The organism is Litorimonas taeanensis (genome assembly GCF_003634015.1).
In the GTDB taxonomy this organism is placed as follows: Bacteria; Pseudomonadota; Alphaproteobacteria; order Caulobacterales; family Maricaulaceae; genus Litorimonas; species Litorimonas taeanensis.
Genome location: NZ_RBII01000001.1, coordinates 1,153,431 through 1,211,101, shown reverse-complemented (window position 1 = coordinate 1,211,101; position 57,671 = coordinate 1,153,431). Strand labels below are relative to the sequence as shown.

Genomic DNA, 57,671 nt, shown 5'->3' with positions numbered 1-57,671 from the left:
GCGAAGGCTATTGAGCCTTATTCGCCGTTCTTAATGTAGTTCAACATTGTATCGGCATCAGACACTTCGAATGGGTCTGTTGGGCAATCATCGCCAAAATCTTTCTCTACGAACATTTTTTCAATTGTGCCGTCATTCACAAGCATTGAATAGCGCCAGCTACGCATACCAAAGCCAAGATTGTCTTTTTTGACAAGCATGCCCATCTTGCGTGTGAAATCGCCAGATCCGTCAGGCAGTAAGAAGATGTTCTTATTACCTTGGTCTTGACCCCATTTATACATGACGAAGGCATCGTTTACGGACAAGCAAACGACTTCATCAACGCCTTGGGCTTTGAAGTCTTCGTAAAGCGCATCATAGCGCGGAAGGTGTGAAGTGGAACAGGTTGGCGTGAAAGCGCCGGGTAGAGCGAAAACAACAACTTTTTTACCCGCAAAAAACTCGCCAGTATTGACGTCTTTCCACTCAAAAGGGTTGTCGCCTTCAAGCGCGTCATTACGAACGCGGGTTTTCAATGTAACATTTGGGACAGTTGTACGCATGATGAATCCTTATCACAATAAGTTGATTTTCGCGACATATAGGGGGATTAGACAGACGTTCAACCCCCGTGACAGAGAAAGTCTAAACTTAATTGTCACAGGCTGGGGCTGCACAGATTCTAGCGGGGCTAATGGCGGCTTGGCGTGATTTTAGCCAAGCATCGCTTTCACAGCCGAGACGAAATTACCACGCGCGACAGTCTCTTGGGCGGGGCGGCTGGATTTCCATTCTTCGTTAGATTCGATGGCTTTGGCGGCTTTCGCGCCTTCATATAAATCTTTCAAAGTGACTTCGCCTTTTTCCAACTCGTCACTGCCGACAAGAACAGCAATCTGGGCATTGCGGCGATCCGCATATTTCATCTGTTTCGTCACATTGCCGGCGCCGACAAAGACTTCTGCACGAATCCCTTCGGCGCGAAGTTCAGCGGCCATTTTGAAATACTCGCCCATAAGCGATTTATCAAAAGCGCAAATAATCACGGGCGGTTTTACGCTGTCTTCGACGGCGTTCATACGGTCAAGCGCCGAGAGGAAACGCGAGACGCCAAAGCTAAACCCTGTGGCGGGGACTTGTTGTCCGCGGAAACGCGAAACCAAATCATCATAACGTCCGCCGCCGCCAATAGAGCCAATACGAACAGGGCGGCCTTTGCGGTCACGAATATCGGCCAGAAGCTCTGCCTCGAAAACAGGGCCAGTGTAATAGCCAAGGCCGCGCACGATAGAGGTATCAAAGCTTACGCGGTCAGGGCCAAAGCCCGTAGCGGTCAGGATTTTGTCAATCGCGGCGAGTTCGGCGCAGCCTTCACGGCCTCGCGCGGAATCGCCGACCAAGCCTTCGAGGGTCGAAATGGTATTGCCGCGGTCGGGGTCAGAGGCGGTTGTAAAGCCTAGAACGGCTTTAATTCCAGCGGGGTTGAGTTTTGCGCCGTCTGTGTAATCACCGCTTTCATCTTCGCGGCCTGCGCCAAGCAAAGCCTCGACGCCATCTTCGCCAAGGCGGTCAAGCTTATCAATAGCGCGAAGAACTTGGAGACGCTGCACCGCGCCTTCATCTGTATTGGGGACGCCTGAGCTTTCCAAAATCCCATCGAGCAATTTGCGGTTATTCACGCGGACAGCATATTGTCCGTCTTTTAATCCTGCGGCGCGCATGACCTCGGCGGCCAGCATAATCATTTCAGCATCAGCGGCAGGGCCTGCCGCGCCGACGCTATCGGCATCACACTGGACAAATTCACGGAAACGTCCGGGGCCTGGTTTTTCATTTCGGTAAACGCTGCCCGCTTGGTAACGGCGATAAGGTTTCGCGAGCGCGTCATAATTTTCCGCGACAAATCGGGCCAGCGGCGCGGTGAGGTCATAGCGAAGCGATAGCCATTGCTCGTCATCATCTTGGAGGGCGAATACACCTGTATTCGGCCGGTCGTCATCAGGCAAAAATTTACCCAACACATCTGCAAATTCAAAAGCAGGCGTCTGAAGGGGTTCAAACCCGTTCATATCATAAACAGAAAAAGCCGCATCAATCAGCTTTCGCTCAGCGCGAAGCAGCTCGGCAGGTTTATCTTCAAAACCACGCGGACGACGCGCTTTGGGACGAAAAGGTTTTTGCTTTTTACTCATGCGAGGGGCTTTAGCGGGGGCAGGGGAAAAGGTGAAGTGTTTTATGTGGGCATTGAGAGATAGCAGTGAAACAATGCGCATGAAACGAATAATTCGGAGTGATGCGTTTATGTGATCCGTATCATCGTTCGACTTATCGCTCCTGCATAATGATAATCAACAAGTCATGTAAGTGAAGCGTTACTGCGTTGTGGAAGGCGATATTGATTAAAAGCTAGAGGCAATCAATAGAAAGAAAGGGGCCAAATGACCCCCTTCCAGAGTTTAAAACAGCCTACTTAACAGTGTAGGCACCTTATATGCGCTCTTACATATTCGGTTCTACCGTAGCGTTCCCGAGTATAAGCGCGGACGTGAAAGCAAAAGCAAACACCAGTCATAATATGACTCCGTATCAAGTTGCACCTTGAACTATTCGCTTCTATGTGTCAGAATCCTATTGTTGATCAGGGGTAACTTGCACACTGGCTTAATAGTTGGTAGCGCGGGCTTACTACCGAACCAAGAGCCGCATCGTCCTGTTGTAGCAGGGTTAAGATGCGGTTCTTTTGGTTTTGGGGTAACGTAACGGTTCCGGTGGTTACGCTCCCTATTCTTATCACATTAGTCTCTCCATAGTTGCGGCCTAAAAAGGGATTTGTTCGTCTAAATCGAGGTCGTCGCTGTTACGTTGGGTTGCTGTATCACCTGAATTATTAGGCTCTTTGGTTGTGTAGTAACCCTTACCGCTTTCACCATTCCATAACATCTCACTCTTGTTGACCATTCTCCACAACTTATTCGTTATGTAATTGCGTTTGTGGACAGTTCCGAAGCGACGATAAAGTTCGACTAAAATCGTATCTATATTGGCTTCGCGGTCGTCAGAGGCATTGATGATTGTAAAAATTTGATCCTCAACATCGTCGGTCTTGATGGCTGAAAGTTCGGCTCTAAGCTCTTCAGGAAGGTCTGATATGTCGCCAAGTGTCTTGGGAACGGGCTTCGTAATGGAACGAAGATGTTTAACCTCCTCAAACATATCCGATATAGCCGCCTTATCAACAGTCCAAACATCCCAATTTCCCACACCTGGCATATGTTTGCTTAAGGACTTTTCATATTTGGAGATGATTTTTTTGATAACATTGTCGTACTTGGCCATAATTAGCTCCTAATGAATCATTAAGGTCATCGTCCAAAGTAGACCTTGGCATTGAATAAATTGGCGCACGTTCCGAATCGGGATGGGAGCTCTTGCAATGCCTGTTTAACTGTAAATCATAATCAAACAAGAGAGTCCAGTGTTTATCTCTATTTTTTCTGTGCAGTTTTCTCTGCACTATAACTCTTGTGTTTTCTTTGCTCTAAAAATTGCATTGCAAGTATGTGATACTTTTCCATGGATACGAACAAATCGTGAAAACCTAAGAAAATCAATAACTATTGTGCGGAGGGTTTGGTTGTGCGGATATGTCTAATCTCTCCTTTTCGTTACCATATCTCTAAGGCTCTGTGTCTCTAAGCCTCTGGTGAAACCATTGACATAGATATTGATATAGACTTTGACCTTAATCGGAATGGTGCTGCGCGGCGCACTATTTCTGCGCTCCTACACAAAGATTCTCATCTTAACCTTGCGTACTCCCCTGTGTGGCCGCGTTTTTTACCTATTGTTTCCCCGCCTCATTTCTATGGGGTATTGTCGGGATGTTCCGCTCTTATGGGCCTAAGCGTACGTTGGTTTAGAAGAGGGGATGACATGCGCCGTTAAACGATTTTGGCTGTAACGGGCCGAAAGCTATTAGGCGGTCTGATGCGTGCTATTAACGCCTTGTAATAAGGGGTCTTTTGGCCGTCAGCGGAGAAACATGTCACTGCGGGGGCGCAAAGCGCCTTGAATTCTATGGGCAAGGTTTCGGCCTTGGCCATGTGTCGGGCATCTTTGCTGTGTAAGGGTGTGAAAATCAATTTTTAGCTATCCACGGTTTCCAGACCGACACTCTTTGACCTCCCGCAGACGCCCATTTTTCGCAATACTTATCAGGTAGTACCTATCAAAGAGAGCCAATCAAGAGAGACAGAAATAAGAAGGAATAAAGAGAATGCCCCGCGCGAAACGGTTTAATCACGCCCGTCACAGGGCGAGAAAACATTATTATCAAAGTTTACGACTGGAGGAGAATATCCAAAAGTTAAAAGCACAAAGGCGCGCGCGCCTGCCAGAAGATCTAAGCGACACAGAAGCGCAGTTAATCCATGACCTGACTGTCTTACGACATTCGGCCAGATTTGAGGCGATGGAGCTTGAGCTCTATAATCATCAACGCGCTATGGCGGGTCTGCCTCCGCTGAAATCCGTTCCGCCCGATACACCCCAGTCGCGGAGCCTTTTGCGGTTAGAGCGTGAAATGGCTGGGATGTTGGGACGGTTATGATGCCTGTCTAGTGGCGGCGTGCCCCCTTGGCCAACGCCGCTTAGGCGCTATTGATTCAAATTTCGACAGGCGGGGATAAAGCTATTCCACGCGCTGATACTGCCAAACAAATTAATGCGGAGTTTGCTCGCTTTGTCGCCTTCGCCAAGTTGGAAATAGCCCCATTCGCCTTGGGTTAAATCAGTGAACATGGGATCGTCTAGGGATTGCACCAGAATAGGCGAAATCGCGCCATCCGCCCCACCGTCGCCAAAGGGTAAAGGCCCAACCTCTATCGGATAGACACGCGTTGCGGTTTTATCGGTCTCGACTTGGAACGTCGTTTGGTCGCCATTGCGAAGCCCCGCAGCTATCAATTGAACATAGCTCGTGACATTTGTGCCATCACATTGAGATATCCAAACGAAGTTATCGGTCTCGGGAACAGATAACATTAAGATAGGAGAATCGCCGCCATAGCCCTGCCATTTGAAATCAGCGGGGAGGGTCTCAAAGCCATTCGCGCTCCATTCAAATGCCAAACTGCCGCCGACAGTTTCTGACGCTTCGTTCTGGTCTTTAACAGGCTGTAAGCTGCATTCTAAGGTCGAGCCGTCCGAGAGGGTCAAAAAGCCGTTTACGCCTTTGGCGCGGAATTCCATCTGGTCGTTTACATAACGCATGCCAGAGCCCGAAACTGCGCTTTGCATGTGGCTCGAAGGGGCCACTTCATCAGGATAGGCCGTTTGATAGGCCTTAGAAAATTCAAATCCGACAATGCCCTTATTGGTGTTTTCGGGATCGAGGTAAAAATAATGCTGCCCATTCAATTGCGCGTCACAGTAAAATTTTTCGGAAATTTCCAGAGAGGCGACAGAAGAGACGTCCGTGGAGGCATCTGGGTTCTCAGAGGGAGCAGGTTCCGCCGTACCGTTCGAACAAGCCGCCAATACTAAGGCTGACCCTGCAAGTGTTAAGGTTAGAAATTTAATCATATGCCCCCGCTTTCTTTATATAGATTACTCAGAAGTCTTCATTTTAAACGCATCCATCATTTTGCCCATGCCGGAAGATTACATCCGATAGGCTTGGATAATTTTGACGGGTTTGGTCAAGATTTGACCCGTCGTCACATTGTCTCCGGAAAGTCCTTGGGCTTCCAAGGCTTGGATTTTGCGTATGACGTCCATACCTTTTACGACTTTGCCGAAAGTGGCGTAGCCTTGTCCATCTGGATTGCGCTTTCCGCCATAATCAAGAAAATCATTATTGCCTATATTGATGAAAAAATAGGCGGCGCTGCCCGATCCCGGTTCAAGGCGCGCAATAGACACGACGCCTTCTTTATTAGACAGGCCCGTCTCTGTCGTCAGCTCATGCGCAATCGGATCCGTCAGCGGTTCGCTATCCAGACGCCCACCTTGGATAAGGCTCATGCCCATTTCAAGCGGATCATTATCGGGGCGCACAACGCGGTAAAATCCTTGGTCATTGTAAAATTTATTATCAACATAGGTCAGGAAATCCCCGCCCGAAATTGGTGCCTTGTCAATATAGACTTCGATTTCAATATTGCCTTGCGTCGTTTCCATCATAACAACGGGGCGGTGCGGTGGTTTCGAGCAAGCCATCAAAACCAAGGCCAAGAGAGTGAGTGAGACGAATGCGAAATATTTTGACATGAAAGCTTGATAGTCAGGATAGCCTATCTTTCAAAGGCTTTTCCGCCTAAACTTTAAATTTTAAACCCGTGAGCAGAGATAGAATGATGAAACTTAAATATATTTTCCCGATAATGGCGGCGTCGCTTTTCTGTTTTCCTGCGGCCGCAAAGCCGTCTCTTAATGATATTCAGGGCTGCCAAGCGGTTCTCGACTTTGTGGACGCCAGAGTGGGGACGGTTTCTAAATATGACGAAAAGGATGTCAAAATTATCCAAAGCGCGTTGAGAGACTATAATAAATTTTTGCAAGACGAACATATCGCACCGGGGCTACTCGCTTTTACAGGCGGGGATGAAAACAAAGCCAAAGCCTTTCAAACGCAAATTGACGCTTATAAATTGACGATTGTTCAGGGGCTTAAACAGCGTCATCCGCAACCCCGTATTTTTACAGATCAAGCCGTGTCGATTAATGGCTGTTATAGCAAGGCCCCCATGAGCGCCGACAAAACGCCCGTGATGAAAGAGGCGCTAGAGACGATGGTGAAGCTGGCAAAACAGGGTTAGGTTACTAACCCCATGAGCGCGGTCGTGCTGGCATCATGATGGCCCGTTTCGCCTGCTTTCATTTCGTCCAATATTGTGGTGGCTAGAACTTTACCTAATTCAACGCCCCATTGGTCGAAACTATTCACATTCCATATAACGCCTTGGACAAAGACTTTATGCTCATACAGCGCAATCAAATGGCCCAGTGCAAAGGGGCTCAGTTCATCCAGCGTAATCGTTGTCGAAGGCCGATTGCCGGGGAAGGTTTTTTGAGGGGCAAGAGCATCAATATCAGCGCGGTCACCCAATTCTTTACGCACAATGGCTTCGGGTTTTCCAATCATCAAGGCCTCAGATTGGGCAAAGCAATTCGCAAGGAGGGCGGCATGATGTTCGGGTCTGTTTTCATGGTCTTTTAGAACGGCAACGAAATCGACGGGTGCGCCGCCATTGCCGCCAAGTCCTGTGCCTTGGTGTAACCATTGAAAGAAAGCGTGCTGTCCATTTGTGCCTTCATCCCCCCATATAACGGGACAGGTCATGCCGGCGGGCTCTCCATCTCGTGTGGCGCCTTTGCCGTTACTTTCCATTTCAAGCTGCTGAAGAAAAGCGGCGAGTTTACGAATGCGGCGAGAGTAGGGGATAACAGCCAGGCTGGAATAGCCCATCGCATTACGGTTCCAAATCCCCGTAAGCGCCATCATCACCGGTAGGTTTTCTTGTAAAGGTTGGTCTCTGAAATGCATGTCCATCGCTTCGGCACCCTCCAAGAACTCAGAGAACACATCAGGGCCATAGGCAATTTGCAGAGACAATCCAACGGCACTCCAAACAGAATATCGACCGCCGACCCAGTCCCAGAAATCAAAGATGTTTTCGGTTTTAATCCCAAAGTCTATGGCGCGCTCTCTATTGGCGGTGACCGCAAGCATATGCTCTCCGGCTTTATCGCCAAGGCTTTCAGACAGCCAAGCCCGTGCAGACAGTCCGTTCATTTTGGTTTCTTGCGTGCCGAAACTTTTGGAGACGATAATGACTAAGGTTTCTTTGGGGTCGAGGCCAGACAGTGCATCATTTATCGAAGCGCCGTCAACATTCTCAGCGAAACGAAGTGTCAGGGCTTGTTCTGCCATCGCTTCAAATCCATCAGAAACAAGACGAGGGCCAAGGTCAGAACCGCCAATGCCGATATGGACTATGCTTTTAAATTTACCTTCAGCGCGGATTTCATCCGCAAATTCGGCCATATGGCGGCGCATTTGGTTGACATCATCTTGGATGTCTTTGGTGCCGCCGACACCGCGAAGGGCCATATGCAGAACAGCGCGATCTTCGGATGTGTTGACGGTTTCGCCGGCAAAGAGTTTGGCTCGCCATTCCTCAAGATGGCATTTGGCGGCCAAATCAAGCAAGGCATCAAGGGCGTTTCCGCTTATGGCTTGCTTAGAGAAGTCAGCCCGAAGCGGGCCTTCACGCATAACAAAGCGGTCAAGTCGGTTAGGCTCTGTGTTGAACAAATCAACAATGGCGGGAGCCTGTGATGCGAGCGCTTCAAGATTTTTGAACAAAGATTTTCTATCAGTCATTATCGGGGTCACTCTTTAAATTATTTCAAGGCTTAATATGATTTCAAGGCTTAGGTGGTTTCAAGGTTTAGATGATTTCAAAGTCATCAGGACGATACCCCGGATCAGGATAACGCGGATCCATTTTTTCGAGGGTTTCACGAAGAATAGATCCGATAATCGCCCCGCGCGTCGAACGGCTATCGGATGGAATGACATGCCAAGGCGCGTGATCTGTTGATGTCCGGTTTAACATTGTTTCATAAGCCTCCATGAAGTCAGGCCATAGCTTCCGATCCTCTAGATCATTTGGATTGAACTTCCAGCGTTTGTCAGGATTGACCAAGCGGTCTTTGAGGCGTTCAGCTTGTGTTTCAGGGCTTATGTTGAGCATGAATTTCAGAACGGTCGTTCCGTTTTCTGTCAAGAGACGCTCAAAGTCGTTTATTTGCGCATAGCGTTTTTCAACGGCTTCGGCAGGGGCAAATTTGCGGACTTTGACCACTAATACATCTTCGTAATGCGAACGATTGAAGACTGTAATTTGGCCTTTCTGTGGACAGACCTTATGAACCCGCCACAGATAGTCATGCGCGAGCTCTTCTTTGGAAGGGGATTTAAAGCTCGCGACATTGACGTTTAAGGGCGGCGTGCGGCCAAACAAGGCTGCGGTTGTCCCATCTTTACCAGATGTATCCATGCCTTGTAGCAAGACGATCAGGGAACGGTTGGCTTCGCCGTAAAGACGGTGCGACAGATCAGAGATAGCTTTGGCATTATCTTTTATATGGTTTTTAGCGGATTTTTTATCTGAGAATAAGTTTACGCGTGTGGGGAGGCTCGCCAATTTTACGGGGCCGTTACCGAGAATGTAATCCTGCGTATTTATTACCGTCATCGTTTGCTTCGCTTCCTTTATTATTCTTTTGGTGTGGTACAGAGACCTGCCGAGAAATGAAAGATGTAAGATGAAGACACGGCCTCTTTATTCAATAGCTTTGTATAAATTTACCCTTTGGAAACCCTGTTTTAAAAATTTAACTTTACCAATTCGGCGTAAAGTTCAGGCCTGTAGTGGGTTTGATGATGGCATTTAAACAAAAAATTCGAGGCTATAAAGCCAATGAGGACGGCCAATTTGCTGTCATCACGGCTATTATTGCTGTGCCGCTATTAATGGCGACCAGTGCCGCAATCGATTATACGAATGCTATGCGCGAGCATAAATCCATCAAGGATGCCTTGGATAATGCCGTGTTATCAGCGGCAACAAATAACCGTATTTCAGATTCCGAACGTGTGACGCTGGCGAAATTTCATTTTGATCAAAATTATACGGGACGCGCCAATATTGTGACAGAGGGCACCTCTGAAAATGGCCGTGTTGACCTGTGGGCTAACGGGTTACTGCCGTATTCTGTCTCTGATGCCCTTGGGTTAAGTGGGGTAAAGCTTTATGCTAAAAGCGCGGCTCAGCGCTCAGAAAAAGAAGTCATATGTGTTTTGGCTCTCTCTAAATCTCTAAAAGATTCTATTAAAATAAAGGGTAATGTTGAGTTTTTCGCGCCGACTTGTTCCGTGCATTCCAATTCCGAATCATCAACGGCGATTAATTCAGACTCTAGCAAGACTCCCCTCGCTAAATCTTTTTGCGCGACAGGGGGCGTGAAGGGGCCATTCAGCCCTTATGCCAAAGGCGATTGTTTGCCTGTGGAAGACCCATATTTAAATGTGGAGCTACCCGAAATTGGGCCCTGTGTTCCGGAATATAAATTCAAAAAGGGTAAAAATGACGACGATGATGACGACGACGACGATGATGGCGGGCTAATCGGCGGCGCATTGGGGCTTGTCGGAGATATTATCGAGGAATCTTTAAACCTGACAGGCAGTAATTCTACATTCTATCCAGGCACTTATTGCGGGGGCCTGACTGTAGACGGGATTAATGTTAATTTTAAGCCGGGTGACTATATTATGTTAGACGGGGCTTTGACCTTTAAAAATGGGGCAGAAGCCGATGCCGAAGACGTAACTTTTGCTTTTTCAGGTGACAAAGCGTTGTTAAATATTCAGAGCGGATCCAATGTCCGCGTGAAAGCCCCCTCGGATGGTCCGCGAAAAGGTTTGGCCTTTATGGGAATGGCTTCGCCAAGTGAGAAGCTCAAAATCCTTGAGAAAAACAAGGAAGGCGATCAAAATAAAATTGAAGGTGGCGCGTCTCTTGAAGTGCTTGGGACTGTCTATTTCCCGACAAAGACATTGAAAGTAAAAGGCGAAGATACCCAGATGGGCGCAAAAGCCCCCGCCACGAGCTTTATTGCGCAAAAAATAGAACTGGATGGGAAATCTGGCGCAAGGGTTCAAGTCAATGTGGATCACCGTGCCGCTGACCTGCCGCCTATTGAGCCCCGCGCCGAAGACGGAGCGGTTCTCGTTGAATAGCTCAGCCCTCGGCTTCCTCGCGTAGCATCTCAAGCTCAAGCCATTCTTCTTCGGCGGCCTCTAGGTCTGACTGTGCTTTTTGCAGCGCTGTAGAGGCTTTAGTGAAGCCATCAGGGTCCTTTGTGTAGAAGTTTGGGTCTGCCATTTTTGTTTCTAGGGTTTCGATTTGCGCCGAGAGCGTTTCCATTTCTTTCGGTAACTGCTCAAGACGAAATTTATGCTTATAGGACAGTTTGGAGGATGATTTTTTAGGGGCCGCAGTTTGAGACGCGCCGCTTTTTTTGCTCTCTGTTTTAGACTTTCTGGCTTGGACGCCGACGCCGCGCTGCGCCATCATATCTGAATAACCGCCGGGATAGATTTGCCATTCTCCAGGCCCTTCATAGGCCAGAGTGCGTGTCACGGTTCTGTCTAGGAAATCCCTGTCATGGCTGACAATGATGACAGTGCCGTTATAATTGGCGACCATCTCTTGTAATAAGTCGAGTGTCTCTAGGTCTAAATCATTGGTCGGTTCATCTAGGACCAAGAAATTACTGGGCAGGCGTAGCCCTCTTGCCAGTTGAAGGCGGCCCCGTTCTCCGCCTGAAAGTGCATGTAAGGGGGTTCGAGCTTGTTCAGGCAAGAAGAGGAAGTCTTTCATATAGCGCATAACATGGACAGAATTACCGCCCACTATCACTGTATCATTACCGCCATCCGTCAGCGCATCTTTCAGAGTCCATTCTGGATCAAGGCTCTCACGTTTCTGGTCAATGACAAGCGATTCAAGATTGAGCCCAAGCTCGACTTGGCCTTCATCGGGGACAAGGTCGCCCATGATGATTTTCAGCAGGGTCGTTTTCCCCGCGCCATTTGGCCCAACCAGCCCCAGACGTTCTCCGCGGTTAATGCGCAAAGAGAGATCTGTGACAATTGGGCGTTCCCCAAAGCGATGGGAGACGTCACGCATACGCACAATTTGCTTAGAAGAGTTATTGGCTTCGGTTACCGTAATTTGGGCGTTGCCTTTGACTTTTCTCTGGTTTTTGATTGTTTCTCTCAGCGTGCCGAGTTCTTTTAAGCGCCGGACATTGCGTTTGCGGCGTCCTGATACACCGTGAACAACCCAGTGTTGCTCGCGGTGAACTTTGCGTTCCATTTTATGACGCTCTAACTCTTCTTGTTCTAGGAAATCATCTCGCCAGTCTTCGAAATGTGCGAAGCCTTTATCAAGGTCGCGCGTTTCGCCTCTATCCATCCATACCGTTCGCCGGGAGAGGCTTTCCAGAAAGCGTCTATCATGAGAAATAAGAATGATGGCACTTTGGCTACGCGCGAGTTCTTCTTCGAGCCATTCAATTGCGGGTAAGTCCAGATGGTTTGTAGGCTCGTCGAGCATGAGAATATCAGGGTCGGGGGCCAATGTTCGGGCAAGAGCCGCACGGCGCATTTCACCGCCGCTCATAACTTTGGGGTCTTCGTCTCCTGTCAAGCCAAGGGCGTCCAATAGATAGGGTATTCGCCCGCCATCATCCGCACCGACCAGCCCGTCTGCGATATAGTCGCGGGATGTCGCGAAGGCAGAGAGGTCGGGTTCTTGGGGGAGATAGCGCCAGCTTGTGCCGGGCTTTACGAACCGCTCACCGCTATCATGCTCTACCAATCCCGCTGCGATTTTCATCAAGGTCGATTTGCCAGAGCCATTACGGCCCACAAGGCAGAGGCGCTCTCGTGGATAGACCATAAGGCTGGCATTTTCGATAAGCGGCGTACTCCCAAAGGTAAGCGCTATCTCGGATAAGGTGAGGAGTGGTGGAGCCATGGCGGCGGTTTACGCAAGGCGAAGCCGAAAGGGAAGCCATTACCCTTGTCTTTTGCTTTATAATTGCAGGGCTTTCATAGTCACCACCGCATGTTGCGGCATAATTTCAGGGGCTACGCATACCTTAGACGGTAAAGAATACGGAATTGTAACGGAAATGACTGCCGAAATATGACAATAGGCTTGAACTTTAATCGACAAAGTTACGAATTAATTATATGGCTTTATGAAAGGCCTCATGCTCTAATTTTACGGACTTAATATTTGAAATCCGTAAGGTTTTTCGGCGGAGCAAAACCATCAGTGTCAGACGTTGCATGATACGATAAGGAATTTTGATGACAGTTTTGACCCGTAAGCTTTATATCTTACTCTCCACAATCATTTTGATTGCGTGTAGTTTTAATTTGGCCTCGGCACAGCAAACGCCGCAAGCGCCTCTCTTATCTGTGAGTGAAATTGATACACGTATCACCAATTTGAAAGACAATTCAGAGCTAACAGAAGAGCAAATTAAAGCGGCCACAGAATTATACCAAGAAGCCAAACGTCGTTTGGAAGCTTCAGTAGCGGCTAAAGAACAGAAAGTGCAATTCGAGTCTGAGCTCGCGAACGCTCCGAAAACACTACAGACATTAGAAGCAGAAATTCAAATCGCCAATCAGGCTTTGGCAGAAACCTCTAAGGAAGACGAAGCCCTAAGCACGGAATCAATGCGCCAAGAAGACTTGCTCGCTTTGGAACAAGAACTTGTGCAGAAAGAATCCGAGCTTCGCACAATCAGAGCCGAGCTAGAGGGATATCGAGATAGTCTTCAGGCCATCACAAATCGTCAAACAAATGCGCCAAGAGAACTAGTCGATGCGCGGGCGGAGCTTGCCAAAATCACGGCTGCTTTATCTGAGTTTTCTGCAGATAGCGAAGATGTTGTCGGTGCCGCGCGGCAAGCCAATTTACGCATCAGAAACAATTATAGGCGTTTGCAAATTGCGGCTCTAGAGCTTGAGATCGCAGGGCAGTCTAATCGTTTAGAAATTATGACTGCGCGTCAAAATTTAGCTGATTTGAAGGCGCGTGCCTTGTCACTCGAAGTACAAGCCATGCAAGAGCTTACAGGGCAGCGGAGATTGAATGAGGCTTTACAGCTCCAAGAAAGCGTCAAAGTTCAATCAGAACTCTATGCTGGTCAGCATCCCATTCTCACGAATATATCTGAGCAAAATGTGCAGCTTGCGGAGCAGGCACGGTTATTAGCGTCGACTAAGGCGAATATCTCTCGAAACACAGCGACGACGCGGTCTCGCCATGACCAAGTATTAGAGGACTTAAATGTCGCCAAGCAACTCTCTCGGCTTGAGAGTTTGGACAGAAATGCTGGGGCGACTTTGCGGCGATTGGGTAATCAGCTTGAATCCGTTCCGAGTATTCGCTCCTCTGTTAAGCAGACCCAGAGCGAGTTGATTGATGCTACGCGGCAAAGACTAATCGCGCTTGAGGCCCTACGCGATTTGCCGATTGGGCGTGTGGACCCACAGCAAATTTTGAAACGTGCCCGTCAGGCTGATGCGACCATTGCCGATTTCACGCCCGAAGATATTACTGCATTGGAATCCCTTTATAATTCTAAGCGCATTTTATTACGCCGTATTCAAACCGAGGGTCTGGCGCGCGTCAGCGATTTGGAAACTTTGCAAAAAGCACAGAAAGATTATTTGGGCGCGACCGAAGAACTGCAAAGCCTGCTAGATGAGAAATTGCTTTGGATACCAAGCGTCCCTGCCATTGGCTTGGACTGGGCGCCTAAAATCGTGAAGGGGAGCTTGGAGCTATTTTCAGCAGAGCATCTGACTCTGATGACGAATACGCTTATTACTCAACTCAGCCGTTTTTGGCCTTTAGTCTTGGTCTTTGGTGTTATCATCCTGGTTTTATATCGTTCGCGGACAGGATTGGTTGAAGAGATAAGAGAGCGCGCAAAGAAAGTCGGGCGTGTTCAACAAGACAGTGCTTGGCATACGCCGACCGTTATCGGAATTGGCTTTTTAATCGCCGCGCCTTTACCTCTGTTTTTATTGCTATTAGGCGGGTTGATGGCTTTGGTCGAAGTTCCAGATCCATTTATCGAGGGTCTGGAAGACGCCTTTTTCTTTGTTGCGCTCTTAAGCTTTATATTTCTGACTTGGCGCGCATGGGATAGAGAGAAATCGCTCTTTAGCGCTCACTTCAAAATGCCAAATGATTTGCGTAAGGCGGTAAACAAAGAGCTACGTTGGTTCATCCCCGTGATGGGGGTTTCCTCTGGGCTATTGGCGCTTACAACGGATATGGACACCACAGATATATATGAAGGGTTCTCGCTCTTTGTCTTTATTTTTACGGCTCTGACACTCGCCTTCTTTGGTTTCAAGGTGATTTGGTGGGATAGAAAGCTCGTTAAAGCGCAAACTGACGAAGGGTTCTTATCACGGCATCGGTTATTGGTTTCAGCGATTATGATTGCTGGCCCCATCGCTGCGGCGGGTGTGGCTGCGGCAGGGTATTATGAAACTGCAGATGAACTGCTTTGGCGTTTCTTTACCTCCAGCGTGTTGCTCTTAATGACTTATATTGTTTGGGGCACCATTCGCCGCATGATTGTTGTCGCGCAGCGCCAATTGAAATATCGGCAAGCCTTAGAACGCCGTGATGCGGCGATTAAGGCCCGACGGGAAAAAGAAGCCGCCGAAGAACGCGGCGAAGAAGTTGCGCCGCCCCCTCTGGATACCAAAGAAATCGATGTATCGACGCTTACACGTCAGTCTTCGCAGCTCCTCAATACAATTATCATCATCGCTTTCACGGTCTTTATGTGGATGAATTGGTCGTCATTGGTGCCGGCTTTGTCAATCTTTGACAGTATCGAGGTATGGACAATCAATACGGGCGATATTGATGCGGCCACACAGCAACCCATCGAATTACCGATTACGATGTGGAATATACTTCAGTCGCTCTTTATCTTGGGATTGACGTTTATTTCGGCTCGGAACTTACCCGGTTTCCTTGAGATATTTGTTTTGAATAAACTCGGCGTAAACCCGGGCACTCGTTACGCGGTTGTGACCATTTTGGGTTATACCATTGTAGCTGTCGGTGTGATTATGGGGTTCAATCGCATGGGGTTTGAATGGTCACAGTTAAAGTTCGTCGCGGCAGGTCTTTCTGTGGGTATCGGTTTTGGTTTGCAGAAAATCATTGCGAACTTTGTTTCAGGTCTGATTATTTTGTTCGAACGCCCCATCCGTATCGGAGATTACGTCACTATTGGAGAGCAGAGCGGGACTGTTTCTCGCATTAAAATTCGAGCGACAACGCTTTCTGATTTGGATAATCGTGAAATTCTTATCCCGAATGAAGCCTTAATTAGCGAACGCGTGACGAATTGGACGCTTTCTAATTCTGTGACGCGTTTAGTGGTAAGTGTCGGTATTGCTTATGGCTCTGATACGGAAAAAGCCCGAACGCTTATTTTGGATACAGTTAAGGCCTTGCCTAAAGTGCTTGAGACACCTGCGCCGCAAGTCTTGTTTATGGGCTTTGGTGACAGTTCCTTGAATTTCCAAATTCGAGTTTTCCTCCGTGCGTTTGATGATCGTGTGCCGATGACCCATACAATTCATACAGAGGTGAATAAGACACTAGCCAAGGCTGGGATTTCAATTCCGTTCCCACAAGTTGACCTTAATATCGTGTCGCAAAATATACCTTTGCAAATTGCTAGTCAGCAAATGGCAAAATCCAAGCCTAGAGCCACCGCCAAAGCGAAACCAAAGTCAAAGCCCGAAACTAAGCCAAGCAAATAAGCGTTAGTTTTGAGTGGCAGGTTGGTTTTGAGGCGCTTCTGTTAACCAGCTTTGCGCAAATTCATGGGTAAGAACTTTGTTCATGTCGCCGTCTACATTTCTTAGGACGAGCGGATCCATGACTTTGCGGAAAAGCGGAGGAACAAAGCCGATTAGAAACATTATCATATAGCCATAGGGCAGGGTGGGGACGTCTCTGAATTGGCGCAAATATTGATAATGACGCGATGGATTAGCATGGTGATCTGAATGCCGCGCTAAGTTAAAGCTCGTAAGGTTTGTGATTAAGAGATTGCAATTCCAGCTATGATGGGGCTGACAAGGTAAAAATTTTCCGTCTGGCCGTCTGTCCCTAAGTAGTCCGTAATGCGCAATGTAGTTTTGGGACGTTAGTGCCGTTGCGGAAATGAACCATGCCATCAGCATATAGGCCAAGACAGTCACACCAAATATGGCCGTCATTATACTCCACAGGCAAATACCCAATAGGGTTGAGGCGACGACCTCGTTCTTTAATGAAAAACGGGAGTAACCTTTTCTGGCGGCGCGCTTGCTCTCAATTTTCCACGACCGTTTCCACGCGCCGGGATATTCTCTTGTCGCGAATTTATAATAACTCTCTCCAAAACGCGCCGTCGCATGATCACGCGGCGTCGCAACATCTGCATGATGGCCCATATTGTGTTCAATTCTGAAATGACCATAAAGGCTGGGTAGGAGCATAAGAATGGCGACCCATTTTGAAAACTTATCCGTTTTATGACCTGTTTCATGGCCGGCATTAATGGCAAAGGCGAGCCCCCAGCCATGACTGATGCCAAGGGCCAGATAGATATCCCAAGGCCAAGCTTGCTTGGTGAAAAACCAAGCGCCGCCAATCCAAGTTAGGTAAATCATAGGGAGCATGGCATGTACCATGAACTTATAAAAACGCGACTGATGCATCTCGTCTTGGACTAATCCCAAGAGATCGTGTTTGTCATTACCAATCAAAAAATCAAGGACAGGGACAAGAATATAAAACTGAAACACAGGGAGCCAAACCCAATGCGGATTGCCTGTATAAAGGGCTAGGCCAATGCCTATTAGTGGTGTGGTTGGAAAGGTAAGCGATATGAGCCAGAGGTGTTTTTTTAACTCAGGTTGAGAACTTAAACTTTCCAGAGTGGCCATCTATTCCCCCTATTGATAAAATTATCAATAGTAATTATTCGTGAATTGTCAACTTGCGATAGGTTTGAAGTCAGGCCATTGAAGACATTAATTTATAAATTGAGTCTTTTAATATGCCGAGCCGTCGCCGTTACTCCCCAGAAAAAAGAAGAGAGCAGCTCGTCCTTGTTTCCATCGAAACATTTGCAGATATGGGCATAGAGAGAACAGGACATGGCGATATTGCCAAACGTGCCGGTGTATCCACAGCAACTGTTTTCAATTATTTTCCGACCAAAGAAGCTTTAACTGTCGATGTCCTAAGAGAGATTGAAACACAAATTATCGCTATGTTCGAGTCTGTCAAAGAAACGGATGATAACCCTAGAAATCAATTTATGGCTTTGTCTAAAGCCTATGAGGATATGATATCGGCGCACCCAGCCACGATTAAAGCCTATTTATCTTGGTCTGTTTCGTTCAATCCAGATTTAAGGCCGCAATATTTAGAGATGCAAACCAGAATAATAAACATGGTCCAGGCCAAGTTGCCTAAGGCGTTACAAACACAATCGGATGCTTTGATTATTTATAATGCGGCAAATATGATTGCGATAATGACCTTTGATAATCGGCCCCAAGACGTCATCCAAGATTTCACAGAGCGGCTCTTAACGGCTCTCTTGACCAGTAAAAAGAGCCATAGTCTATGCAAGTAAATTGTAAGCTAGGAACGCGCCTGACATTAATGTCTAGTGCTTTATTCGCGCTTGGCCTGATGGGCACACAAACGGTCTATGCGCAAACTGCCGCGGGTGACGAGCTCGTTGTCTATGGCATTTTTGATCGTGAAGAAACAATTGTTAGAGTGCCTGCTAGTGTGGATGTTTTGGAGGCTGAGCTGCTAGATAGTTTGGCAGTCGTTCACCCTGCAGAAGCGCTAAACGGGCTCTCTGGGGTCAATATTCATCGGGGTAGCGGGCAAGAGCACTTAACAGCTCTAAGGTCTCCGGTGTTGACAGGCGGCGCAGGAGCCGGGAGCTTTTTATATCTTGAGGGCGGGGTTCCCCTACGCGCCGCAGGATTTGCTAATGTAAATGGGTTGTTCGAGGGCGGTACCGAGTTCGCCAAGGCCATTGAAGTCTTTAAGGGGCCAGGTCCGGCGCAATATGGTTCAAATGCGGTTCACGGTTTAATTAATATAGAAGCCAAAGATGTGCTCGGGGCCAATGTTTTGCGCTTGATGGCCGGTGAGGATGGGTATTTGTCGGCTATGTCGAGTGTGAGACTTGGTAAGTTTCGGCTTTCGACGTCTGTTGTGTCAGATGATGGATTTCGAGAAGAAAGTGGTTACGATCAACAAAAGTTTCAATTGCGGTACCAAAATGAACTGGGCGATTGGGCTGTCGATTGGCTTTCTTCTTTCAATAATCTTAATCAAGAAACGGCGGGGTTTATACAAGGTGAGGAAGCGTATAGGGACGATGTTGTTCGTTTTACTAACCCCAATCCAGAAGCTTTTCGGGATGGTAAGAGCTACCGAACTCAAGCGCGGTTTTCTCGGGCGATTGGCGACAATACGCTGTCTCTAACGCCCTATGCTCGACGCGCAGAATTGCGTTTCCTTTGTCATTTTGTTCCGGGGCAGGCATTAGAAGAAAATGCCCATAGTTCCATCGGTTTGCAATCTGCTTATTTTGGGAAAAATTTTAATATTGGGGCAGACGTAGAATATACTGAGGGCACTTTATATGAATTTCAATCCAATCCGTCTCAATTCTCATTTGTGCAAGGATTGCATTATGATTATGACGTCAGTGCGTTTGTCGGCGCTGCCTATGCCCAGAAGAATTTTCAAATAACAGAACACACTATTCTGGATTTGGGGGTTCGCGCTGAATTTACCGAATATAACTATGACAATAATGCGACGGATGGACAATCGGGCCGCTTTATTCGTGTCGCTGATAGAACAGATCAATTTACGACAATTACGCCAAAATTAAGCCTGCTGCATAGTTTATCAGATGGCAACACCCTCTATTTCAGAGCGGCGCGGGGGTCTCGCGCCCCTCAGACCACTGATCTCTATTCTGTACAACTTAATCAACTGGCTGGGGAAGCTGATGTTGAAACATTGGACAGTCTTGAAATTGGTTTTAAAGGCCAGTTTGGACGAGTGAAAACAGACATAGCAATTTTTTCTCAGTGGAAGGACAATTTTTTCTTCAGAAACGCCAATGGTTTCAATGTAGTGGATGGCAAAACCCGGCATGAAGGGATTGAAGCGTCTTTCGACATACCGCTTTCTACATGGTTTACTGTGTCAGGCAGTGGGACACTAGCGAAACATAGTTATGACTTTTCGTTGGATGAAGGTTCTGCTGCAAATACAATTGTAAAAGGCAATCGAGTGGACACTGCGCCAGATACACTCGCCACCCTTCGGGCAATGGCGACGCCAAACACTAACAGCGCTATAGGGCTCGAATGGCGCCATGTTGGCGCCTATTTCACAAATCCTGGTAATACGGCCGAGTATAGGGGGCATGACATCTTTGTGCTGCGCGGACGGTATGATTTGAATTCACATTTTGGTCTGTTTGGACGTATTGATAACCTCTTTGACACAGACTACGCTGACAGAGCAGACTTTGCCTTTGGTAATGAACGCTATTTCCCCGGACGGCCCAGAACTTTATTCTTGGGTTTGACCTCTTCCTTTTAACGGACTAACTCGCCCTCATGCATATTCCTGATATAAAATTGGCTCAAGTTCTCGACCGGTTCGATCAAATCGCCGCCCGAATGAATGCCACGACAGATAGTGATGAAATCGTACAGCTCGGTAAAGATTATGCCGAATTGAAACCCATCGCCGATGGAGTCCGAAAATTACGTGATGTTCGGTCTGAAATGGAAGACCTCGAAGGCATGATGAAAGACCCTGAAATGGCCGCAATGGCCAAGGAAGAAATGCAAAGCCTGAAAGACAGTCTTCCTGCATTGGAAAAGGAAGTGTCTTTATTGCTGCTTCCCAAAGATAAAGATGACAATGCCTCTATCGTTTTAGAAATTCGCGCCGGAACGGGCGGAGACGAAGCTGCGATTTTTGCAGGCGATTTATTTTCCATGTATGCGCGCTATGCCTCGCTACAAGGCTGGAAAGTCGAAATTGAGAGCCAAGCCGATGCTGATATGGGCGGATATAAAGAAATTATCGCCTCAGTTTCTGGCGCAGGGGCTTATGGTAAAATGAAATTTGAATCTGGTGTTCACCGCGTGCAGCGCGTGCCTGTGACAGAAACACAAGGCCGCGTGCATACCTCTGCGGCGACTGTGGCGGTTCTGCCAGAACCTGAAGACGTAGATATTGGATTTTCAATGGGAGATGTGCGGGTTGATACAATGCGGGCCTCTGGTGCAGGGGGACAGCACGTCAATAAAACCGACTCGGCTGTGCGCATGACACATATTCCAACTGGGGTCGTCGTTGTTTGTGACGCTAAATCACAACATATGAACCGCGCCAATGCGGAACGCCTCTTAAAGATGAAGCTTTACGACATGGAAAAGCAACGCATAGATGCTGAACGAGCCGAAGAACGGGCTGGTCAAGTCGGCTCTGGGGACCGGTCAGAACGTATTCGTACCTATAATTATCCGCAAGGACGCGTGACCGACCACCGTATAGGTTTGACGCTCTATAACCTCGATAAAATTGTCGCTGGTGATGCGCTGAGTGACGTTGTCGATATGTTGATGGCCGAAGACCAAGCCGCGCGGTTGGCTCAAATGGAAGCGGGATGACAACGGAAAGAAAGCAAAAACTCCTGCTTTATGCCGTTTTGCTGATGATCATGTTTGCAGCGGCGTTGTTTATGAATCGACGTTTTGTGCAAATTGATACTTGTTTGGATAATGGTGCTGCTTGGGATTATGATAGAAATATCTGCTCTTTGGATTGCGTTGGTGACGGCAAAATATGGGTTGAAGAAAAGGCGGCCTGCTTGAATGTGAAAGAACGATAATAATGTATTGCCTCTCTTACCGCTTCACACTTTATACCCCCACGCCAGCCAATGAGGCGCAGTTTATTGCGTGCTGGTCTGGTATAACTGAGTTTTTCAAAGAGAGCGGCGGGGCTTTGGGGTCTCGTCTTCACAAAGGGGAGGACGGGGCCTTTTATGCCTATGCGCAGTGGCCCGACAAAAAGACTTTTGAAGCTGCAGATGAAATAATACCCAATGAAAAATTCATGAGATTGCGCATGGCTTGGGCAGAACTCTGCCGGCCCAGTGAAGTTTTATGGGCCGGAGATGTGTCTGCTGATTTACTCAAAAACGCGGCTAAACAAGGCGCGGCTGAATAAACCAATTATCCTGCGTCACCACCCATATTATCATCGGATAGAATTTCGCCGACGCCAGGCCCTGTATCGCCAATTTCTACGTCAGGCTCACATATGTCGATGACTTCTTGGTTGTTAGAGTCAACGTAAATAATTTGAGCGGGTTTAACCACACGGACTTGTTTTACCGTGGTTTCAATGGGCTCATAGGGTGGGTTATCAATCAAAGTCGTGGCATAGCGAGTTTGAGTCTCTGCAGGGATGATGACTTTGGTTAGTGCAGACACGGGCAGACATGTATTGACCGTTTCTGGCGGCAAAACGATTTGCGGTGCGTCTACAATTGGCGTTGTCGTACAGGCACTGATGAATAAAGCAGTTGAAAGCGTTAGGAAAGTCAAGCGGCGCATTGTGTCTCCGATCAATTGTTTGAGGTCTTATAGACCTTTAATCAGGTCAAAACTATGACGGAATTTATGTAAATGCAGAGCCTGTGCTGAATTTTCAGCGTGAGTGCCTTTATAAAGACATTATTTACCGCTTTAGCGTTTATGGTTAACTCTTTCTTTCCTTGCCAAAATTAAGGGTTGCGAACATGTATAGAAAGCAGATGTTACAACCTGTTAATTGGTGACTTGCTCTGACCATGACTAGTCTGCACATGATTAGGAATGGTACGGGTTCTTTTCAAAGTCGATTTTGACGGCGAAAACACCGGAATGTAATTTTAGAGGTCAAAAACTATGTCGGCAGACCCCATGTTAATGCAACTCGCACTACAAGTGACAACACTAGACCCTGTTTCTAGTGGTGACTTCTCATTTTGGTCACTTTTTATGCGGGCAGGATGGGTCGTTAAAGGGGTAATGATTGTCTTGGCGCTGGCGTCTATCTGGTCTTGGACTGTGGCCATAAACAAGCTGTTTATGTTTTATGTCCTGCGCCGCAAAGCGACCGACTTTGAAGATACATTCTGGTCAGGCCGTACTTTGGATGATCTGTCGGCCTCACTGGGCAGTGATACGCGGGACCCTATGGCACGTATTTTTTCTGCGGCTATGCGCGAATATAATGAGAGCCTAACGACCCCGCGGTCTGAGGGCGCATTACAAAGTACGCGTCAGAGAATTGATTCCGTGATGAATCTCGTCATCAATCGCGAAATGGCAAAGGCGGAAAAAGGCATGTCGGTCTTAGCCACCGTGGCTTCAGCTTCGGTCTTTGTCGGGCTGTTTGGTACAGTTTGGGGGATTATGAACTCTTTTCGCGCCATTGCCGTAAGCCAAAACACAAATCTTTCTGTTGTGGCCCCCGGGATTGCCGAAGCTCTGTTCGCTACGGCTTTGGGCTTGGTGGCTGCGATCCCCGCTCTTGTTTTTTATAATAAGTTTAGCTCAGATCTAGATAGCTATGGTGGACGTATCGAAGGCTATGCAGACGAGCTATCCGCTATCCTTTCTCGTAAAATCAGTAAGGGTAAATAAAGATGGGCGCTTCTGTATCAGGCGGAGGGCGCGGGAGCCGAGGCGGAGGCCGTCGGCGCAATCGCCGTGGTGGGCTGAATGCCGATATTAATGTGACGCCATTGGTGGACGTTATGCTCGTCTTATTGATTGTTTTTATGGTGGCGGCTCCGCTTCTTAGTGTCGGCGTACCATTGGAATTACCGAAAACGGACGCAAAAAGTTTACCGAGCGACAATGAATCCATAACTATTTCTGTCGATAAAGAGGGCGGCGTGTTCATTCAGGACACTGAGGTGACACTCGAAGAGTTGGCCCCACGCCTCTCTGCCATTGCGGCAAATGGATATGAAGAACGCATTTATTTACGCGCCGATGAAAATTCAGATTACGGCGCCGTGATGAAAGTTATGGCCCGCGTTAATGCCTCGGGGTTTTCAAATATTGGCCTCGTGACGGATCCGGTGTCGCAATAATCCATGAAGTTCGGCTTGCCGATATCTCTTATTTTGCATAGCGCGGTCTTGGGGGCTGGGCTGATTGCCTTTTCTGGTAAAGTCAAACCCTATGAGGATAGTCGAATAATTCCTATTGAACTGATTTCAATCGCGAAAGACACGAATATCAGCGCCGCAATCCGTAAACCAAAAGAGGTTTTGCCCGAAGCAGAGCCTGATGAAGCGATGACATTACAATCACCTATGCAAAACGCTCCTGAAGAAGCGGATGATTTCTCCGAACGCATAGATGAACCCACCAAAAAAGTTGCGGAAACGATAGTTCCTGACCCCACTGACACGCCGCGTGAGGACACTGAAATAACGGAGCCTCAAAAAGAAACCGTAGATGAACCTGTGTTTGATTTAGACAAGCTCTCTGGTCTGGTCACGAAATCACGGTCAACCGCACCGGAAAAAAACCAGCAAGAAACCCTACAGTCGGAAGAGAACCTTTATAGATTTGCTGAAAGTGCTCGGTCAGGTTCGGGTGAGGGGACGAAGATGACATTAACAGAATTAGACGCCCTGAAATCAGCCATGTATGCTTGTTGGAGAATGCCAGCAGACGCGAAAAATCCTGAAAAACTGATTGTGACGGTAGAAGTGAAGCTCTTACCGGGCGGCTTTGTCGAGAGCGCCCGCGTCGTCAATAGCGCGGCGGCGCGCCGTAATGATCCCGGTAATCCGTTCTGGGATGTGGCCGAGCAACGCGCTGTAAGCGCCGTATCTCACCCGTCCTGCGCGCCTTATGATTTCTTGCCAGAAGATAAATATTCAGATTGGCGGAAACTGACTTTGAACTTCGCCCCGCAATTGTAACTCTTGTTTGAAACTGATAGCCTGTTTTTATGAAATCAAATCACCTCTTGTCGAAATTACAAATGTTTTGCGTATGGCTTTTTGTGGCCTGTATCTTACCCGTTACAGCCCAAGCGCAAATTGAAATTGATATTACAAAAGGTAATATTGAGCCGACCCCAATCGCTGTGCCTAACTTTCTATCCTCGTCACAAACTGGACAAGAATTAGGCGCGAATGTCGCGGAAATCATTCGGGCCGATTTGGAGCGGTCTGGACTTTTTAAGTCTCTGGATCCGCAAAGCTTTATCGAAACGCAGACAAATATTGACTATGAGCCAACCTATGCGGATTGGCGTGTTATCAAGGCGCAAGCGCTTGTTTCTGGGCGTATCATCGAGGAAAGCCCTAGCCGTATTCGGGTTGAGTTTCGCTTGTGGGACGTGTTTGCGGCCAAGCAATTGGCAGGCATTAGATTGGCCTCGACACCTGAAAACTGGCGCCGTACAGCGCATAAGGCCTCGGACGCGATTTACAAAGCTCTGACCGGCGAAGAAGGGTATTTTGATAGCCGTATTGTATTCATTGATGAAAAAGGGACGAAACTGAATCGGCAAAAACGTCTGGGTATTATGGACCAAGATGGTGCAAATCCACAATTCTTGCTCGGCGGATCTGATATAGTTTTGACACCGCGCTTTTCTCCGAGCAGCCAGAAAATCACATTCATGTCCTATGAAAATATACGTCCGCAAGTTTACCTTCTGGATATTGAGACGGGCCGTCGGGAGCTGTTAGGGAATTTCCCCGGTATGACTTTTGCGCCCACCTTTTCTCCCAAAGGTGACAAATTAGTCCTGTCTATGGCACGCAAGGGTAATACCGATATTTACTTGATGGATTTGAATAGTCGTTCAACTACGCGCCTAACTCAGCATCCCGGAATTGATGTGTCAGGCAGTTTCTCTCCTGATGGAGATAAAATTGTATTCAATTCTGACAGAGGTGGGCCGCCTCAGCTTTATGTTATGGATGCGGATGGTCGCAATCAAAAGCGGATTAGTTTTGGCAAAGGCCGATATAGCGCGCCTGTCTGGTCGCCACGTGGGGATAAAATCGCCTTTGTTCGCAGTTTAAATGGGCGATTCTCTATTGGAGTTATGGACCCCGATGGAAAGAATGAACGTATCCTTACGGAAAGTTATTTAGATGAGGGGCCTACATGGTCTCCCAATGGCCGCGTTATCGCTTTCTCGCGCCATACGAGAGGTGAAAAAGCAACGTCTGAGGTATGGTCGGTTGACCTGACAGGCCAAAATTTACGCCGCATAAATACACCCGGCAAAGCCTCTGATCCGGCTTGGTCACCGCTATTACCCTAAGTCTTTATGGGCCTTAATTATTTTAAAGCTTAAGGCTTCAAGATTATATTGAGGCAATTTAAGGGTTTCGACCTTGATTTTGCCTTATTCGCGGTCTTAACCTGTTGGAAAGACTGACACTAAACTTGGTGAGACAGAGGACAATATGAATAAAATGAAAATTATCCTAGCGGGCAGCTTGGCTTTATCACTCGCAGCATGTGCAACAGCGCCTGAACCCGAACCCATTCAAACGCCGGTAGCGCCGCAAGTTCAACAAGAGCCTGAACCCGTTGAAATCACGCAACAGCCCTTATTAGATCCTATTCCTTATGTGGCTGATGATAGACCTGTGCCGGGTTCTGTCGAAGACTTTGCCTATCAATCTGGCGGAGAACCGCGCGTTTATTTTGGTTATGATCAGTTTACGCTCTCTCAAGAGGCAAGAAACTCTCTCTTAGCTCAAGCGAACTGGCTTATGACTTATACAAATGCTAATGCCATAATCGAAGGCCATGCCGATGAACGGGGTACTCGTGAATATAACTTAGCGTTAGGTGCTCGTCGTGCCGAAGCGGTTAAGGCATTCCTTGTGGGCCAGGGCGTTGCTTCTGGGCGTTTGACAACCGTATCTTATGGTAAAGAACGCCCCATTGATGGACGTTCAAATGAAGCGGGCTGGGCACGCAACCGTAACGGCTTTACGAATATCACGGTGGGTGGCATTTCTTAATTGCAGCCTTTCATAACACCTTAAATTTATGATGTTTTAAGTGAGAGACGGAAAGCTGTCTCTCACCTCAGTTTATGAAAATGTTTATGTATAAATTTTTTACGCCTGTATTCGCAATTCTACTTTTGGCCTTGGCAAGCCCAGCACAGGCGCAATCTAAAAAAGAACTTGCTGCGCAAAATGCACAATTGGCAGAACGAATAAAAGTGCTGGAATCGCGCTTGCTAACGGGTGATCCCGCCGCGGCGCGCCTGCTCGCGCGCATGGACGGGCTAGAGGCGGCACAGCGTAATCTTACCGGAGAAATTGAACGCCTGCGCTATGAACGCGACAACCTTCAATCCGAGGTCGAAGCCTTGACTGGAGATATTCGGTCTTTTCAAGAGCTCTCTACTCGTATGAAAATTCACCTCGATGCAGTGGATCTTGTGGCCAGAGAGCAACAAGAGCGTGCGGCGCCAATAACCTATGGCGGGAGTGATGGATTTGACAATCTGGACACAACACAGCCCAGCGCTATCCCTGGGCCGCCCGTCGTGACGCAACAGCCTCTTATCATTGATGGTCAGCAAATGGGCGGTACAGAACCGATGACGCTTCCCCCTGCATCTGTTAAAAACGAAGCCTCGAAACTTGGCGAAATTGGTATTCAAAAGCTTTATGAGGGGGACTTTGTCGGCGCTCAAACAGCCCTTAGCCAATATTTAGAATTCAACCCCGAAGCTGAAGACGCGGGTGAAATGCGCTACTGGCTAGGCGAAAGCTATTATGTACGCGGCGGATTTGCGGATGCGGCAGATGCCTATATCAGTTCCATGCGGCAAGATCCCAAAGGGGTGAAAGCGCCTGATGCTATGGTGCGCCTTGCAGCAACATTAAGGCAGTTAGGCAATAAAGCTGAAGCCTGTCAAACCTTGTCTAGCTTCCCGCGGCAATATCCAAATGCAGATGAAACGGTGAAAGAAAAAGCCCGCGTAGAGGCCGCCCGCACAGGATGTTAAAAGCCGATATTGAGGCGCTTGAAAAAACAATATCTGATTTAGGTTTTGGGGGTGCCAAAGAAGGAAATTGCGCGATCGCTTTTTCAGGAGGAGGCGATAGTACAGCCTTACTTTACGCATTACGAAACCATCCACGGGTAAACCACGCCTTTATTATAGACCATAATTTAAGGTCAGAGAGTTACGCGGAAAGCCAAAAATCGGCCGCTTTCGCTCGTGAACTAGGCTATGATGCAGTGGTTCAGACTTGGATTCATGACACCCCAAAAACAGGTGTCCAAGCGAAAGCTCGGGCCTATCGTTATGCCGCAATGGGGGAAATGGCCCGGCAGAGAGGGTTATCCTTTTTGCTGACAGCACATACCGAAGATGACCAAGCTGAGACGATTTTTATGAGGCAAGCGCGGGATACAGGCTGGCGCGGTCTAGCGGGAATGAAACCCCGCGCATATGGCCCAATTTGGCCAGCTTTAGCGGATGTCACTTTAGTACGGCCTTTGATTGGGCAATCTCGCAGAGCCTTACGCGCATATAACCGAGCGCATAATTTAACATGGATTGAAGACCCCTCTAATCAGAACTTAGCCTTTACACGTGTGAAAACGCGGCAAGAGCTGAGGCGTGACCCACGGGTGAAGACAGAGCTTTTACGCCTGCAAAAAGAGCAGGGCGCCCGATTAGACGCCGAAAGAAATGGCTTCAAGCTATGGATGGCAGAACATGCCCGTATAGATCCACAAGGCTATTTTGAACTGGCTTCGCTACCGCCGCTTGCCCTCTTGGGACCCCTACTAAGAATGGCGAGCGGAACAGGTGGCCCGATTGATATAGGGGCGGTAGATACCCTTATTTCTGCTATGCAAAAACCTGATTTCACGGCCGCGACATTGGCTGGGGCATGGATAGTAAAACAGGCAGATACATTTCTTGTCACACGCGATAAAGTGGCAGCAAAAGGGCGGCGCGGCTCTGTCTCAGCTTTACAGGCAACGGAACTCCAGTCAGGTGAACCCTATGTTTGGGATGGTCGGTTTTTAATACAAGCCCATAGGCCTGGAATTCATGTTGAACCCATTTTTGGTAAAGTTGAGGCTGTGTCCAAAGGGTTGAAGTCACAAGATATTTCGGAAATAAACAGCTTAGTTCGCCCGACATTGCCATTATTGTGGCGAAATGAGGCGATTGGTTTTGGCGCGGGACAATTTGACGACGTTTCAGTTACTGCTTTGGCCCCAAAAAGGCTCTCTCAATTTCTGGCAGGGTTTTAACCTGCATTTAAATAGCAATACCCGCATATTCTGTGAGAATTTAACCCTTATTGGTCTTTTTTTTGGAGCGTTTACGCTTATGTGTTATCAAGAGAAGACTTTACTGAAGGCCTTGAGATGAAAAACGATAATCCACCGCCCAATCTGAATATCCGAAACCTTGCCGTTTGGGGTGTTATTGTGGCTATGTTCCTTGTGATGATTGCTATGTCACAAGGGAATTTTCAAAAGGCCGCTGAGTCGAATAAGCTGACCTTTAGCCAGTTCTCACAACAGGTTAATCAAGGCAATATTGCCACCGCTAAAATTGATCAGCAAAAACAACTCGTCACGGGTACAAAGTCGGACGGTACTGAATATGTTGCCAATATTCCGTTTTTTGATGACAAGGCTGGTGATCTTTTGGCCACTTCAAATGTGCCTTATGAATATGCCAAGAAACAAGAACAAAGCTTTATCGGTAATTTGCTTATCAGTATTTTGCCACTCTTGCTTATCGCGGGTCTTTTTGTGTTATTCTTCCGTTCTATGCAGGGCGGGGGACGCGGCGGCGCGATGAGTTTTGGTAAATCCAAAGCCAAGCTGCTGACGGAAAATACAAAGCGCGTCACATTCGAAGATGTAGCTGGAGTTGAAAGCGCGAAAGAAGATTTGAAAGAAGTGGTGGAGTTCCTCCAAGACCCCTCTCGCTTTACACGCCTTGGAGCACGTATTCCGACGGGCGCGCTTCTGGTGGGCCCTCCTGGGACAGGTAAGACACTGTTGGCGCGGGCTGTTGCCGGCGAAGCAGGTGTGCCTTTCTTTACGATTTCTGGCTCTGACTTTGTGGAAATGTTTGTCGGTGTAGGGGCCTCTCGCGTGCGGGAAATGTTTGCGGATGCCCGTAAACATGCACCTTGTATTATCTTTATCGACGAAATTGACGCCGTTGGACGTCATCGCGGCGTCGGAACTTCTGGTGGTCATGAGGAACGCGAGCAAACATTGAACCAGCTATTGGTTGAAATGGATGGTTTTGATGGACAAGAAGGTATCATCATTATCGCGGCAACGAACCGCCCAGATGTATTGGATAAAGCTTTGCTTCGTCCGGGACGTTTTGACCGTCAAATCGAAGTGCCTTACCCAGACATTCAAGGGCGCGAAAAAATTCTAGAAGTTCACATGAAGGGTAAGCCCATCACGGCGGACCTTGACGTGAAATATATTGCTCGCGGAACGCCCGGTTTCTCTGGTGCGGATTTAGCGAACCTTTGTAATGAGGCTGCTTTACTTGCGGCGCGCCGTAACAAGCTAAAAATTACAATGCGTGAGTTCGAAGATGCACGTGACAAAGTCATGATGGGGGCGGAACGTCGTACTCTGGCAATGACGGATGAAGAAAAAGAAATGACGGCCTATCACGAAGCGGGTCATGCGATTGTTGGCCTAAATATGAAAGGGAGCTTACCCATTCATAAGGCGACGATTATACCGCGTGGGCGCGCCCTTGGTATGGTACAATACATGCCAGAACGCGATCAAATTTCGCAAAGCCGCGAAGAAATGATTGCACGTATGGCGATGGCTATGGGTGGACGTGCGGCTGAAGAACTTCATTTTGGCTATGACAAGGTCACATCTGGCGCGAGTTCTGATATCGAACAGGTAACGCGGATCGCTACGGCGATGGTGACAGAATGGGGTTTGTCTGACGAAGTTGGCCCAATTGCCTATAAAGAAACTGATCAACAGAGCTTTATGCCGGGTATTGGTAGAGGGTCTTCTATTTCGCCTGAAACGGCTAAAATTATCGAAGCCGAAATCAAACGCTTTGTCACCGAAGCGCATGAGACTGCGGTCAAAATTCTGAAGAAGAAAAAGAAAGATTGGGTGGCCTTAGCTGAAGCGCTTCTAGAATATGAAACGCTCTCAGGTGATGAGATTGAGGTTCTACTTTCTGACGGAATTAAACCAAAGCGCCCTGATGGCGGTAAGACCAAGCCGGCTGTATCGGCCGTGCCGACGACGAAAAAGCCCAAGGGTCTTGGCGGCGCAGCGAAAGCCTAATTTAAAAACCCGCTTTGGCGGGTTTTTTATTGGGCCTGTAGAGGGCTGGCCAATGGCTTGCTATTCCGTTTTAAGAGATTAAACGCTGAACCATGACTTTTAAGCATCCGCAAATCATGGGTATTTTAAACGTCACGCCTGATAGTTTTTCTGATGGTGGGCGTTTTGACTCCTTAGAGCTAGGCGTGAAACGCGCTATTCGCCTTATCGAAGACGGCGCTGATATTATTGATATTGGCGGCGAGAGTACGCGCCCCGGCGCAGAGGAAATCTCCATCGAGGAAGAAGTGCGCCGCACTGTGCCTGTTATTGCAGCGCTTCGAGAGGCGACGCGGGATTATGAAATTGATCCCATAATCTCTATCGATACCCGCAAGCCCCAAGTTGCCGAGGCTGCCATTTTGGCGGGAGCTGATATTTGGAATGATGTCACCGCGCTGAGCTTTGACGCCTCGTCAGAACAAATTGCCGCAGACCTCGCTTGCCCTGTCATTATCATGCATATGCAAGGCTCGCCTGAAACTATGCAACATAATCCGCATTACGGGAATCCTGTGGCTGAGGTAAAAGACTATCTTGCGAAACGTATCGACGCGCTGGATTTTGCTGGGGTAGAGCTCAAAAATATCACTATCGATCCAGGGATAGGGTTTGGTAAACGCCTAGAGGATAATCTGGCCTTATTTAAACATCTCTCAGATTTTAAGAGCCTTGGTTGCCCCATACTTATGGGGGCGTCACGGAAAAGTTTTATCGGCCGCATCGATGGCAGCCGTGCAGAAGATCGCCTCGGCGGGAGTCTCGCCGCAGCCCTCTGGTCTGCGCAGGCTGGGGCTGAAATCTTGCGGGTCCATGACGTCAGTGAAACGGTACAGGCCGTGAAGGTTTGGCATGCCATGAGCGCGTATGACGCGTGATGAGCTATGTAAAACCATAGGCTTGACTTGACTAAATTGGCGGTCTTGCGCATCTAGACCCCGCCTCATGAAATGATAGGGAAGTAGAAATGTCCGACCAAAACGACCAAGGCCGTGTCCTCATCATTGCGGGATCTGACTCGTCTGGCGGTGCGGGTATTCAAGCCGATATTAAAGCCTGCGCGGCATTTGGGGCTTATTCACAAACGGCGATTACCGCGATTACCGTTCAAAATACATTGGGCGTGACACAGGTAGAGTATTTGAAGCCAGAACTTGTCCGAGCACAGATTAAAGCCTGCCTCTCTGATATAGGCGCAGATGTTGTCAAGATTGGGATGCTCGGTACAAAGGCGATTATCGATGTGGTGGCTGAAGAGATTGAGCCGCTTGACGCTTTTATCATTTTGGACCCAGTCTCTGTGGCTACCTCAGGTGATAAACTCCTGCAAGATGATGCGATGGAGGCCATGCGTGACACACTATTGCCGCTCGCTGATTTAGTGACGCCTAATGTCCCCGAAGCTGAATGGCTTACCGGGATTTCGATTACTGATATTGATGATTTAACCAAGGCGGGGGATGCTTTGTTGTCACGCAATGTTTATGCGGCTTTGATGAAGGGCGGGCATTTAAAAGGTAAGTCTGTCGTCGATGTTTTGGTCAGCGAAGAAGGCACCAACATAATGTCTGGTCCTCGTATCCATAGTCGCCATACTCATGGCACAGGCTGTACTTTGGCCAGTGCCATTGCTGCGGCAATCTCGTTAGGGGCCACGTTGGAAGAGGCTGTGATGAGCGCGCGAGAATTTGTCTTTGAAGCTATTCGCACAGCCCCCAAGCTAGGCGGTGGCAATGGTCCGCTTAACCATGGGTTAGCAATGGGCGAAGCTGAGGCAGAAGAGACGCCCGATCCATCAAATCCTTTTGCTGCGCTTAAAGGTTTAAAAAACTAGCGACCCAAATTGGGGTTTGGTGTGCCCATTGGGGGTTTGTCTTTGCCCAATCGAGCAATCAAAACGCCCAATAATATCACGGCGAATGAAGCAAATATCCGCCAAGATAGAGGCTCGTGTAAAAGCCAAACGCCAAAGCCTACAGATGCAATAGGCACGAAATAGTTGACGCTCGCCATGCTCGAGGTGCCTGCAACGTCGATAAAATAAAGATACATGATGACGGCGATACCACTGGACCCCAAACCCAGACCCGAAATCATAAGAAAAGTAACAAGACCATTCCCATCAGGGGGTATGGCGCCCTCAAGACCTGTGAACAAGGCGGCGGCTAGTCCAAAGGCCGCGCCAGTTATCATCATCATTGCAGCGGCAACCGTAGAGGAGGTTTTCGGTGCAATTTTTGCAGCAACCGTCGTGAGAGCGTAAAAGAAGGCGGCGAGGATAATTAAAAGTTGAGCCTGCCAATCTTGGATAAGCCTGAATGAGAAATCATCGGGCAAGAACAAAATAACAGTCCCGAACAGGCCGATGATAAAGCCAATCAATTTAAGAAAATTGAGTTTTTCCTCGGTCACAAAATGCGCCATGATAATGGTCATTAACGGCATACAGCCGACTAGAATGGCTGTCAGGCCACTATCTACGGTTTCCATACCCGTACCGAGTAAAAAGAAGGGGATGACGGAGCTGGTCAGGCCCAGAGCAGAATACCAAATCCATCTTTTATCCTTCAAGGGCGGAAAACGATGGCCTCTGATGAGCATGTAAGCCGTTAGAAATATGGCGCCAAAGGTCAGGCGAAAAGCGACCATCCAAATGGGCGCAATATACCGCACTGCAACACTGACCATCGTGAAGGCAGAGCCCCAGATGAGAATGAGGATAATCGCAAAAACAGCGAGCTTTTGGAGACTGATGGACTCAGTAGTCGTCGATTCGATTGAGCGGTTCATAAAGCGTGCCTCGCAGTGACGAGGTCAGTCGTCAATTGGTTTTAATGCACGCTGCCAATATAGCTTTGAAACTTGACTTATGCCTTAAATGGATCGCGCATTAAGATAACATCTTCGCGTTCTGGCGAAGTCGAAACCATAGATACAGGACAACCGATAAGTTCTTCGATGTGACGGACATATTTAACCGCTTCAGCAGGGAGGTCAGCCCATGAACGCGCGCCGCGCGTAGAGCCTTGCCAGCCTGGCATGGTTTCGTAAATCGGTTCGACATTGGCTTGATTAGCCGCGCCGGCAGGAAGACGGCGAAGAATTTTCCCATCCAATTTATAACCAACGCAAATTTTAAGTTCTGCAAGGCCGTCCAATACGTCGAGTTTTGTCAGGGCAATACCCGTAATACCGCCAGTGATAATGGCTTGGCGTACCATGACAGCGTCAAACCAGCCGCATCGTCTTTGGCGGCCCGTTACTGTACCGAATTCATGACCTCTTTCCCCTAATCTTTGACCAATTGAATCGTTTAGCTCTGTAGGGAAGGGGCCTTCGCCGACACGTGTGGTGTAAGCTTTTGTAATACCCAGAACAAAGTTCAGTGCGCCAGGGCCCATACCAGAGCCTGCCGCGGCTTGGCCCGCAATTGTGTTTGAGCTGGTGACAAAGGGGTAGGTCCCGTGGTCAATATCAAGCATTGCACCTTGTGCGCCTTCGAACAATATGCGTTTTTCAGCTTGCTTGGCTTCGTGTAGTGCGTGCCAGACAGGAGAAGCGAAAGGTAGAATCTTAGGCGCAATTTCCAATAGCTTTTGTGTAAGCTCATTTGCATCTGTCTCAGGCTGCCCCAGACCCACGCGCAAAGCATTGTGATGATGTAAGAGGTTTTTAACGCGGGCGAGCAAATGTTCTTCATCGGCCAAATCACAAACCCGGATGGCGCGTCTTGCGACTTTATCTTCGTAAGCTGGGCCGATGCCACGCTTTGTTGTTCCGATTTTTACGCCGTCAATGCGATTTTCGCGAATGCCATCGAGTTCTGAATGGATAGGCAAAATCAATGCGGTTGATTCTGATATCAAAAGGTTCTCAGGTGATATCTTCACACCTTGCTTTTTTATTCGGGCCATTTCATCCAGAAACGCCCATGGGTCAAGCACAACGCCATTACCGATAACAGAGAGCTTGCCGCCTCGTACAATACCAGAGGGTAGCAATGAGAGCTTATAAACTGTGCCGTCTACGACGAGAGTATGGCCTGCATTATGGCCGCCTTGGAACCGAACAACGACATCGGCTCGATTTGAGAGCCAATCGACTATCTTGCCTTTACCTTCATCACCCCACTGGGAACCGACAACAACAACATTCGCCATTTACATAGTCCTTTACAAAGAAACGGCGTGAACTGTCTAAACGCAGTCACGCCACATCAGGTACTCGCTAAGAAACGATTCCTTTAGACTTTTTCAGTCTTTAGGGCCCCGCCGCCCAAAAGGCGAGGGGGCAATCAGAATAACTCTGGATAAAATGAATTTAGAGTGAAACAGCGTCTACAATTTTGACATGGTCAAGATTGCGAATTTGCGCTGCAACTTCGTCTGTGACGGGGCCGTCCACACTAACGAGGCAGACAGCTTCGTCGCCTTTGGCCATCCGGCCCAAAGAGAAGGTTGCAATATTCACTTTGTTATCCCCTAAAACCGCCCCGAGCTTACCAATGAAGCCTGGTTTGTCATCATTGCGTACATAAATCATATTTTCACTAAAGGCCGCATCCATAGGAACACCAAAGAGACGCACGATACGTGGCTCACCACGATAGATAGTGCCGACAACAACGAATTTACGTTCAGACGTTTGAACAGCAAGGCGAATAAGACTCTCAGCGCGTTCAGCTTCGTTCACATAGCTTTCTTTGATTTCTATGCCGCGTTCTTTCGCCAATACAGGTGCTGAGACGGCATTTACGTCTGGCATAGCCGCCTTTAACAATCCTGCTAAAGCCGCCGCTGTCATCGGGTCTGTGTTCAAATCCGTGACAGCCCCTTTATAGGTCAACTCGATGGATTGGATTGGGTCGTGGAGTAACTGTCCGGTCAAGCGGCCAAGACGGTCTGCAAGATCGACGAAAGGCTTTAGGCGAGGCGCTTCTTCGGCTGAGATAGACGGGGTGTTAAGTGCGTTACTGACAGCGCCTGTTAAAAGGTAATCTGCCATTTGTTCAGCAACTTGCACAGCCACATTTTCTTGGGCCTCTAATGTAGAAGCGCCCAAATGCGGCGTTGCAATAAAGTTAGGCGTACCAAAGAGAGGATGCTCTTTTGCAGGTTCTACGGCAAACACGTCCAAGGCAGCCGCGCGAACATGGCCTGCCTCTAAAGCGTCTTTCAAAGCTTCTTCGTCGACTAATCCACCGCGGGCGCAGTTTACGATTATGACGCCTTTTTTGGTCATGCCAAGGCGGGCGCGAGAGACAATGCCCTTTGTGCTTTCAACCAATGGTGTGTGCAGGGTAATGGCGTCCGCTCTTTGGAAAAGTTCATCAAGTTCGACTTTTTCAACGCCTAATTTCACGGCGCGTTCTGGCGTAAGATACGGGTCAAAGGCAATGACTTTCATTTTTAGGCCAAGCGCGCGTTCCGCCACCAAGGCGCCAATATTACCACAGCCAATAACGCCGAGTGTTTTATTGAAGAGTTCAACACCTTTGAAATCGCTCTTAGGCCACTCACCATTTTGCGTGCGAGTTGAGGCTGAAGGAATTTGCCGAGCCGCGGAGAACAACATGGCGATGGCATGTTCCGCTGTCGTTACGGCATTCCCGAAAGGGGTGTTCATAACAACAACGCCTCGGTCGGTAGAGGCTTTGATGTCAATATTGTCGACACCAATACCGGCGCGGCCAATAACCTTTAGGTTTTTAGCGGCGGCGATGATTTCTGCGTCAGGACGCGTGGAAGACCGAACGGCTAGTCCGTCATAATCGGCAATAATGTCTATAAGCTCTTCTTTTGAAAGACCTGTGATGACATCAACGTCAACGCCGCGATTTTTAAAAACCTGCGTTGCTGCGGCTGACATTTTGTCAGCAATTAATACTTTAGGCATGATATAAATCCGTGTGAAATGTGTTTTTAAAGGGTTTCGGCGGCTACGGTTTCAAAGGCCCAGTCGAGCCAAGGTGTTAGCGCTTCAAGATCTGATTTTTCAATCAAACCTGAGGCCCATACACGGAAACCTGCGGGGGCCGTTTTGTACGATCCGAAATCCAAAGCGACATTTTCGTCGCCTAATAATTTTACTATCTTTTTGGCAAAATCCGCTTGTGCGTCTTTGTCGAGGGCTGTCACACGGGGGTCGACAATTTTCATACAAACGCCAGTATTTGATCGTTCCGCATCTTTTTCAGCAAGGTTGGCAATCCAATCTGTACGGTCAATCCAATCATAAAGAACCTGCGCATTTTTGTCCGCGCGGTCATGCATAAATTGTAACCCACCATTGGCTTTGACCCACTTTAGAGCATCAAGGTGGTCTTCAGCGCATAAAAGCGATGGGGTATTAATTGTTGAGCCTTCGAATAAAGCTTCGTTTAGCTTGCCTTTGCTGGTCATGCGGAAAATTTTAGGCAGTGGCCATGGTGGCGTGTAGGTCTCTAGGCGTTCAACGGCGCGGGGACTAAGGATGAGCATACCGTGGCCAGCTTCGCCGCCCATGTTTTTTTGCCAGCTATATGTGACGACGTCGAGCTTGGGCCAATCAAGTTGTTGCGCGTAAACCGCAGAGGTTGCATCGCAAATTGTTAGACCTTCACGATCGGCAGGAATGAAATCAGCATTGGGGACGCGGACACCAGCTGTTGTGCCATTCCATGTAAAAACGAGGTCACGGTCGCCTGTATAGGTTTCAAGGGGGGGAAGCTGTCCGTAATCGGCTTCTAGAATTCTAAGGTCTTCGAGAGGAAGCTGGCTTTTTGCATCTGTAATCCACGCATTCCCAAAGTTTTCCCATGCGGCCACATCTACACCGCGCGGCCCAAGGAGAGACCACATAGCCATTTCAACCGCGCCAGTATCTGAAGCAGGAACAATAGCGATACGGTAGTCAGCCGGTACTTCGAGGACTTCGCGGGTTAAATCTATAACTTCTTTGAGTTTGGCTTTGCCAAGCGCCGAACGATGAGAGCGCCCAAGGGCTGCGTCATTTAGGGCATCTAGTGTCCAACCAGGACGTTTTTTTGTGGGACCCGCAGAAAAGCGAGGGTCGACAGGCTTGGCTGTCGGCTTAGTGGCTATTGCCATGATATGTATCTCCTTCACTTGCGTTTTTGTACAAGTGTAAAAGTGCACTCCAGTGGGGGAGTGGGACCCAAAGCCGATATGCAAAAGACACAATTTTTTGTCAAGAGCAGATGTTGCCCTCTTAAAAATCAGAGAAAACCGCAGGAAAGCCCATGAAATCCCTGTAATTTTAACTGGCGCTGAATGATTTCAGCCTTAAAACTAAACATATTCGTTGAATTTAGGGCACAAACTAGGCGGAACTGCTATGGATACATTTACTCATAAAGCTGGTCGCGTGATAGCGATGACAGCTTTAGCACTCGTCATGTCGACGACCCTACAGGCTTGTGGAGGGGGGAGCGATAGTTCCTCTGCGTCTAGCCCGCCGCCACCACCACCGCCACCACCTCCGCCACCACCTCCTCCGCCACCACCTCCTCCTCCTCCTCCGCCACCACCTCCGCCGCCAGCGGCTTCAGTCACGCTGACGGGGACTGTGACCTATGATTATGTGCCGCATAATACTTTGACGAATGGCTTGAATTATTCGGCGATAGAACAACGACCTGTTAGAGGCGGGCTTGTAGAATTGTTGGATTCATCAGGCGCTGTCTTATCCTCTGCGACTTTAACAGATACAGGGACATATAGTTTTACGGTTGATTCAGAGACAGATGTTCAGGTCAGCGTGAAAGCGCATCTATTAAGTTCCGCGGCTGCGTCTTATGATATTCAAGTTGTAGATAATTACCGCCCTGCCGATAGAGCCAATCCACCCATTTACACTTTAGTTGGCAGTGTTGCTTCGTCTGGTACAAACGCGACGCAAAACCGTGACCTTAACGCTGCTTCAGGATGGGGCGGAGCTGGATATACAGACACGCGCGAAGCCGCGCCTTTTGCGATCATGGATTCGATTTATGAAACCGTGTCAGATATTCGCGCTATTGATCCGGATGTCGATTTCCCGAAAGCCTTTGTTTACTGGAGCCCACAAAACCGTTCCGTTGGGGGGGATGTATTTGAAGGAGAGATTGGGACTTCGTCTTATACGCGGGCTGATCTTGACAATAATGGGAGTTTCGAAACGCCGACGCTTCGCATTCTAGGGAATGAGAATAGCGATACGGATGAATATGATAAACATGTCGTCGTTCACGAGTTTGGTCATTACATTGAAGATCAGCTATCTCGTTCAGATTCGATTGGTGGACGACATGGGGGCGGGGATCGTCTGGACCCACGCGTGGCCTTTGGCGAAGGATATGGCAATGCTTTATCGGGTATGATCTTAGGCGACCCAGTTTATCGGGACAGTTTAAATAATATGCAGTCTCAGGGCTTTTCTATTAACGTCGAGTCTAATAATGCGACGAATGAAGGCTGGTTTAACGAAACATCTGTGCAGTCAATCCTCTATGACCTGTTCGATAGCGAAGATGATGGTCCGGATACGGTAAGCCTAGGTTTGAAGCCTATCTATGACGTTTTAACAAGCGATGCTTATAAAACGGCTAGACCTGCGACGACTATTTTCTCATTTTTGGATGCTTTGGAATCTCAACCTGGCGTCAATGTCGCCGACATTAATGCTCTAAAGTCGTTTCAAGATATAAATGGGACGGGCCCGCTCGGCGTTGGCGAGACAAATGATGGCGGCATACCGTCTTCATTGCCCGTCTATAAAGTCATTACGCCAGACGGGACACCTGTGACGGTTTGCTCTGTTGATGATGCGGGTACGCGTAACAAATTAAATGTGCGTGATTTCTTGTATGTCACGATCGCGCTGACCAGACCATACACAATCAATATGGTGAGACGTTCTGGGCCAACAACGGTTGACCCTGATTTCCGACTCTTTACTGAAAATGGTCAATTTTATAGTGATGGTCAGGATGAAACGACGGATTCAGAGCAGTTAATTGTAACATTGCCGGCGCGTGATTATTTTATTTCAGCCTATGATTATAATAATATCTCGTCAGATACGGGCGAAGATAGTTGTTATGATTTCACGATTCAGTAGTCGGTGCTTATGACGTTTATTGTGCGGAATATATTGGGCTGTTTTAGCCTCGCTGCCTTTGCTATGAGTGGGTGTACGACGGCCCAGTCTCTGCCTGCTGAAGCAGAGCTGGCGCATGAACATGCAACTGTAAAACCGGGGGCATCCGTCGAAATTTCCTTCGAGGCACCTAAGAATATTGCCGTAGGTGAATATGGCGTTCTGAAACTTATCATTCAAGATTACTATGATGCAGGGACTTTGAACCTTGTGGCTCGACCAGAAGAGGGATTGCGTTTCGTCTCTGAAACAGGAAGAAAAACACTCTCTATGTCTGGTGATGATCAACAGGAGTGGGAGCTTGATTTCATAGGCACAGCAGATGGCGTCTATTATGTCGATGTATCCGCAATCGTAGATTTACCTGATGGCAATCAATCAGCGCGGGCGTTTTCAGGCCGAGTAAATATTGGTGATATTCAAAAAGCCAAAAACCAAAGAACAGCCAAGAGAAATGGCGTTCTTTCTGAGGATGGCTCAAAGGTTATCATGCAGGGAACTGAGACGATTAAATAATCAGCTCAGAAAGAATATTTCTTGAAAACATGAATAACCTTCAAATGTGTATTGTAATCTGCAAGGTTTCCTAATGCCGCTTTTATTCTCCTATGGGACTTTGCAATTTCCAAAAGTCCAAAAAGAAACTTTTGGTCGCTACCTAGTGGGGCGTGAGGATAAGCTGGTGGGGTATGAACTTCGTCAAGTTGAAATCACTGACCCTGATGTTTTGAAGAAAAGTGAGGAAAAATTTCACCCCATAGCTATTCCTTCGAACAACGGAGAAGACCGCGTAGCGGGTCAAGTTTTTGAGCTCTCTGACGCTGAATTAGCGGATGCAGATAGATATGAAGTTGATGATTATAAGCGTATTTCAGTGACGCTCGAATCTGGGGTTCAAGCTTGGCTTTATGTTGTTGCAAAGAATGAAGCGTAAGGCGTTAAAAGCCTAAATGGCTTGATGATACGATAGTTTTGGGGGCGGGCGGAACTGAAAGCTATTCCCTGCGTAACCAATATAGTGTTCTAAATAGAAAGAATTTCATGAAAATTACTGCAGGTGTTGGCGTCTTTATTTTATCTGCACTTATTGGCGCTGTATCTTGCGCGCCTGTGACCTTGCTTAATGCGGTTACGCCTTCAGGGAGTTATACGAAATCTTCGTCTATGTCCTATGGTGATTTAGACCGCCAATCACTTGATATTTACAGAACTGATAGGCCTCGTGAGGGCGCTCCTGTCCTCGTCTTTATCCATGGAGGCAGTTGGACCGATGGCAATAAAGATATGTATAAATTTTTGGCCGAAGGCTTTACGTCGGAAGGGTTTGACGTTGTTATTCCCAATTATCGGCTCTATCCAGAGGTCATCTATCCAGAGATGATTGTCGATACAGCGAAGGCGGCCGCCTTTACGTCAAAACAATTTCCCGGTCGCCCTATTGTTCTCATGGGGCATTCCGCTGGCGCCTATAATGTTTTGATGACAGCCTTGTCTTCTGAATATTTAGAAACTGCTGGTGCGCAGCTTTGCAACTCTATCGCTGGGGTCGTCAGTTTGGCGGGGCCGACGGGAATCATTCCACTTGATGAAGACCCCTATATTACTATTTTCCCAGATCGTTTCACTGCGTCTGATGCGCCGTTGAATAATGTTGACGGCCCAACTCCGCCAATTTTCTTTGGCCACGGAACAGATGATAAGAGCGTGTATCCACAGAACTCAGAGAGGCTCGCAGAAAAAATTCAGGCCAGAGGCGGGCAAAGCGTTGTTAAAATATATGAAGGCATGAACCATATTGATGCCGTTAAATTTCTATCCCGCCACTTTGATGGTGAGTCTACGCTGAAGCAAGATATCATTGAATTTGTGACGTCTCTTCAGGGCCAAGAAAATGGCGTTTATTGCCAATAGGTTAGGTTATGTCGTCAAATAAGCTTTGCAGCCATAAGGGTTACACAGCCATAATTTGATTTACGCGGGCAAAGGTTCGGGCCAGAATTTTAAATTCATTGGGGATTGAGGAAGGAATAACATCATCGAGCGTCTCCGCTGTTAGATGAAAACAACCATTTAAACTCTCAATGCTCTCTGATGTGTCTAGTCGCCCCAGTCCTAAGCGGTAAGTTGAAAAGGCACGCTTTTCAATTTGTCGGCTGAACATTGTCGTAATGTTGCTGTAAAGGGATGAATTTGTATAGCGTTGGCGGGCTAGTTCTAATGTGTGGATGTCGCCTTCGTAAAGCGTCAAAAAACTACCGTCCAAATAGAGCGTAAGGCCCGTAAATCCCTGTTGTTTTGTGTCGCTTATTATGAGTCGAATATAGTCTCTATTGATGACTGTTGATTTACCCGTTTTGATATTTCCGGAGTGCATGACCTGATGGATCATTATGAAGCCTTAAGTGCTAGCTCCTCCACATGAGCCTGGTTACAATCATTATTTGCTCACAGAATTCAAATCTTAATGTGAATTCGTAAATAAACCGTAATCAGAAAAATGAAGGCTTTAGCGCCTTATACTAGCCCGCCATCAAATTATTCACGCGCGCAAAAGTGCGTGTTAAAACTTTGAACTCATTGGGGAGGGCATCAGGGATAACTAACTCTAAGCTTTCAGGGCACAATCTAAAACATGACTTTAGAGATTCAATGTTTTCTATCGTGTCATACCGACCCAGACCAATTTTAAAATCAGAGAAAAGAGCCTTTTCAACGGGACGGCTGAAGAGTGTTGAGATTTTACTATAACGATCAGTGTTATCATATTGCAGGCGCGACTCTTCGATAAGGTCTCTATCGCCTTCATAAAGCGTCAGAAAGCTACCGTCTGAATAAAGAGTCAGTCCAGTGAAATGTCTCTCATTCACATGGTTTAAAATTCGCTGAACATCATCTTTAGTCACCAATGCGGAATTGTGACTTTTGATGTTTCCTGAATGCATGACCTGATGGATCATTTGTTTACCTTGTCCTATGGGCCCAATGACCTATTTAGCGCTACCATTTTTCCCACAGACGATTACCCATGAAGCTAAATAGTGAATCAATCGTTAGAGTTTTTAAACATACTTGAAATTTCAAATATAATAAAGGTTTCAACTGCATAAAGTGCAGGTATCAGCTGTATGAAATTAGCGGATGGGCCGCTTTTGCATAAAAATTGGTCGTATGTCGGTTGAGGGTTGAGTAAAGCTTTGCGGAGAAGGCGGGGCGCCTATTGTTGGGCGCCTATTATTGAGCCTACTGAATATAACCAGCTCTATATCGTCAACCTATCCGATATTGGAGAGGCTACCACCACTTTGCTGCGTTTCGGGGAGCGATAGTGTGAGGCATAAACGCGTCAAGGTGGGGTCACCTCTTTGATTTCGTTGAATCACAGGCTCAAGGCTTGCTCAGCTGTCAAAACCCGTTAAACGGATATTATCCGAGGGGCCCCTGACCGATTCCGATTGTGCAGGGCGAGACGTACCCTTTGAACTTGATCCTGTGATGAAGCAGGCGGAAGGACGGATGCGTTGATAACTGCGCCCGTATTCCGATTGAAAGGAATGCATCATGAATAAACCCCTTAACCCCTCTGAATTTCAAACCCCAGAAGTGACATCTGGCCCGCTGCCAAGTTCTTCTAAAGTCTATACGGCGCCGGATGCTGACCCCTCTCTGCGTGTGCCGCACCGTCTCGTGCATTTACATCCGAGTGCAAACGAGCCCGACGTGCCTGTTTATGATACATCAGGCCCGTATTCCGACCCAAACGTGACAATCGATGTTGAAAAAGGGTTGGCCCGCTATCGTAAAGACTGGGTGTTAGAACGCGGACATGTCGAAGAATATGAAGGGCGCGATGTAAAACCCGAAGATAATGGCGGCGCAACGGGCCGTTTCTTGGCGCGTGAATTCCCCGTTAAAAATAAACCCTTGCGCGGTACAGGCGAAGGCCCCGTGACCCAATATGAATATGCGAAAGCCGGTATCATCACCAAAGAGATGATTTATGTCGCCGAACGTGAGAACCTAGGCCGTAAGAAAATGCTGGATGGCGCTCAGGCCCGTGTTGATGCGGGGGAAAGCTTTGGCGCTGATATTCCTGTTTTTGTTACACCTGAATTTGTGCGCGATGAAATTGCCAAAGGCCGCGCGGTTATACCGTCTAATATCAACCATGCAGAGCTTGAGCCGCAAATTATCGGGCGTAACTTCCTTGTGAAAATTAATGCCAATATTGGTAATTCTGCTGTGGCGTCTTCTGTCGAAGAAGAGGTTGAAAAAATGGTGTGGGCGACCCGTTGGGGCGCTGATAATGTTATGGACCTATCGACAGGCCGTAACATCCACAATACGCGTGAGTGGATTATCCGCAATTCCCCTGTGCCGATTGGGACTGTGCCGATTTACCAAGCTCTGGAAAAGGTCAATGGTGTCGCCGAAGACCTTACTTGGGAAGTGTATCGAGACACGCTGATTGAACAATGCGAGCAGGGCGTGGATTATTTCACCATTCATGCTGGCGTGCGTCTGGCCTATATCCACCTGACGGCAAACCGTGTTTGCGGCATTGTTTCGCGTGGTGGCTCTATCATGGCGAAATGGTGTTTATCCCATCATAAAGAAAGCTTTCTCTATACTAAATTTCCCGAAATTTGCGACATCATGCGCCAATATGATGTGACATTCAGCCTCGGCGATGGGCTGCGCCCCGGTGCTGTGGCCGACGCCAATGACCGCGCGCAATTTGCCGAGTTAGAAACCCTTGGCGAGCTGACGAAAATCGCTTGGGAAAAAGGCTGCCAAGTCATGATCGAAGGTCCCGGCCATGTGCCTATGCACAAAATCAAAGTGAATATGGAAAAGCAATTGCGCGAATGCGGCGAAGCGCCTTTCTATACGTTGGGACCGCTGACCACGGATATCGCGCCCGGTTATGATCATATTACATCGGGTATTGGTGCGGCGATGATTGGCTGGTTCGGAACGGCTATGCTTTGCTATGTGACGCCGAAAGAGCATTTGGGTCTACCTGACCGTGATGATGTGAAAGTTGGCGTAATTACCTATAAGCTCGCGGCGCATGCCGCGGACCTTGCCAAGGGGCATCCCGCCGCGCAAATTCGCGATGATGCACTCTCTCGGGCACGGTTTGAATTCCGCTGGGAAGATCAATTTAACCTGTCACTGGACCCTGAAACAGCCAAGGATTATCACGACCAAACCTTGCCGAAGGACGCGCATAAAGTCGCGCATTTCTGTTCTATGTGCGGTCCGAAATTCTGCTCCATGAAAATCACGCAGGACGTCCGCGATTACGCCGATGGCCTCTCTGATAATGAAAAAGCGGCGCTTTATCCTGTTGAAGCGCAAGAGGCGAGGAAGGGCGAAGCCCTGACTGGGACAGAAATACATGCGGGTATGGAGGAAATGTCAGAGAAGTTTAAAGACTTAGGCGGGCAAATCTATCTCTCCGCAGACGGAACTGTGCGCGAGGATGACCACTAGTCCCAAGGTCGATTATCAATAATCGCTTGCTTAAATTCTGATTTGCCCCTTAAACTCTTATTAACCATAATAACTGAGGGGCAAATTTATGACTATCAAATCAATTGTATTATCTGGTGCGGTTTTATTAGGGGCGCTGTCAATCGCGCAGACGGCTTCGGCGGTGGACCGCTATGTTGGTGAAGTTATCCTCGTCGGCTTTAATTTCTGTCCGCGCGGCACAGCAGCAGCTGATGGGCAACTCTTGGCTATCGACCAAAATTCGTCTCTGTTCGCACTATATGGTACGACGTATGGTGGGGACGGTCGGACCGTTTTCGGTCTCCCGGATTTAAGAGGGCGAACCGTCGTCGGGGACGGAACTGGCCCAGGTCTGACGTCAAGGCGTATAGGTGCCAGAGGTGGTGTAGAAACCGTCAAAAACTTACCTAAAAATGTTGCCACAGCAGACGGAGATTCTGCTCAACAATTTACTGAAGGCAGCGAACAAAATATGCAGCCTTTTCAAGTCATGAAATATTGTGTTGTAACAAACGGTATATTCCCGAGCCGTAATTAGGGGTATAATTAATAGGGGGTCTTAGATCCCCCTATAGCAAAAAATATTTGCCTGAACGTTCAGAGCGTTATAAAATTAGAAGCATGAAAAAAATAGTTGCGCTTATCACTCTGTTTTTCGCAGGCTTTTCTGTAAATCTTGCTCACGCCCAGACGACGAAATCTTGTCCGAATGGTATGGTCCTCGCAAATACGTTTGAAGCCAATTTCGCGAGCGGGCCGAATAGCTGGGGGCAAGCTATTTTATATTGGCAGGATTACGGGATTTCAGCGGTGGATTCACCGAGTAAAATCGTACGCTCCCTTATGGAGTGTTATGGTAAATATTGCGGAATGGGGGATGGTGATACAACTGCCCACGCGACAATGAAACAATATCATAGGGATTTAGCCGCTTATAAAGATGGACGCATTGATACCGCTCCTGTGCTGGATAAAGCCGCTGTTTCTGCGCCGCCTGCTGTGATGCTAAACTGGGCGGAAAAGCGGTTTAATTGCAAAGCGGGTCCAACTAAATCTCAGCGAGACGCCCAGCAATTAGCCGATTATAGAGCTCGGCAAGCTAATGCCTCTAACTCTTATCGAAAATCTGCCCCTGCTGGACAAGTAAAGAGTGTCAAAGACGACTGGGAGTTCTATGAAAAAGCAAAGCGGAATGGTGGGCCAGATTTTTACCGCTGGTGGGATGCCAACAAAAAGATGCGCTCTATCCAAGATGCTTATGACATGTGTTATTTTCATCCTGTAACGAGCGTAGAATGCACCGCGCCAAAAGCTTGGGCCGATAGAATGACAGGTAAATATGTACCACCTACTCAAGGCTTGTCGCCTAATGCGCCATATACAGAAAGCTACACCGAAAAATATGGCTATAAAGGTCCTGCACGGAGTGGTCCGTCCGCTCCACCTCGGAGCAATGAACGTCGCTGTTACAATCAAGGCGATGGCACGGAGAAATGCTTTTACGATTGATAGACATAATAAGTTTGCAATTACGTATTATCCACCCCATATGAAACTTATCGATCTAAGGCCGAACAATCTGGCTTACTAACTTCTGCCGTCCAACGCAGAGGTGACTATGTGTTTTACTCTTCCCGACATCGACAAACGCACGCGGCTCCGCGATGGGGTCTCGGCAATTTTATGACGTGAAAGGAAATTCCCATGTCAGATATGCAAACAGGTACTGTTAAATTTTTCAACAACACAAAAGGCTTCGGCTTTATTCAACCTGAAAAGGGTGATGATGTTTTTGTACACATCTCCGCGCTTCAGCGCGCTGGCCTTGACGGCTTACAGGAAGGCGACAAAGTTGCTTTTGAAACGGCTGTGGATCAGCGTTCAGGAAAAACAGCTGTTGAAACTATTTCAATGGCATAAATTGCTCGCGCAATTTTATTCAAACGCGTCTTCGATGAAGGCGCGTTTTTTTTTGCTTCAATTACGCACCGCATGACCACAGGCCTTCGAATTGACGCTCGGCGCCATCAGCGCGTTGATAGGTGAGGCTAGCCTTACGTTTTGAGGATTGATTGTCTTGAGTGTCTCCGATGACTACAATGGTGACAGTCTTTCCTTGTCCAACAAATTTGGCGTTCTCATACATCGCGCCAAAGCCTTTGCCTGAGGTATTTTGCAAAGGTTCCACATAATCACCGACTTTGATAACGCCCTTGGCAGGGGCGTCGCTATCGGCATCACCAGAGGCCACAACAAGCGTTTGATCCGTATTTGATATAAAGGTGCAGAATAGCTCGCCCCTGTCGACATGGGCTAAATCTGCGCCTGTTAATGTGTTTAGTGTAATGGATGAACCATCACCGCCAATCGTGTTTGTTGGGATCTGTGTTTCACTGGAAGGCGTGTAAGCCTCTTCCAACCCGTCAGATGTTGATAAGACGTCATCGGGCTCACTCACGGTCTCAGAGCAGGCCGTTAAAAAGAGCAGGGCAGCGGCGGGTAGTGCCAATAAATATGCATGTGTCATAGCGGCCTAACGGATGCGTTGTGTATAGGTTCCGTTACATAGAATACATTAAACAGGGGCTCCATTAGGGTTTGTGGATGGATGTGGGTTTTAACGGTATTTTAACAGAATCGCCCTTATGTTCACTTTATGTTCTATACTTATCTTTTAACAAATCAGAACCAAGATGTGCTATTTGGGGGGCGCTGTGATGACCTTATACGGCGCATATATGAGCATAAGCTAGGCCGGCAAATTGGTCGGGCCTCGCCCTATGCTATTGACCGCCTTGTGTGGTTCGAAGTGCATGAAACCCACAAAGCGGCGGTAAAGAGAGAGCAAGACATCAAATCTTGGCCGCGTGAGTGGCGTCTGGCATTGGTGCAAAATTCAAACCCGCATTGGAATGATTTGTCGAACGGATTGACCAAAGCGTCTATTGAAGAAAGCCTCATTCATGCGAAAGCGGTGCATCAGTGCGCGAATACACTGCCGTCATTGCATAACACAGCGCCAAGTCAGGACGCTAATCACACGGAGTTTGCTTTGGCCTCATAGTCTGGCCTCATAATTTGGAAGTTGCCTGATAAGTCTGAACGGCAGATAAATTTAAGTCTCAGGGCTTATTCAGACTGTTATGCTAAGGTGTCATCTTCAAACTAATGCCACATTGTGGTGTTAGTCTCTGATTGAGATAGAGGCAGAGGAGGCGAAGATGAGACAAAATTTACGGAAACGATCTGTTATTTTAATGGGCGTGATGGGGGCTTTGATGATGGGGCAAACTGCATCAGCGCTGAGCTGCGCCATGCCAGACCTTGCGCAAAAAATGGAAGAGGCGAAAGCGTCTGACACGGTTTACCATATCTTTGTGGGTAAGTTCAGAACGATCACACATGGTATCAATCCGCCCAAACCTCTTGATACTTACCAAGACTCTTATGGGGCGCCTCATCAAGGCATCCCGCCTCATCAAGCGCCGCAGCCGCCAAAAATTCAACGTGCCTTTTTTGAAGGTTTCTCTCTTGGGCCGAATAGACGCTATGATGTTCCGCTCTCTGGTTTACCTGTGGATATGGAGATTGGATGCGCGGGGCCGTGGTGCGGGTCGGCGCCGTCATCTGAACAAACGCATATTGCCTTTGTTGAAGCGCGAAATGGTCGCCCCCCTTTATTACGAGTATCGGCCTGTCCGAATTGGGTTTTTCAGACAGAACCCAATGATGGTAAAGTTAGAAAGCTACGTCAGTGCTATGATAAAACCTGTCAGTCAGAAGGCAGACCACGCCATCGATAGGTTACTTGCGGCCCTCTTTTAAGCCACCATCTTGATAATAGATAATATCGGGATTTTGAAAAGGCGTCAGCGTGACCCCAGGCGGCCGGGCTTTCAAAGTCCCGCGCCGCTTCCAGCGTTCGCTTGCGGCGATAAACAAAATGGAACCCGCCAAAACAATAGTTACCGAGTTACTGGCGATAATAGGTTTGGCGCCCGTGAGAATGCCATAGGTCAACCACAACGAAACCCCAATCACGTAAAAAGAATACATCAATAAAGATATGCCGGAGGTTCGCTTTGTGCGTATCACCAAATAGGCTTGCGGTACAAAGGACAGCGTCGTTAGAGAGGCCGCTGCAAAACCTATAATTTCAGTCTGTGTCATAAGACCCTCGGACAATAAGTAAAACTCTCTATCGCCCTAACGCATATTCGCAAATTTTGGCAAACAGATTTCACCTCTATCTTATCATAGCTGGTATGACGTTCTGGGCTGCTTGTGACGGCTTTTCCGAAACGGTTCACACTAGAAACCAGAGACACCGAAGGTCGAGTATCATTGAATTCGAACTTGCATAATCGGGCCATTATTGGGCGGAGGACGCTGTTTCACCCGCTCTATGTCGCCCGTGCTTCACCAAACCGTCAAAAAACTATTGCTTGCTATTATTTCAATTCACCCCCATATCGCGAATATCGAAGACGGCCAGACTACCCGGCTATTAATGGTGCGCTTAATATAATGTTTCGAGCGCTGTTGTGAGTACGCAGTAATATCCTTCCTCGACAATAGGGCCACCTGCAGTGGGCGGCCAAAATGACGTGAAAGGAAATACCATGTCAGACGAAATGCAAGCTGGAACCGTAAAGTTCTTCAACACAACAAAAGGCTTCGGCTTTATTCAACCAGAAGCCGGCGGCGACGATGTATTTGTACACATCACTGCGCTTCAGCGCGGAGGCCTACAAGGTCTTAACGAAGGTGATAAAGTAACTTTCGATACAGCCAAAAACGAGCGCACAGGTAAAACTGCTGTCGAAAATATTGCAATGGCGTAAGCCAAAATTCAATATTGAATGGGAAGGGCCTCTTGAGGGCCCTTTTTTTGTGGGCGATTGTCATTGGATAGGGTAATGTCTCAAAAAAATTGGGGGCCTTCATGACACCGGAAACTTTTTTAGCGCCTGTAATGGCTTTGATTGTTTGGACGCTCTTAATATGGGTGTTGCTTTATATACGGCGTATCCCAGCCATGAAGTCGGCCCGTATGGCTCCTGACAAAGCAAAGCTCCCAGATAGTGGGTGGAAGGGTCAATTGCCACTAAAGGCGCAAGTCGCAGCGCATAACTATAATCATCTGATGGAGCAGCCGACTCTGTTCTATGCCTTGATGTTCTACATCACTCTGACATCGCAAACCTCATCAATATTATTCTATCTGGCTTGGGCTTATGTGGCTTTGCGGGTCGTGCATAGTTTTATCCAAACTAATGCTGGCCCAGTTATGATACGGTTTTCCATCTTCACGCTTTCAACGCTTGTGTTGGCGGTGATGGTGGGGCTTACGCTTTTATAAGCTTAAGCTCTTAAAGCGTATCCCAGACAGAGGCGAGGGCGATAAAATCTGCGCTCTCATCGGGGTCGCGGTCATTATTTAAATCCGCAGGACTATTCCGCGTAATGATAATGCCAATGGGATGGCCGCTCTGAGCATCTATTACAGGGCCGCCGCTCATACCTGTCACAACAGGTTCGTCTGGATCTGTGATATGAGCAATCCACTGTCCGGGCATACGTTCATAATAGACGGTGCCTTTTCGGATTTCGGGGGTTCGAGACCCAGCAGGATAACCCATTAGTATGACGGACTGCCCAATTTTCGGAGACTGAGGCCGAGCAGCCGGCTTCGTGCAGCCTGCAAGCGCCGCATCCAATCCGTCTGGCCAACTAGTGCAATCGTCGGGCGCAAAGTCGGGCGTGTGATCCATAGCTTCACTGACGCAATGTCCTGCACTTATCCAGCCGCCCCAATAGGCAAACCATGTCGTGTAACATTGAAAACCTCGTTCATTATGAAAATAGCGTCTCACATCAAGGTCGGTTTGAGTTAACGAAGGCTTTGGGCTTAAGGCCTGAGCCTTAACTGCCTTGGGCTTAACGGTTGTTTTGGGGGATGGTTTTCGGCGAAATATAGAAAAAAAAGACATGGGGCCTTGTGTTCCAGTTTTTCTGGTAGAGCAAGCTGAGTGTGATATAAGGCCATATGAAATTCATACTGTCCCTATTTTCTTTTGTTCTAATGACAGCCTGCTCTACGGCATTCGTGCCCGCTAATGCTGATGGCAAAGGGGCTGACATAATTGATTATCCGCGCGATAAACACGGCGAGGTGATGCCCTTTGTGAGCGATAAAAATGCGAGCAAGGCCGTGGATGAAGCGATAATCAAAGCCGCCGCCGAAGATAAAAAAGCCCTTATCGTAATGGGGGCGAATTGGTGTCATGACAGTCGAGCCTTGGCCACCCATTTTGAAACGTCAGAATTCAAAAACTTACTCGGCGAAAATTATGTCCTTGAATATATTGATGTTGGACAAAAAAATAAAAACCAAGATATTGCCCGGCGGTTTGGTTTGGACGGCACAAAGGGCACGCCAACTGTATTGATTATTGATGGGACAGGTCAAATCCTTAATCTGGAAACAGCGCCGACATGGCGAAATGCGGCGAGCCGTAAAGACGTAGATATCTATGATTACTTCCAAAGTTACGCCCATGATGGAAACTCTGGTGCAGACGACATAGTCGAGGATTAAACATATGTTTATGGGGCATTACGGGCCGGCGGTCTGGGATACACAACGTGGACGAACCGCGCCTTTAGTGCCTTTATGGCAAGCCTTTCTGGCTGTTCAGGCCGTTGATATTGTTTTTTCTGTATTGGCAATCATGGGGGTTGAAGGCTCTGTTATGAAAGATGGGCAGCCAGTCTTTCATATTCCATGGTCACATTCTCTGCTGACTTCGCTTATCATTTCCATTGCGGCAGGAGCCATATTTATTAGCTTTAAACCTAGTGCTGGGCGAAAAGGTTTTATTGTCGTCTCACTATTGGCTTTCTCTCATTGGGTACTCGATTTGGTTGTGCATCGGCCAGACTTACCACTTTATCCGGGGGGTGATTTGCATTTGGGCTTCGCCCTTTGGGATTATCCACTTTTGTCCTTTGCTATGGAAATAGGACTATTACTTTTGGGGTTTGTTTATTGGATGGGAGTTACAAAACCCAAAACTGTTTTTTATAGCCTCGCCCCCATCGTGCTTTTTACTTTCATGTGTATTTTGCAATTTATTGCCATCACAAAACCAGGATTAGATTTGCAAGCTGGAACCTTTGATCCCGCGACGCAGCCACAGGGTGTGGTTCTTGGGGTGTCAGGCCTTTTTGCGTTTGGCTTATTAACCGTCTGCATCTGGGCCATAGAGAGAGGGCGACGCGCGCAATTTGGTGAGCCCTTAAAATTTTAAGGGGTCTTTTTAGGCGGTGTATGGCTCTCAATGTCTTGTGGATTGATTTTCGTCGGTAGGCTTGTGGCCTCTGATGTTTGTTTATTGCGGGCTTGGTTAAGGCGAAAGCCTCGACCCGTTACAATGGCGTCACGGCCAAATTTCTCACGCGCTATATCCGAGGCGCGCTCCGCTTGACCGCGTTTGCTTGCCTGCGGATCTAGCAAGTCGGCACTATCGCCAATCGGTGCGCTAAGGCTTGATATACCCGCACCGATAAGGCGATAAGAGCTGCCTTTTAATTCGGCCTCTAATAGCGGTTCCAGCGCTCGGAATATAGTATCGGCGAGCTGAACGGGTTGGGCGAGTGTTCGTCGACGCGTAATTGATTTAAAGCGTGAGGTCTTTAGCTTTAAAGTGACAGTGCGTCCCGCAAGGTTTTTGGCTTTTGCTCTGTCTGCGGTTTTCAAACAAACTTGCCATAGCTTGTCCTTCAAATCGTCCTTATCTGAAATATCTGTATTAAAGGTGGTTTCGGCGGAAACGGATTTGCGTTCAGCGCGGGGTTTTACTTTGCGAAAGTCTTCGGCACGGGCGAGACGTGCCAGCCGCAAGCCTGGCTCGCCAAACCGTTTTGCCATTTCTTTGTCAGAAATTTTGCGAACATCGGCGATTGTATGCAGTCCGCCTTTCATCAGTTTGGCAGCAAAAGCAGGGCCTATTCCAAATATAAACCCTACAGGTTTGTCCAATAGAAACGTCTGTGCATCACTCCGTCCTAAAACAGCAAACCCATGAGGTTTATCTAAATCTGAGGCCGTTTTGGCTAAGAACTTATTATAGGAAAGCCCCACAGAAACGGTCACGCCAACGTCTTTTAATATACGGCTTTGCAATTTCATAAGGCTTTCAACAGGGGTAAGACCATGCAGCCGTTGGGTCCCGCTTAAGTCAAGAAAGGCCTCATCGATGGAAAGAGGCTCGACCAAAGGGGTCAGCGCTTTCATCATATCCCGAATTCGGCGGCCTTCATATGCGTATTTCTCCATACTGCCTCTGACGACGACGGCATCAGGACACAGTTTTAACGCTTTGAACATCGGCATCGCAGACCGTACACCATAGATGCGCGCATGATAACATGCTGCCGATACAACGCCGCGCTGTCCTCCGCCTACGATAACAGGCTTGTCACGAATCTCGGGGTTGTCACGTTTCTCTACGGAGCAATAAAAAGCGTCACAATCAACATGAGCAATTGAGAGATGTCCAAGCTCGCTATGTGAAATTATGCGCCCGCTTTCACATTTCGGACAACGCGATAAAAGGTCAGTAGACCCAGCGCCGCAGTCTCGACATAAAGATATGAGAGACGAGGGCAGGTTTATGTCAAAATGAGATGACAATCTTTACGAATCCTTAGAGCGTTCCTGTTATGTTCTGTGTCGTAATAAGGCATAAATGGATAATCTACGCCCGTCTATGGTTAACCCACTCCTAAGATCAAACATACGCTTAGTTAAGGATAGTCTGTCATAGTGTGGCCAAGAAAACAAAAACGTAGGCGCAAAGTCTACACATATTGGTGAATTCGGAACGATGTTAAAAATCATGCCCAAAAAAGTTCTCATTGTTGAAGATAACGAGCTTAATATGAAGCTCTTTGCCGATCTGTTGGATGCGCATGGATATGAAACACGTCAAACCCGTGAGGGGTTAAAAGCGATTGGAATGGCAAGGGAGTTTCTGCCTGACCTCATTTTGATGGATATACAACTTCCTGAAGTTTCAGGGCTTGAAGTCACTAAATGGATTAAGGATGATAAAGCTCTTGCTGATATTCCCGTTATCGCTGTCACAGCCTTTGCCATGAAAGGTGATGAGAAGCGTATTCGCGATGGTGGATGTGAGGCTTATATTGCCAAACCCATCACAATTTCGTCTTTTCTAGCGACTGTACGCAAGTTTGTTGAGCCTGCTTAAGAAAGGCTCGATATGTCTGCTCGCATACTTGTCGTTGATGATTTGGCTCCAAACCTGAATCTGCTCGAGGTTAAGCTCCAAGCTGAATATTATGATGTTGTGACCGCCAAAAGCGGTGAAAAAGCGCTGGAGATAGCCTTTAAAGAACCCGTTGATTTGATATTGATGGATGCGATGATGCCGGGAATGAGCGGATTTGAGGCGTGTCGCCAGTTAAAGCAAAACCCCAAAACTTGGCATATCCCTGTCGTTATGGTGACGGCATTAGAAGAAACCAAAGACCGTATTCGTGGCCTAGAAGCTGGGGCCGATGATTTTATTTCAAAGCCGATTGATGATTTTAACTTAATGGCGCGAGTGCGTTCTCTCTTGCGACTTAAAATGATAACGGATCAACTTTTAACCCATAATCATGAATTAGCGCATGATGCGCGTGGGGTGCTCGAAGGCATAAACAAGAAAAGCGGGACTGTCTTATTAATTGAGGATGATGTTCTACGCTCTGGAAAAGTCGCAAAAACGCTGAGTCCAATTCATAATGTTTTGATTGAAACAGATCCTGTCACCGCATTGCGCCGAGCCAAGGCAGGGGTGGACTTGATTATTGTAAGTTTACTTTCCAAGAAGTTTGATGGGCTTAGAGTATGCGCCAGCCTTCGCTTTAATGAAGAAAATCGCGAAACCCCCATATTGATTATCGGTGATCCCGAAGATGAAGCGCGTCTTATTCGTGCCTATGATATTGGCGTGAACGACACATTGATGCGTCCCATTGATAAACAGGAAATGCTTGCCCGCGTGAATACGTCAATGCGCCGAAAGTTTTATGCTGATAATTTGCGCGATAATTTTAATGAGAACCTAGAAATGGTGATTTCTGACCCGTTAACGGGGCTAGGGAATAGGCGCTATTTTGACCGTTCAATTCTACCATTATTTGATGCCCTAGAGACTAAAAATCAGCCTTTCTCAATAATGGTTTTTGATATTGACCACTTTAAACGCGTCAATGATATTTTAGGCCATGATATGGGCGATCAAATTTTGAAAGAGGTAGCCGCGCGCCTTGTGACGAACATGCGCTCTATTGATATTGTAAGCCGGTATGGCGGCGAAGAGTTTATGATTGCAATGCCAGACACTATCCAAGAGGCCGCTTTGAGCGCTGCCGATCGAGTACGCGGCTTAATCGCAGGTACGCCAATCTATGTCGAAGGTCAGGCTTTGCAAATTACAACAAGCGCAGGTGTGGCACAGGTTCGCAAAGGCGAAGAGCTTCGTGATGTTTTTAAGCGGGCGGATGCCGCTTTATATGCCGCAAAACAAGGGGGACGTAATCAAGTGCTTCCTGCGCCATTACTTGACGCTGCGGCTTAATTAGAGCCGTGTTTTTGGCTATTAGGTAGTCACTATAAACGTCTGCAATCTGAAGTCATTGCTTTCTGTCCTTGTCATCATTTTATGACTTATCCGTCATTAAACTTTGACCAAGTCGTTACCAATCAGTCATGTGAGATACTTAGGGACGCTCCAAATTCTTGGTAAATTTGGAAGAAAAAATGCAAAACCTAAGACCTCTGTTAACAACAAGCGCAATGGCTTTAGCGCTCATTTCACAAAACAGCTTTGCACAGGCTGGCCCCAATGACGGACAAAGCTTAGTCAATGATGAGGTTATCGTAACGGGTACAAAGCTTTCACGGGAAACTGGAATTAATGCAAAGCGTGAAGCGCTCGGTATTATTGATGCGCTTGGAACGGATGAACTGGGTCAACTCCCGGATAAAAATGTGGGGGAAAGCCTCAATCGTTTAGCCGGTGTTTCTATGCTCGTGGAAAAGGGCGAGGGACGATACGTACAAATTCGCGGCATTAACCCGTCTTTGAATAATGTAACGATTAACGGCATGGGGCTCGGCTCTCCTGAAACAGAAAATGGCGGCCGTCAGGCCCCGCTCGATATTATTGCCGGCGGTGTTTTGGGCGCAGTACAAGTTATTAAAACACCTACGCCTGACATGGATGCTCAAGGTATTGGCGGTACCGTGAATGTCGAAACGAAGTCTCCCTTTGATAGGCCTGACTCCTTCTATGGTTACTTATCTGGGCGTTTTGGTTTTGAAGAAATTCAGCCTGAAGACGAAGCCTATGGTGGACATAATCCGTATAGCATTGATGCGACATTATCTGGAAAAACGGATGATGATACATTTGGCTGGTTGATTGGCGGGTCTTGGTCTGACCGTGAATATGTCGCGCCAGGTTATTATCAGGATGACTGGGTAGAGCAAACAGGTGGTGCCGCCCCAGAGAATGTTAAAAACAATTACTATATCATTGGCCGTGAGCGTTTAAATTTAAATGGTACGGTTGAGTTTCGTCCCGATGATGTCTCCAAGTATTTTGCGCGTGGGTTCTATGCCAAATGGGATGAGTTCCAGCACCGTAATCGTTACGAGCAGAATTTCACAGAAGACATTGTTTACACATCTGCCAATGGCGGCACGTCAGGCCTAAACCGTATTGCAGCAAATATTCGCTTGGAAAGTCCTGAAAAGGAAATTTTCAGCCTCTCAGCAGGCGGCCAA

General features: G+C 47.8%; 56 protein-coding genes (1 of these 56 only partly in view). 36 read left to right on the top strand and 20 right to left on the bottom strand.

Going from position 1 to position 57,671, the window contains the following annotated elements; genetic code table 11:
* Positions 1-17: 17 nt before the first annotated feature.
* The 3 genes from DES40_RS05650 to DES40_RS05640 form a co-directional block, all read right to left on the bottom strand.
* Complete coding sequence (locus tag DES40_RS05650; protein ID WP_121099547.1) at positions 18-545, bottom strand: peroxiredoxin; 528 nt, start codon at positions 543-545, stop codon at positions 18-20.
* A gap of 150 nt (positions 546-695) precedes the next feature.
* Positions 696-2,174 (bottom strand): histidine--tRNA ligase, encoded by a 1,479-nt coding sequence (hisS, locus tag DES40_RS05645; protein WP_121099546.1) that lies wholly within the window; start codon positions 2,172-2,174, stop codon positions 696-698.
* Between the two features lie 625 nt (positions 2,175-2,799).
* On the bottom strand, positions 2,800-3,318 hold the full coding sequence (locus tag DES40_RS05640) for a hypothetical protein (protein WP_121099545.1): 519 nt from the start codon (positions 3,316-3,318) through the stop codon (positions 2,800-2,802).
* A gap of 940 nt (positions 3,319-4,258) precedes the next feature.
* Here DES40_RS05640 and DES40_RS05635 point away from each other — a divergent pair.
* Positions 4,259-4,591: a hypothetical protein gene (locus DES40_RS05635; RefSeq protein ID WP_121099544.1), complete on the top strand. Its 333-nt coding sequence runs from the start codon at positions 4,259-4,261 to the stop codon at positions 4,589-4,591.
* A 47-nt stretch (positions 4,592-4,638) separates the two neighbouring features.
* Here DES40_RS05635 and DES40_RS05630 read toward each other — a convergent pair whose 3' ends face one another.
* Together DES40_RS05630 and DES40_RS05625 are read right to left on the bottom strand one after the other, a co-directional pair.
* Positions 4,639-5,565 carry a hypothetical protein gene (locus DES40_RS05630; RefSeq protein ID WP_121099543.1) on the bottom strand — a complete coding sequence of 309 codons (927 nt, stop codon included), beginning with the start codon at positions 5,563-5,565 and terminating at the stop codon, positions 4,639-4,641.
* Between the two features lie 78 nt (positions 5,566-5,643).
* On the bottom strand, positions 5,644-6,252 hold the full coding sequence (locus DES40_RS05625) for a peptidylprolyl isomerase (RefSeq protein WP_121099542.1): 609 nt from the start codon (positions 6,250-6,252) through the stop codon (positions 5,644-5,646).
* Positions 6,253-6,335: 83 nt separating this feature from the next.
* Between DES40_RS05625 and DES40_RS05620 the strand changes: the two genes are divergently transcribed.
* Positions 6,336-6,800 carry a hypothetical protein gene (locus tag DES40_RS05620; protein ID WP_147405862.1) on the top strand — a complete coding sequence of 155 codons (465 nt, stop codon included), beginning with the start codon at positions 6,336-6,338 and terminating at the stop codon, positions 6,798-6,800.
* On the opposite strand, the gene pgi is transcribed toward DES40_RS05620, so the two are convergent.
* A complete protein-coding gene (pgi, locus tag DES40_RS05615) occupies positions 6,797-8,368 on the bottom strand; it encodes a glucose-6-phosphate isomerase (protein ID WP_121099540.1) in 1,572 nt (523 codons plus the stop codon). The genes DES40_RS05620 and pgi overlap by 4 nt on opposite strands.
* A gap of 67 nt (positions 8,369-8,435) precedes the next feature.
* Entirely contained in the window at positions 8,436-9,245 is an 810-nt protein-coding gene (locus tag DES40_RS05610) for a PPK2 family polyphosphate kinase (protein ID WP_121099539.1), read from the bottom strand.
* A 185-nt stretch (positions 9,246-9,430) separates the two neighbouring features.
* On the opposite strand from DES40_RS05610, the gene DES40_RS05605 reads away from it, so the two are divergent.
* Positions 9,431-10,792 carry a TadE/TadG family type IV pilus assembly protein gene (locus DES40_RS05605; protein WP_121099538.1) on the top strand — a complete coding sequence of 454 codons (1,362 nt, stop codon included), beginning with the start codon at positions 9,431-9,433 and terminating at the stop codon, positions 10,790-10,792.
* A 1-nt stretch (position 10,793) separates the two neighbouring features.
* On the opposite strand, the gene DES40_RS05600 is transcribed toward DES40_RS05605, so the two are convergent.
* Complete coding sequence (locus tag DES40_RS05600) at positions 10,794-12,596, bottom strand: ABC-F family ATP-binding cassette domain-containing protein (RefSeq protein WP_121099537.1); 1,803 nt, start codon at positions 12,594-12,596, stop codon at positions 10,794-10,796.
* A 338-nt stretch (positions 12,597-12,934) separates the two neighbouring features.
* Here DES40_RS05600 and DES40_RS05595 point away from each other — a divergent pair, with 338 nt between their 5' ends.
* Complete coding sequence (locus DES40_RS05595) at positions 12,935-16,438, top strand: mechanosensitive ion channel domain-containing protein (RefSeq protein ID WP_121099536.1); 3,504 nt, start codon at positions 12,935-12,937, stop codon at positions 16,436-16,438.
* Positions 16,439-16,441: 3 nt separating this feature from the next.
* On the opposite strand, the gene DES40_RS05590 is transcribed toward DES40_RS05595, so the two are convergent.
* Positions 16,442-17,611 (bottom strand): alkane 1-monooxygenase, encoded by a 1,170-nt coding sequence (locus tag DES40_RS05590; RefSeq protein WP_121099535.1) that lies wholly within the window; start codon positions 17,609-17,611, stop codon positions 16,442-16,444.
* Positions 17,612-17,724: 113 nt separating this feature from the next.
* Between DES40_RS05590 and DES40_RS05585 the strand changes: the two genes are divergently transcribed.
* Genes DES40_RS05585 through DES40_RS05565 form a run of 5 tightly spaced genes read left to right on the top strand, consistent with a single transcriptional unit; the run spans position 17,725 to position 21,962 of the window.
* Entirely contained in the window at positions 17,725-18,309 is a 585-nt protein-coding gene (locus DES40_RS05585) for a TetR/AcrR family transcriptional regulator (protein WP_121099534.1), read from the top strand.
* A gap of 29 nt (positions 18,310-18,338) precedes the next feature.
* Positions 18,339-20,318 carry a TonB-dependent receptor gene (locus DES40_RS05580; protein ID WP_170144895.1) on the top strand — a complete coding sequence of 660 codons (1,980 nt, stop codon included), beginning with the start codon at positions 18,339-18,341 and terminating at the stop codon, positions 20,316-20,318.
* 17 nt (positions 20,319-20,335) lie between these two features.
* Entirely contained in the window at positions 20,336-21,400 is a 1,065-nt protein-coding gene (gene prfA, locus DES40_RS05575) for a peptide chain release factor 1 (protein WP_121099532.1), read from the top strand.
* Positions 21,397-21,621, top strand: coding sequence for a hypothetical protein (locus DES40_RS05570; protein ID WP_121099531.1), 225 nt, complete (start codon positions 21,397-21,399; stop codon positions 21,619-21,621). The genes prfA and DES40_RS05570 overlap by 4 nt, the downstream gene beginning before the upstream one ends.
* A gap of 2 nt (positions 21,622-21,623) precedes the next feature.
* Positions 21,624-21,962 (top strand): hypothetical protein, encoded by a 339-nt coding sequence (locus DES40_RS05565; RefSeq protein WP_121099530.1) that lies wholly within the window; start codon positions 21,624-21,626, stop codon positions 21,960-21,962.
* A gap of 5 nt (positions 21,963-21,967) precedes the next feature.
* Here DES40_RS05565 and DES40_RS05560 read toward each other — a convergent pair whose 3' ends face one another.
* Positions 21,968-22,351 carry a hypothetical protein gene (locus tag DES40_RS05560; protein WP_121099529.1) on the bottom strand — a complete coding sequence of 128 codons (384 nt, stop codon included), beginning with the start codon at positions 22,349-22,351 and terminating at the stop codon, positions 21,968-21,970.
* Between the two features lie 333 nt (positions 22,352-22,684).
* Between DES40_RS05560 and tolQ the strand changes: the two genes are divergently transcribed.
* The 10 genes from tolQ (at position 22,685) to thiD (ending at position 32,987) form a co-directional block, all read left to right on the top strand.
* Positions 22,685-23,425: a protein TolQ gene (gene tolQ / locus DES40_RS05555; protein WP_233345443.1), complete on the top strand. Its 741-nt coding sequence runs from the start codon at positions 22,685-22,687 to the stop codon at positions 23,423-23,425.
* Positions 23,426-23,427: 2 nt separating this feature from the next.
* Positions 23,428-23,880, top strand: coding sequence for an ExbD/TolR family protein (locus tag DES40_RS05550; RefSeq protein ID WP_121099528.1), 453 nt, complete (start codon positions 23,428-23,430; stop codon positions 23,878-23,880).
* A 15-nt stretch (positions 23,881-23,895) separates the two neighbouring features.
* A complete protein-coding gene (locus DES40_RS05545) occupies positions 23,896-24,723 on the top strand; it encodes a hypothetical protein (protein WP_147405861.1) in 828 nt (275 codons plus the stop codon).
* Positions 24,724-24,752: 29 nt separating this feature from the next.
* Complete coding sequence (tolB, locus tag DES40_RS05540) at positions 24,753-26,084, top strand: Tol-Pal system beta propeller repeat protein TolB (protein WP_121099526.1); 1,332 nt, start codon at positions 24,753-24,755, stop codon at positions 26,082-26,084.
* Between the two features lie 145 nt (positions 26,085-26,229).
* Positions 26,230-26,796 (top strand): peptidoglycan-associated lipoprotein Pal, encoded by a 567-nt coding sequence (gene pal / locus DES40_RS05535; RefSeq protein ID WP_121099525.1) that lies wholly within the window; start codon positions 26,230-26,232, stop codon positions 26,794-26,796.
* An 86-nt stretch (positions 26,797-26,882) separates the two neighbouring features.
* Positions 26,883-27,797 (top strand): tol-pal system protein YbgF, encoded by a 915-nt coding sequence (gene ybgF, locus DES40_RS05530; protein WP_170144894.1) that lies wholly within the window; start codon positions 26,883-26,885, stop codon positions 27,795-27,797.
* The gene (tilS, locus tag DES40_RS05525; protein WP_121099523.1) at positions 27,791-29,065 is read left to right on the top strand and encodes a tRNA lysidine(34) synthetase TilS; all 1,275 of its coding nucleotides are present in this window, start codon (positions 27,791-27,793) and stop codon (positions 29,063-29,065) included. Before ybgF ends, tilS begins: the two co-directional genes overlap by 7 nt.
* Before the next feature lie 117 nt (positions 29,066-29,182).
* A complete protein-coding gene (ftsH, locus tag DES40_RS05520; RefSeq protein ID WP_121100464.1) occupies positions 29,183-31,114 on the top strand; it encodes an ATP-dependent zinc metalloprotease FtsH in 1,932 nt (643 codons plus the stop codon).
* A 92-nt stretch (positions 31,115-31,206) separates the two neighbouring features.
* Positions 31,207-32,031: a dihydropteroate synthase gene (gene folP / locus DES40_RS05515; RefSeq protein WP_121099522.1), complete on the top strand. Its 825-nt coding sequence runs from the start codon at positions 31,207-31,209 to the stop codon at positions 32,029-32,031.
* An 89-nt stretch (positions 32,032-32,120) separates the two neighbouring features.
* Positions 32,121-32,987, top strand: a complete 867-nt coding sequence (gene thiD, locus DES40_RS05510; protein WP_121099521.1) for a bifunctional hydroxymethylpyrimidine kinase/phosphomethylpyrimidine kinase — start codon at positions 32,121-32,123, stop codon at positions 32,985-32,987.
* On the opposite strand, the gene DES40_RS05505 is transcribed toward thiD, so the two are convergent.
* From DES40_RS05505 to DES40_RS05490, 4 genes are all read right to left on the bottom strand, one after another.
* Positions 32,984-33,943 carry a DMT family transporter gene (locus DES40_RS05505; protein ID WP_121099520.1) on the bottom strand — a complete coding sequence of 320 codons (960 nt, stop codon included), beginning with the start codon at positions 33,941-33,943 and terminating at the stop codon, positions 32,984-32,986. The genes thiD and DES40_RS05505 overlap by 4 nt on opposite strands.
* A gap of 77 nt (positions 33,944-34,020) precedes the next feature.
* Positions 34,021-35,313 (bottom strand): adenylosuccinate synthase, encoded by a 1,293-nt coding sequence (locus DES40_RS05500; RefSeq protein WP_121099519.1) that lies wholly within the window; start codon positions 35,311-35,313, stop codon positions 34,021-34,023.
* A gap of 160 nt (positions 35,314-35,473) precedes the next feature.
* Positions 35,474-37,048 (bottom strand): phosphoglycerate dehydrogenase, encoded by a 1,575-nt coding sequence (gene serA, locus DES40_RS05495; protein ID WP_121099518.1) that lies wholly within the window; start codon positions 37,046-37,048, stop codon positions 35,474-35,476.
* Between the two features lie 26 nt (positions 37,049-37,074).
* Positions 37,075-38,241 (bottom strand): phosphoserine transaminase, encoded by a 1,167-nt coding sequence (locus DES40_RS05490; protein WP_121099517.1) that lies wholly within the window; start codon positions 38,239-38,241, stop codon positions 37,075-37,077.
* A gap of 247 nt (positions 38,242-38,488) precedes the next feature.
* On the opposite strand from DES40_RS05490, the gene DES40_RS13295 reads away from it, so the two are divergent.
* From DES40_RS13295 to DES40_RS05470, 4 genes are all read left to right on the top strand, one after another.
* A complete protein-coding gene (locus DES40_RS13295) occupies positions 38,489-40,252 on the top strand; it encodes a hypothetical protein (RefSeq protein ID WP_121099516.1) in 1,764 nt (587 codons plus the stop codon).
* Between the two features lie 9 nt (positions 40,253-40,261).
* On the top strand, positions 40,262-40,807 hold the full coding sequence (locus DES40_RS05480; protein ID WP_121099515.1) for a hypothetical protein: 546 nt from the start codon (positions 40,262-40,264) through the stop codon (positions 40,805-40,807).
* A 73-nt stretch (positions 40,808-40,880) separates the two neighbouring features.
* Positions 40,881-41,225 (top strand): gamma-glutamylcyclotransferase family protein, encoded by a 345-nt coding sequence (locus DES40_RS05475; RefSeq protein WP_121100462.1) that lies wholly within the window; start codon positions 40,881-40,883, stop codon positions 41,223-41,225.
* Between the two features lie 107 nt (positions 41,226-41,332).
* Positions 41,333-42,202, top strand: coding sequence for an alpha/beta hydrolase (locus DES40_RS05470; protein WP_121099514.1), 870 nt, complete (start codon positions 41,333-41,335; stop codon positions 42,200-42,202).
* A 40-nt stretch (positions 42,203-42,242) separates the two neighbouring features.
* On the opposite strand, the gene DES40_RS05465 is transcribed toward DES40_RS05470, so the two are convergent.
* Both DES40_RS05465 and DES40_RS05460 read right to left on the bottom strand, forming a co-directional pair.
* Positions 42,243-42,680, bottom strand: coding sequence for a hypothetical protein (locus DES40_RS05465; RefSeq protein ID WP_121099513.1), 438 nt, complete (start codon positions 42,678-42,680; stop codon positions 42,243-42,245).
* A 130-nt stretch (positions 42,681-42,810) separates the two neighbouring features.
* Positions 42,811-43,248: a BLUF domain-containing protein gene (locus DES40_RS05460; protein ID WP_147405860.1), complete on the bottom strand. Its 438-nt coding sequence runs from the start codon at positions 43,246-43,248 to the stop codon at positions 42,811-42,813.
* A gap of 601 nt (positions 43,249-43,849) precedes the next feature.
* On the opposite strand from DES40_RS05460, the gene thiC reads away from it, so the two are divergent.
* From thiC to DES40_RS05440, 4 genes are all read left to right on the top strand, one after another.
* Positions 43,850-45,787 (top strand): phosphomethylpyrimidine synthase ThiC, encoded by a 1,938-nt coding sequence (thiC, locus tag DES40_RS05455; RefSeq protein WP_121099511.1) that lies wholly within the window; start codon positions 43,850-43,852, stop codon positions 45,785-45,787.
* Positions 45,788-45,875: 88 nt separating this feature from the next.
* Complete coding sequence (locus DES40_RS05450) at positions 45,876-46,346, top strand: phage tail protein (protein ID WP_121099510.1); 471 nt, start codon at positions 45,876-45,878, stop codon at positions 46,344-46,346.
* A gap of 83 nt (positions 46,347-46,429) precedes the next feature.
* Positions 46,430-47,317: a hypothetical protein gene (locus tag DES40_RS05445; protein WP_147405859.1), complete on the top strand. Its 888-nt coding sequence runs from the start codon at positions 46,430-46,432 to the stop codon at positions 47,315-47,317.
* Positions 47,318-47,521: 204 nt separating this feature from the next.
* Positions 47,522-47,728: a cold-shock protein gene (locus DES40_RS05440; RefSeq protein WP_121100460.1), complete on the top strand. Its 207-nt coding sequence runs from the start codon at positions 47,522-47,524 to the stop codon at positions 47,726-47,728.
* Between the two features lie 61 nt (positions 47,729-47,789).
* On the opposite strand, the gene DES40_RS05435 is transcribed toward DES40_RS05440, so the two are convergent.
* Positions 47,790-48,335, bottom strand: a complete 546-nt coding sequence (locus tag DES40_RS05435; protein ID WP_121099508.1) for a hypothetical protein — start codon at positions 48,333-48,335, stop codon at positions 47,790-47,792.
* A 129-nt stretch (positions 48,336-48,464) separates the two neighbouring features.
* Between DES40_RS05435 and DES40_RS05430 the strand changes: the two genes are divergently transcribed.
* Together DES40_RS05430 and DES40_RS05425 are read left to right on the top strand one after the other, a co-directional pair.
* Complete coding sequence (locus tag DES40_RS05430; RefSeq protein WP_121099507.1) at positions 48,465-48,872, top strand: GIY-YIG nuclease family protein; 408 nt, start codon at positions 48,465-48,467, stop codon at positions 48,870-48,872.
* Between the two features lie 157 nt (positions 48,873-49,029).
* Positions 49,030-49,611: a hypothetical protein gene (locus tag DES40_RS05425; protein ID WP_121099506.1), complete on the top strand. Its 582-nt coding sequence runs from the start codon at positions 49,030-49,032 to the stop codon at positions 49,609-49,611.
* A gap of 1 nt (position 49,612) precedes the next feature.
* On the opposite strand, the gene DES40_RS05420 is transcribed toward DES40_RS05425, so the two are convergent.
* Entirely contained in the window at positions 49,613-49,978 is a 366-nt protein-coding gene (locus DES40_RS05420; protein WP_121099505.1) for a SemiSWEET family sugar transporter, read from the bottom strand.
* Between the two features lie 464 nt (positions 49,979-50,442).
* Here DES40_RS05420 and DES40_RS05415 point away from each other — a divergent pair, with 464 nt between their 5' ends.
* Positions 50,443-50,652 carry a cold-shock protein gene (locus DES40_RS05415; RefSeq protein ID WP_121100458.1) on the top strand — a complete coding sequence of 70 codons (210 nt, stop codon included), beginning with the start codon at positions 50,443-50,445 and terminating at the stop codon, positions 50,650-50,652.
* 101 nt (positions 50,653-50,753) lie between these two features.
* Positions 50,754-51,170 (top strand): MAPEG family protein, encoded by a 417-nt coding sequence (locus DES40_RS05410; RefSeq protein ID WP_121099504.1) that lies wholly within the window; start codon positions 50,754-50,756, stop codon positions 51,168-51,170.
* 10 nt (positions 51,171-51,180) lie between these two features.
* Here the strand turns inward: DES40_RS05410 and DES40_RS05405 are convergent, their stop codons facing one another.
* A complete protein-coding gene (locus DES40_RS05405) occupies positions 51,181-51,801 on the bottom strand; it encodes a S1 family peptidase (protein WP_121099503.1) in 621 nt (206 codons plus the stop codon).
* 56 nt (positions 51,802-51,857) lie between these two features.
* Between DES40_RS05405 and DES40_RS05400 the strand changes: the two genes are divergently transcribed.
* Both DES40_RS05400 and DES40_RS05395 read left to right on the top strand, forming a co-directional pair.
* Positions 51,858-52,409, top strand: coding sequence for a thioredoxin family protein (locus DES40_RS05400; protein WP_121099502.1), 552 nt, complete (start codon positions 51,858-51,860; stop codon positions 52,407-52,409).
* 4 nt (positions 52,410-52,413) lie between these two features.
* The gene (locus DES40_RS05395; RefSeq protein WP_147405857.1) at positions 52,414-53,121 is read left to right on the top strand and encodes a hypothetical protein; all 708 of its coding nucleotides are present in this window, start codon (positions 52,414-52,416) and stop codon (positions 53,119-53,121) included.
* Here the strand turns inward: DES40_RS05395 and DES40_RS05390 are convergent.
* Complete coding sequence (locus DES40_RS05390; protein ID WP_233345441.1) at positions 53,118-54,506, bottom strand: DNA polymerase IV; 1,389 nt, start codon at positions 54,504-54,506, stop codon at positions 53,118-53,120. The genes DES40_RS05395 and DES40_RS05390 overlap by 4 nt on opposite strands.
* Before the next feature lie 205 nt (positions 54,507-54,711).
* Here DES40_RS05390 and DES40_RS05385 point away from each other — a divergent pair, with 205 nt between their 5' ends.
* The 3 genes from DES40_RS05385 to DES40_RS05375 form a co-directional block, all read left to right on the top strand.
* Positions 54,712-55,083 (top strand): response regulator, encoded by a 372-nt coding sequence (locus DES40_RS05385; RefSeq protein WP_121100454.1) that lies wholly within the window; start codon positions 54,712-54,714, stop codon positions 55,081-55,083.
* 12 nt (positions 55,084-55,095) lie between these two features.
* On the top strand, positions 55,096-56,460 hold the full coding sequence (locus DES40_RS05380) for a PleD family two-component system response regulator (RefSeq protein WP_121099500.1): 1,365 nt from the start codon (positions 55,096-55,098) through the stop codon (positions 56,458-56,460).
* 182 nt (positions 56,461-56,642) lie between these two features.
* Positions 56,643-57,671, top strand: the start of a protein-coding gene (locus tag DES40_RS05375) for a TonB-dependent receptor (protein ID WP_121100452.1). It continues 1,590 nt past the right edge of the window; 1,029 of the gene's 2,619 nt are visible here — the first part of the coding sequence; its start codon is at positions 56,643-56,645; its stop codon lies beyond the right edge, outside the window.

Coding starts and splice junctions, on each gene's coding strand:
- DES40_RS05640 (WP_121099545.1), bottom strand. CDS start 3,318: ATGGCCAAGTACGACAATGTTATCAAAAAAATCATCTCCAAATATGAA.
- DES40_RS05625 (WP_121099542.1), bottom strand. CDS start 6,252: ATGTCAAAATATTTCGCATTCGTCTCACTCACTCTCTTGGCCTTGGTT.
- DES40_RS05505 (WP_121099520.1), bottom strand. CDS start 33,943: ATGAACCGCTCAATCGAATCGACGACTACTGAGTCCATCAGTCTCCAA.
- DES40_RS05435 (WP_121099508.1), bottom strand. CDS start 48,335: ATGACACATGCATATTTATTGGCACTACCCGCCGCTGCCCTGCTCTTT.
- DES40_RS05470 (WP_121099514.1), top strand. CDS start 41,333: ATGAAAATTACTGCAGGTGTTGGCGTCTTTATTTTATCTGCACTTATT.
- DES40_RS05570 (WP_121099531.1), top strand. CDS start 21,397: ATGACAACGGAAAGAAAGCAAAAACTCCTGCTTTATGCCGTTTTGCTG.
- DES40_RS05600 (WP_121099537.1), bottom strand. CDS start 12,596: ATGGCTCCACCACTCCTCACCTTATCCGAGATAGCGCTTACCTTTGGG.
- DES40_RS05405 (WP_121099503.1), bottom strand. CDS start 51,801: ATGTCTTTTTTTTCTATATTTCGCCGAAAACCATCCCCCAAAACAACC.
- prfA (WP_121099532.1), top strand. CDS start 20,336: ATGCATATTCCTGATATAAAATTGGCTCAAGTTCTCGACCGGTTCGAT.
- serA (WP_121099518.1), bottom strand. CDS start 37,048: ATGCCTAAAGTATTAATTGCTGACAAAATGTCAGCCGCAGCAACGCAG.
- pal (WP_121099525.1), top strand. CDS start 26,230: ATGAATAAAATGAAAATTATCCTAGCGGGCAGCTTGGCTTTATCACTC.
- pgi (WP_121099540.1), bottom strand. CDS start 8,368: ATGACTGATAGAAAATCTTTGTTCAAAAATCTTGAAGCGCTCGCATCA.
- DES40_RS05635 (WP_121099544.1), top strand. CDS start 4,259: ATGCCCCGCGCGAAACGGTTTAATCACGCCCGTCACAGGGCGAGAAAA.
- ftsH (WP_121100464.1), top strand. CDS start 29,183: ATGAAAAACGATAATCCACCGCCCAATCTGAATATCCGAAACCTTGCC.
- DES40_RS05650 (WP_121099547.1), bottom strand. CDS start 545: ATGCGTACAACTGTCCCAAATGTTACATTGAAAACCCGCGTTCGTAAT.
- DES40_RS05415 (WP_121100458.1), top strand. CDS start 50,443: ATGCAAGCTGGAACCGTAAAGTTCTTCAACACAACAAAAGGCTTCGGC.
- DES40_RS05500 (WP_121099519.1), bottom strand. CDS start 35,313: ATGGCGAATGTTGTTGTTGTCGGTTCCCAGTGGGGTGATGAAGGTAAA.
- DES40_RS05550 (WP_121099528.1), top strand. CDS start 23,428: ATGGGCGCTTCTGTATCAGGCGGAGGGCGCGGGAGCCGAGGCGGAGGC.
- DES40_RS05440 (WP_121100460.1), top strand. CDS start 47,522: ATGCAAACAGGTACTGTTAAATTTTTCAACAACACAAAAGGCTTCGGC.
- DES40_RS05445 (WP_147405859.1), top strand. CDS start 46,430: ATGAAAAAAATAGTTGCGCTTATCACTCTGTTTTTCGCAGGCTTTTCT.
- DES40_RS05595 (WP_121099536.1), top strand. CDS start 12,935: ATGACAGTTTTGACCCGTAAGCTTTATATCTTACTCTCCACAATCATT.
- DES40_RS05565 (WP_121099530.1), top strand. CDS start 21,624: ATGTATTGCCTCTCTTACCGCTTCACACTTTATACCCCCACGCCAGCC.
- DES40_RS05465 (WP_121099513.1), bottom strand. CDS start 42,680: ATGATCCATCAGGTCATGCACTCCGGAAATATCAAAACGGGTAAATCA.
- DES40_RS05430 (WP_121099507.1), top strand. CDS start 48,465: ATGTTCTATACTTATCTTTTAACAAATCAGAACCAAGATGTGCTATTT.
- hisS (WP_121099546.1), bottom strand. CDS start 2,174: ATGAGTAAAAAGCAAAAACCTTTTCGTCCCAAAGCGCGTCGTCCGCGT.
- DES40_RS05460 (WP_147405860.1), bottom strand. CDS start 43,248: ATGATCCATCAGGTCATGCATTCAGGAAACATCAAAAGTCACAATTCC.
- DES40_RS05585 (WP_121099534.1), top strand. CDS start 17,725: ATGCCGAGCCGTCGCCGTTACTCCCCAGAAAAAAGAAGAGAGCAGCTC.
- DES40_RS05605 (WP_121099538.1), top strand. CDS start 9,431: ATGATGGCATTTAAACAAAAAATTCGAGGCTATAAAGCCAATGAGGAC.
- DES40_RS05425 (WP_121099506.1), top strand. CDS start 49,030: ATGAGACAAAATTTACGGAAACGATCTGTTATTTTAATGGGCGTGATG.
- folP (WP_121099522.1), top strand. CDS start 31,207: ATGACTTTTAAGCATCCGCAAATCATGGGTATTTTAAACGTCACGCCT.
- DES40_RS13295 (WP_121099516.1), top strand. CDS start 38,489: ATGGATACATTTACTCATAAAGCTGGTCGCGTGATAGCGATGACAGCT.
- DES40_RS05620 (WP_147405862.1), top strand. CDS start 6,336: ATGATGAAACTTAAATATATTTTCCCGATAATGGCGGCGTCGCTTTTC.
- DES40_RS05580 (WP_170144895.1), top strand. CDS start 18,339: ATGTCTAGTGCTTTATTCGCGCTTGGCCTGATGGGCACACAAACGGTC.
- DES40_RS05450 (WP_121099510.1), top strand. CDS start 45,876: ATGACTATCAAATCAATTGTATTATCTGGTGCGGTTTTATTAGGGGCG.
- thiC (WP_121099511.1), top strand. CDS start 43,850: ATGAATAAACCCCTTAACCCCTCTGAATTTCAAACCCCAGAAGTGACA.
- ybgF (WP_170144894.1), top strand. CDS start 26,883: ATGTATAAATTTTTTACGCCTGTATTCGCAATTCTACTTTTGGCCTTG.
- DES40_RS05400 (WP_121099502.1), top strand. CDS start 51,858: ATGAAATTCATACTGTCCCTATTTTCTTTTGTTCTAATGACAGCCTGC.
- tolQ (WP_233345443.1), top strand. CDS start 22,685: ATGTCGGCAGACCCCATGTTAATGCAACTCGCACTACAAGTGACAACA.
- DES40_RS05590 (WP_121099535.1), bottom strand. CDS start 17,611: ATGGCCACTCTGGAAAGTTTAAGTTCTCAACCTGAGTTAAAAAAACAC.
- tolB (WP_121099526.1), top strand. CDS start 24,753: ATGAAATCAAATCACCTCTTGTCGAAATTACAAATGTTTTGCGTATGG.
- DES40_RS05420 (WP_121099505.1), bottom strand. CDS start 49,978: ATGACACAGACTGAAATTATAGGTTTTGCAGCGGCCTCTCTAACGACG.
- DES40_RS05480 (WP_121099515.1), top strand. CDS start 40,262: ATGACGTTTATTGTGCGGAATATATTGGGCTGTTTTAGCCTCGCTGCC.
- DES40_RS05475 (WP_121100462.1), top strand. CDS start 40,881: ATGCCGCTTTTATTCTCCTATGGGACTTTGCAATTTCCAAAAGTCCAA.
- tilS (WP_121099523.1), top strand. CDS start 27,791: ATGTTAAAAGCCGATATTGAGGCGCTTGAAAAAACAATATCTGATTTA.
- DES40_RS05410 (WP_121099504.1), top strand. CDS start 50,754: ATGACACCGGAAACTTTTTTAGCGCCTGTAATGGCTTTGATTGTTTGG.
- DES40_RS05610 (WP_121099539.1), bottom strand. CDS start 9,245: ATGACGGTAATAAATACGCAGGATTACATTCTCGGTAACGGCCCCGTA.
- DES40_RS05490 (WP_121099517.1), bottom strand. CDS start 38,241: ATGGCAATAGCCACTAAGCCGACAGCCAAGCCTGTCGACCCTCGCTTT.
- DES40_RS05395 (WP_147405857.1), top strand. CDS start 52,414: ATGTTTATGGGGCATTACGGGCCGGCGGTCTGGGATACACAACGTGGA.
- DES40_RS05560 (WP_121099529.1), bottom strand. CDS start 22,351: ATGCGCCGCTTGACTTTCCTAACGCTTTCAACTGCTTTATTCATCAGT.
- DES40_RS05385 (WP_121100454.1), top strand. CDS start 54,712: ATGCCCAAAAAAGTTCTCATTGTTGAAGATAACGAGCTTAATATGAAG.
- DES40_RS05630 (WP_121099543.1), bottom strand. CDS start 5,565: ATGATTAAATTTCTAACCTTAACACTTGCAGGGTCAGCCTTAGTATTG.
- thiD (WP_121099521.1), top strand. CDS start 32,121: ATGTCCGACCAAAACGACCAAGGCCGTGTCCTCATCATTGCGGGATCT.
- DES40_RS05380 (WP_121099500.1), top strand. CDS start 55,096: ATGTCTGCTCGCATACTTGTCGTTGATGATTTGGCTCCAAACCTGAAT.